General features: G+C 67.1%; 54 protein-coding genes (2 of these 54 running past the window's edge). 32 read left to right on the top strand and 22 right to left on the bottom strand.

Annotated features, from left to right (window positions below):
- A protein-coding gene (locus U9J33_RS04170; protein ID WP_324698081.1) for a glycosyltransferase family 2 protein crosses the window boundary here: on the top strand, positions 1–560 show its 3' portion. 373 nt of this gene lie to the left of the window's left edge; 560 of the gene's 933 nt are visible here — the last part of the coding sequence; its start codon lies off the left edge, out of view; the stop codon is at positions 558–560.
- Between the two features lie 5 nt (positions 561–565).
- Here U9J33_RS04170 and U9J33_RS04165 read toward each other — a convergent pair whose 3' ends face one another.
- Positions 566–2,050, bottom strand: a complete 1,485-nt coding sequence (locus U9J33_RS04165) for a lipopolysaccharide biosynthesis protein (protein ID WP_324698079.1) — start codon at positions 2,048–2,050, stop codon at positions 566–568.
- Positions 2,047–2,898 (bottom strand): hypothetical protein, encoded by an 852-nt coding sequence (locus tag U9J33_RS04160; RefSeq protein WP_324698077.1) that lies wholly within the window; start codon positions 2,896–2,898, stop codon positions 2,047–2,049. Before U9J33_RS04160 ends, U9J33_RS04165 begins: the two co-directional genes overlap by 4 nt.
- A gap of 407 nt (positions 2,899–3,305) precedes the next feature.
- Between U9J33_RS04160 and U9J33_RS04155 the strand changes: the two genes are divergently transcribed.
- From U9J33_RS04155 to U9J33_RS04135, 5 genes are all read left to right on the top strand, one after another.
- Positions 3,306–5,768 (top strand): mechanosensitive ion channel family protein, encoded by a 2,463-nt coding sequence (locus U9J33_RS04155; protein WP_324698075.1) that lies wholly within the window; start codon positions 3,306–3,308, stop codon positions 5,766–5,768.
- Positions 5,769–5,949: 181 nt separating this feature from the next.
- Positions 5,950–7,101 (top strand): glycosyltransferase, encoded by a 1,152-nt coding sequence (locus U9J33_RS04150; RefSeq protein ID WP_132469416.1) that lies wholly within the window; start codon positions 5,950–5,952, stop codon positions 7,099–7,101.
- Positions 7,098–8,228 (top strand): glycosyltransferase family 4 protein, encoded by a 1,131-nt coding sequence (locus U9J33_RS04145; protein WP_324698073.1) that lies wholly within the window; start codon positions 7,098–7,100, stop codon positions 8,226–8,228. The genes U9J33_RS04150 and U9J33_RS04145 overlap by 4 nt, the downstream gene beginning before the upstream one ends.
- A gap of 45 nt (positions 8,229–8,273) precedes the next feature.
- Positions 8,274–9,617, top strand: a complete 1,344-nt coding sequence (locus U9J33_RS04140) for an O-antigen ligase family protein (protein ID WP_324698071.1) — start codon at positions 8,274–8,276, stop codon at positions 9,615–9,617.
- 141 nt (positions 9,618–9,758) lie between these two features.
- Positions 9,759–10,799 carry a hypothetical protein gene (locus U9J33_RS04135; protein WP_132469417.1) on the top strand — a complete coding sequence of 347 codons (1,041 nt, stop codon included), beginning with the start codon at positions 9,759–9,761 and terminating at the stop codon, positions 10,797–10,799.
- On the opposite strand, the gene U9J33_RS04130 is transcribed toward U9J33_RS04135, so the two are convergent.
- Complete coding sequence (locus U9J33_RS04130) at positions 10,790–11,914, bottom strand: glycosyltransferase family 4 protein (protein WP_324698068.1); 1,125 nt, start codon at positions 11,912–11,914, stop codon at positions 10,790–10,792. The genes U9J33_RS04135 and U9J33_RS04130 overlap by 10 nt on opposite strands.
- Before the next feature lie 163 nt (positions 11,915–12,077).
- Here U9J33_RS04130 and U9J33_RS04125 point away from each other — a divergent pair, with 163 nt between their 5' ends.
- Complete coding sequence (locus U9J33_RS04125) at positions 12,078–13,130, top strand: hypothetical protein (protein ID WP_324698066.1); 1,053 nt, start codon at positions 12,078–12,080, stop codon at positions 13,128–13,130.
- Between the two features lie 36 nt (positions 13,131–13,166).
- Positions 13,167–15,338: a GumC family protein gene (locus U9J33_RS04120; RefSeq protein WP_185998061.1), complete on the top strand. Its 2,172-nt coding sequence runs from the start codon at positions 13,167–13,169 to the stop codon at positions 15,336–15,338.
- A gap of 31 nt (positions 15,339–15,369) precedes the next feature.
- Here U9J33_RS04120 and U9J33_RS04115 read toward each other — a convergent pair whose 3' ends face one another.
- From U9J33_RS04115 to U9J33_RS04100, 4 genes are all read right to left on the bottom strand, one after another.
- Positions 15,370–16,056, bottom strand: coding sequence for a hypothetical protein (locus U9J33_RS04115; RefSeq protein ID WP_324698063.1), 687 nt, complete (start codon positions 16,054–16,056; stop codon positions 15,370–15,372).
- Positions 16,057–16,340: 284 nt separating this feature from the next.
- Positions 16,341–16,745 (bottom strand): hypothetical protein, encoded by a 405-nt coding sequence (locus U9J33_RS04110; RefSeq protein WP_324698061.1) that lies wholly within the window; start codon positions 16,743–16,745, stop codon positions 16,341–16,343.
- 87 nt (positions 16,746–16,832) lie between these two features.
- Entirely contained in the window at positions 16,833–18,179 is a 1,347-nt protein-coding gene (locus tag U9J33_RS04105) for a TldD/PmbA family protein (RefSeq protein WP_054436620.1), read from the bottom strand.
- A 131-nt stretch (positions 18,180–18,310) separates the two neighbouring features.
- Entirely contained in the window at positions 18,311–18,748 is a 438-nt protein-coding gene (locus U9J33_RS04100) for a hypothetical protein (protein WP_324698059.1), read from the bottom strand.
- Positions 18,749–18,975: 227 nt separating this feature from the next.
- Between U9J33_RS04100 and lptB the strand changes: the two genes are divergently transcribed.
- The 4 genes from lptB (at position 18,976) to U9J33_RS04080 (ending at position 23,815) form a co-directional block, all read left to right on the top strand.
- A complete protein-coding gene (gene lptB / locus U9J33_RS04095) occupies positions 18,976–19,761 on the top strand; it encodes an LPS export ABC transporter ATP-binding protein (RefSeq protein WP_054436622.1) in 786 nt (261 codons plus the stop codon).
- 55 nt (positions 19,762–19,816) lie between these two features.
- Positions 19,817–21,298 (top strand): RNA polymerase factor sigma-54, encoded by a 1,482-nt coding sequence (rpoN, locus tag U9J33_RS04090; RefSeq protein WP_132469420.1) that lies wholly within the window; start codon positions 19,817–19,819, stop codon positions 21,296–21,298.
- 159 nt (positions 21,299–21,457) lie between these two features.
- Positions 21,458–22,141 (top strand): TonB family protein, encoded by a 684-nt coding sequence (locus tag U9J33_RS04085; RefSeq protein WP_324698057.1) that lies wholly within the window; start codon positions 21,458–21,460, stop codon positions 22,139–22,141.
- Positions 22,142–22,450: 309 nt separating this feature from the next.
- Positions 22,451–23,815, top strand: coding sequence for a glycosyltransferase (locus tag U9J33_RS04080; protein ID WP_324698055.1), 1,365 nt, complete (start codon positions 22,451–22,453; stop codon positions 23,813–23,815).
- A 15-nt stretch (positions 23,816–23,830) separates the two neighbouring features.
- Here the strand turns inward: U9J33_RS04080 and U9J33_RS04075 are convergent, their stop codons facing one another.
- From U9J33_RS04075 to U9J33_RS04040, 8 genes are all read right to left on the bottom strand, one after another.
- Positions 23,831–24,577, bottom strand: coding sequence for a sigma-70 family RNA polymerase sigma factor (locus tag U9J33_RS04075; protein ID WP_324698053.1), 747 nt, complete (start codon positions 24,575–24,577; stop codon positions 23,831–23,833).
- Complete coding sequence (locus tag U9J33_RS04070; protein WP_185998864.1) at positions 24,574–26,655, bottom strand: flagellar biosynthesis protein FlhA; 2,082 nt, start codon at positions 26,653–26,655, stop codon at positions 24,574–24,576. The genes U9J33_RS04075 and U9J33_RS04070 overlap by 4 nt, the downstream gene beginning before the upstream one ends.
- A 35-nt stretch (positions 26,656–26,690) precedes the next feature.
- Positions 26,691–27,590: a lytic transglycosylase domain-containing protein gene (locus U9J33_RS04065; RefSeq protein WP_292636610.1), complete on the bottom strand. Its 900-nt coding sequence runs from the start codon at positions 27,588–27,590 to the stop codon at positions 26,691–26,693.
- Positions 27,591–27,687: 97 nt separating this feature from the next.
- Positions 27,688–28,062, bottom strand: coding sequence for a flagellar protein FlgN (locus U9J33_RS04060; RefSeq protein ID WP_324698050.1), 375 nt, complete (start codon positions 28,060–28,062; stop codon positions 27,688–27,690).
- Positions 28,059–28,346 (bottom strand): flagellar biosynthesis anti-sigma factor FlgM, encoded by a 288-nt coding sequence (gene flgM, locus U9J33_RS04055; RefSeq protein ID WP_054436630.1) that lies wholly within the window; start codon positions 28,344–28,346, stop codon positions 28,059–28,061. Before flgM ends, U9J33_RS04060 begins: the two co-directional genes overlap by 4 nt.
- 110 nt (positions 28,347–28,456) lie before the next feature.
- Complete coding sequence (locus U9J33_RS04050) at positions 28,457–28,951, bottom strand: flagella basal body P-ring formation protein FlgA (protein WP_324698048.1); 495 nt, start codon at positions 28,949–28,951, stop codon at positions 28,457–28,459.
- Positions 28,952–28,961: 10 nt separating this feature from the next.
- The gene (locus U9J33_RS04045) at positions 28,962–29,474 is read right to left on the bottom strand and encodes a hypothetical protein (RefSeq protein WP_207906121.1); all 513 of its coding nucleotides are present in this window, start codon (positions 29,472–29,474) and stop codon (positions 28,962–28,964) included.
- Positions 29,471–30,154: a MotA/TolQ/ExbB proton channel family protein gene (locus U9J33_RS04040; RefSeq protein WP_082370276.1), complete on the bottom strand. Its 684-nt coding sequence runs from the start codon at positions 30,152–30,154 to the stop codon at positions 29,471–29,473. The genes U9J33_RS04045 and U9J33_RS04040 overlap by 4 nt, the downstream gene beginning before the upstream one ends.
- Before the next feature lie 213 nt (positions 30,155–30,367).
- Here U9J33_RS04040 and flgB point away from each other — a divergent pair, with 213 nt between their 5' ends.
- The 13 genes from flgB (at position 30,368) to U9J33_RS03975 (ending at position 40,060) form a co-directional block, all read left to right on the top strand.
- Positions 30,368–30,715, top strand: coding sequence for a flagellar basal body rod protein FlgB (gene flgB / locus U9J33_RS04035; protein ID WP_054436636.1), 348 nt, complete (start codon positions 30,368–30,370; stop codon positions 30,713–30,715).
- On the top strand, positions 30,712–31,131 hold the full coding sequence (gene flgC, locus U9J33_RS04030; RefSeq protein ID WP_324698044.1) for a flagellar basal body rod protein FlgC: 420 nt from the start codon (positions 30,712–30,714) through the stop codon (positions 31,129–31,131). The genes flgB and flgC overlap by 4 nt, the downstream gene beginning before the upstream one ends.
- Positions 31,128–31,442, top strand: coding sequence for a flagellar hook assembly protein FlgD (locus tag U9J33_RS04025; protein WP_054436640.1), 315 nt, complete (start codon positions 31,128–31,130; stop codon positions 31,440–31,442). Before flgC ends, U9J33_RS04025 begins: the two co-directional genes overlap by 4 nt.
- A 22-nt stretch (positions 31,443–31,464) precedes the next feature.
- Positions 31,465–32,277 carry a flagellar hook-basal body protein gene (locus U9J33_RS04020; RefSeq protein WP_054436642.1) on the top strand — a complete coding sequence of 271 codons (813 nt, stop codon included), beginning with the start codon at positions 31,465–31,467 and terminating at the stop codon, positions 32,275–32,277.
- A gap of 11 nt (positions 32,278–32,288) precedes the next feature.
- A complete protein-coding gene (locus U9J33_RS04015) occupies positions 32,289–33,032 on the top strand; it encodes a flagellar basal body rod protein FlgF (protein WP_324698040.1) in 744 nt (247 codons plus the stop codon).
- 13 nt (positions 33,033–33,045) lie between these two features.
- Positions 33,046–33,834, top strand: coding sequence for a flagellar basal-body rod protein FlgG (gene flgG / locus U9J33_RS04010; RefSeq protein WP_054436646.1), 789 nt, complete (start codon positions 33,046–33,048; stop codon positions 33,832–33,834).
- Positions 33,835–33,839: 5 nt separating this feature from the next.
- Positions 33,840–34,511: a flagellar basal body L-ring protein FlgH gene (locus U9J33_RS04005; protein ID WP_054436665.1), complete on the top strand. Its 672-nt coding sequence runs from the start codon at positions 33,840–33,842 to the stop codon at positions 34,509–34,511.
- Positions 34,511–35,641: a flagellar basal body P-ring protein FlgI gene (locus tag U9J33_RS04000; protein WP_185998070.1), complete on the top strand. Its 1,131-nt coding sequence runs from the start codon at positions 34,511–34,513 to the stop codon at positions 35,639–35,641. Before U9J33_RS04005 ends, U9J33_RS04000 begins: the two co-directional genes overlap by 1 nt.
- Positions 35,638–36,012 carry a rod-binding protein gene (locus tag U9J33_RS03995; RefSeq protein ID WP_324698036.1) on the top strand — a complete coding sequence of 125 codons (375 nt, stop codon included), beginning with the start codon at positions 35,638–35,640 and terminating at the stop codon, positions 36,010–36,012. Before U9J33_RS04000 ends, U9J33_RS03995 begins: the two co-directional genes overlap by 4 nt.
- 3 nt (positions 36,013–36,015) lie before the next feature.
- A complete protein-coding gene (gene flgK / locus U9J33_RS03990) occupies positions 36,016–37,353 on the top strand; it encodes a flagellar hook-associated protein FlgK (protein WP_324698033.1) in 1,338 nt (445 codons plus the stop codon).
- 7 nt (positions 37,354–37,360) lie between these two features.
- The gene (locus tag U9J33_RS03985; RefSeq protein ID WP_185998072.1) at positions 37,361–38,284 is read left to right on the top strand and encodes a flagellar biosynthesis protein FlgL; all 924 of its coding nucleotides are present in this window, start codon (positions 37,361–37,363) and stop codon (positions 38,282–38,284) included.
- Positions 38,285–38,346: 62 nt separating this feature from the next.
- Positions 38,347–39,210, top strand: coding sequence for a flagellar motor stator protein MotA (gene motA, locus U9J33_RS03980; protein WP_132469421.1), 864 nt, complete (start codon positions 38,347–38,349; stop codon positions 39,208–39,210).
- A 1-nt stretch (position 39,211) separates the two neighbouring features.
- Positions 39,212–40,060: a flagellar motor protein MotB gene (locus tag U9J33_RS03975; protein ID WP_054436654.1), complete on the top strand. Its 849-nt coding sequence runs from the start codon at positions 39,212–39,214 to the stop codon at positions 40,058–40,060.
- Between the two features lie 186 nt (positions 40,061–40,246).
- Here U9J33_RS03975 and nudC read toward each other — a convergent pair whose 3' ends face one another.
- The 3 genes from nudC to mutY are packed head-to-tail and all read right to left on the bottom strand — an operon-like array spanning position 40,247 to position 43,505.
- Positions 40,247–41,140 (bottom strand): NAD(+) diphosphatase, encoded by an 894-nt coding sequence (gene nudC, locus U9J33_RS03970; RefSeq protein WP_185998073.1) that lies wholly within the window; start codon positions 41,138–41,140, stop codon positions 40,247–40,249.
- A complete protein-coding gene (locus U9J33_RS03965; protein ID WP_324698027.1) occupies positions 41,137–42,462 on the bottom strand; it encodes a serine hydrolase domain-containing protein in 1,326 nt (441 codons plus the stop codon). Before U9J33_RS03965 ends, nudC begins: the two co-directional genes overlap by 4 nt.
- Positions 42,459–43,505, bottom strand: coding sequence for an A/G-specific adenine glycosylase (mutY, locus tag U9J33_RS03960; RefSeq protein WP_324698024.1), 1,047 nt, complete (start codon positions 43,503–43,505; stop codon positions 42,459–42,461). The genes U9J33_RS03965 and mutY overlap by 4 nt, the downstream gene beginning before the upstream one ends.
- A 107-nt stretch (positions 43,506–43,612) precedes the next feature.
- Here mutY and U9J33_RS03955 point away from each other — a divergent pair, with 107 nt between their 5' ends.
- The 5 genes from U9J33_RS03955 (at position 43,613) to U9J33_RS03935 (ending at position 49,905) form a co-directional block, all read left to right on the top strand.
- A complete protein-coding gene (locus U9J33_RS03955) occupies positions 43,613–44,206 on the top strand; it encodes a DUF721 domain-containing protein (protein WP_420719875.1) in 594 nt (197 codons plus the stop codon).
- Positions 44,206–44,952, top strand: a complete 747-nt coding sequence (locus U9J33_RS03950) for a thioredoxin domain-containing protein (protein ID WP_054437040.1) — start codon at positions 44,206–44,208, stop codon at positions 44,950–44,952. Before U9J33_RS03955 ends, U9J33_RS03950 begins: the two co-directional genes overlap by 1 nt.
- 182 nt (positions 44,953–45,134) lie before the next feature.
- Positions 45,135–45,899, top strand: a complete 765-nt coding sequence (locus U9J33_RS03945) for a thioredoxin domain-containing protein (protein ID WP_185998077.1) — start codon at positions 45,135–45,137, stop codon at positions 45,897–45,899.
- A gap of 34 nt (positions 45,900–45,933) precedes the next feature.
- The gene (smc, locus tag U9J33_RS03940; protein ID WP_324698018.1) at positions 45,934–49,371 is read left to right on the top strand and encodes a chromosome segregation protein SMC; all 3,438 of its coding nucleotides are present in this window, start codon (positions 45,934–45,936) and stop codon (positions 49,369–49,371) included.
- 3 nt (positions 49,372–49,374) lie between these two features.
- On the top strand, positions 49,375–49,905 hold the full coding sequence (locus U9J33_RS03935; protein WP_324698015.1) for a hypothetical protein: 531 nt from the start codon (positions 49,375–49,377) through the stop codon (positions 49,903–49,905).
- A 6-nt stretch (positions 49,906–49,911) separates the two neighbouring features.
- Here U9J33_RS03935 and ubiA read toward each other — a convergent pair whose 3' ends face one another.
- Positions 49,912–50,826: a 4-hydroxybenzoate octaprenyltransferase gene (ubiA, locus tag U9J33_RS03930; protein WP_132469425.1), complete on the bottom strand. Its 915-nt coding sequence runs from the start codon at positions 50,824–50,826 to the stop codon at positions 49,912–49,914.
- Between the two features lie 139 nt (positions 50,827–50,965).
- On the opposite strand from ubiA, the gene U9J33_RS03925 reads away from it, so the two are divergent.
- Both U9J33_RS03925 and U9J33_RS03920 read left to right on the top strand, forming a co-directional pair.
- Positions 50,966–51,709: a 16S rRNA (uracil(1498)-N(3))-methyltransferase gene (locus U9J33_RS03925; protein ID WP_324698012.1), complete on the top strand. Its 744-nt coding sequence runs from the start codon at positions 50,966–50,968 to the stop codon at positions 51,707–51,709.
- 169 nt (positions 51,710–51,878) lie between these two features.
- Complete coding sequence (locus tag U9J33_RS03920) at positions 51,879–53,267, top strand: glutamate--cysteine ligase (RefSeq protein WP_324698010.1); 1,389 nt, start codon at positions 51,879–51,881, stop codon at positions 53,265–53,267.
- A 78-nt stretch (positions 53,268–53,345) separates the two neighbouring features.
- On the opposite strand, the gene U9J33_RS03915 is transcribed toward U9J33_RS03920, so the two are convergent.
- The 3 genes from U9J33_RS03915 to U9J33_RS03905 form a co-directional block, all read right to left on the bottom strand.
- Entirely contained in the window at positions 53,346–54,698 is a 1,353-nt protein-coding gene (locus U9J33_RS03915) for a methyltransferase family protein (RefSeq protein ID WP_054437049.1), read from the bottom strand.
- A gap of 131 nt (positions 54,699–54,829) precedes the next feature.
- A complete protein-coding gene (locus U9J33_RS03910; protein WP_420719860.1) occupies positions 54,830–56,194 on the bottom strand; it encodes a PQQ-like beta-propeller repeat protein in 1,365 nt (454 codons plus the stop codon).
- A 2-nt stretch (positions 56,195–56,196) separates the two neighbouring features.
- A protein-coding gene (locus tag U9J33_RS03905) for a tetratricopeptide repeat protein (RefSeq protein ID WP_132469427.1) crosses the window boundary here: on the bottom strand, positions 56,197–56,439 show its 3' end. 558 nt of this gene lie beyond the right edge of the window; 243 of the gene's 801 nt are visible here — the last part of the coding sequence; its start codon lies off the right edge, out of view; its stop codon occupies positions 56,197–56,199.

Below are 56,439 nucleotides of genomic sequence, written 5' to 3'. Positions count from 1 at the left end.
CCCCTTCGGCGGAACTGCGGCGCGAACGGTATAGCAACGCCGAAGACCTGCTGGACCGGTGGCTGGTTCGTCGGCGCTGGACACCGCCCTGTGCGGTGCTTTGGCGTACCGATTTTGTGCGCAGCATCGGCGGGTGGGACGAAGCGGTGCGGCGCAACCAGGACGGTGAAATCGTGTGCCGGGCCGCGCTCGCAGGCGCGCGGCTGGCACATTCGGACCGGGGTTGCGGCGTCTATGTCCAGCACGATTCGCCGCTGCGCATCTCCGCGAACCGTTCCACTTTCGGCGATCTCATAGACGTGGCCGAAAGCCTGCTGCGCCGGCCGTCGGACACGGTGCCGGACGAAAGGCGCGCACGGATCATCGGCGAATACTTCTACTGGCTTGCCGACAGCGCCTTTCGGCGGGGGGACATGGCGCAGGGCCGCCGCGCGCTTCAGCGCAGCCTCTCGCTCGGCGGCAAGGGCGCGCACCTTGCGCCGGTTCCCAAGCTCGGCGCGGCGGTATTCGGGCTGGAAGGCTACCGGAAGGCCGTTGCCTGGCTCACGCCGCGGCGCTGATGCCTTCAGCCCTTCTGCGGATGGCGGCGGAAGCGGTCCGGCAGCAGGTTCGCGGCCAGCCGGATCATCTCCGCCATGTCGCGCCGCCCGCTCGCGGTGCAGAAATGGGCCGCAACGGTGCCTCCGTAGCTGCACAGGACCGCAACCGTAAGCGTGACGACGGTAGGCAAACCTTCCCCCAGCCGCGAAACCACCGCCCAGGCAAAGACGCCCCCAAGCAATGAGGGCACCTGCGCCTCGTACAGGAAACGCTGGGACACCGGCGTGCCCTTGGTCGCATAATAGTAAAGTGCGGGAGTCGTCAGGAGCTGGCCGAAGAAATAGGCGGCCGCCACCCCCACCGCGCCCCAGCGCACCCCGATGAAGAAGCTGATCACGCTGATCGTGCTGGAGAAAATCCCCCAATACATCATGCGCCGGGTCTTCCCGCTGCTGATGTAGAGCCAACCGGTCGTGTTGGGCACGGTCTGGACGATCGCGGTGAGGCTGAGCCAGAAGAAGATCGGGCTGGCGGCGCTCCACCGCGATCCCAGCAGGAAAGGCACGAGCCGATCGCTGCAGATCGCCGCCGCCAGGATGCCCGGCAGGGACAGCAGCGCAAGCGCGCGGATCGCCCGTTCATAGACCCGCCGATATCGTTCCGCATCGTCCTGGAGCCGGCTCATGACCGGAATCATGACGCGGCTCAGCGGCTGGTTCACGTTTTGCAGGGGAAACAGCATGAGCTTGTAGCTGCGATCGTACAGGCCGACCGCGTCCGCACCCTCGGCCTTGGCGATGATGACGTTATCGAGATTGCGGGCGAAGAAGTTCACGAGATTGAAACCCGTAAGATTCGCTCCGAACACCACGAGATGGCGCACCCCGGCGAAGCGCGCGCCCATTCGCGGGCGCCAGGTGCAGGATGTCCAGACCATCACCGTGCTGACGCTCGCCCCCAGCAGCGCCCCCAGCCAGATCGCCCAGTAATTGCGCAGCGCAAGCGCGGCCAGCGCGGTGAAGACGAACGTCGACACGGCCACGGCGATATCGTTGATGCTGAGCGTATGGAAGCGAAGGTCCCGGTTGAGCAGGGCCTGATGCTGCAACTTCAACCCCGAGACGAGGACGGTGAGCCCGGTGGCCGCCGTCACATATCCCGCGCGGTAATCGCCGTAGAACCAGCCCGCCAGCGGTGCCAGGATCACCATGACCAGAGCCGCTGCGACCGAGACGAACACGTTCAGCCAGAACAGGGCATTGGAATGCTCCGGGTCGAGATCCCGCGCCTGCACGACCGCCTGCGTGAACCCCAGGTTCTGGAAGATCAGGATCAGGCCGGTAAGCGGCGCCACCATGGCGCTGATGCCGTAATCCGCCGGTGAGAGAATACGCGCGACCACGATCGTGGTCGCCATCGTGGCGAACACCTTGACAATCTGGGATGCGGCGGTGGATGCCACCCCCCGCGTGGCGTGGCGGCCGATATCGTCGCTGCCGGCCCTCGTCATTCGGACACCGCCACCGCAGGAATGCCCTGCGGCATGAGCAGGGGATTGCCGAAACGATTGACCAGCGCGGAAATCTGCGCGTCGTTCTGCAGCATGTTGTCGTCGTAGAGGCGGCTCGCCTGGGAAAAGTCCCAGGTCATCTGCACGAAGCGCGGTCCCACCTTCCGGTAGAGCGCGCCTGCCCGGCGCGCACACCAGTAGAACCACAAGTCGTCGGCGGAAGGTGCGTATCGCTCGTAGAGTTCGCGCTCCGTCACGTCGGGATGGAAGCACCCGGGCGGATAGAGCACCCCGCCGATCCCCGTGGGCATGAGATCGATGGACGGAGCGTGCGCGGCATCGTCCTGAACGTCCCAGCCCCAATCGGCATAACGGGCCAGCGCCCCGCCCGCCCCCATCTCCAGCCGGTGCGCGCGCAGACAGGTGATGACGCCCTTCGTTCCGGCCTGTCCATCGACGAGTTCGGTCAGCCAGGAAGGCTTGTAGAAGACGTCATCGTCGGCAGTGGCGATATAGGCTTCGGGAAAGGCGCCGAGCGCATAGACGAGCTTCTTGTAGCTGCGCACGTCGTCGACCAGCCGCGGTTCGACCCGCCCGTCCAGCAGTTCCCGCACGGCAGCGGGCAGGGATTCCTCGTCACCGCGCGCCAGCCACAGGACGATGCGGTCAGGCACGGTGTCCTGCCGCAGCAGGCTTCGCAGCGTGAGGTGGAGCGTGGGATATCGCGGCGGAAAGGACGTCAGCGAAACGATCAGCGGGGCCCGCAGCGGATGCGGCCGCCTCTCGCCCTCGGGATATCGGCCCGCATAGCGCCGGTACTGGCGCCCGGTCCACAACCGGATTGCCACGGATCGCGGCAGAACTGCAAAGATGAACTGCCTGGCCAGCTTACTCACACAAGCCCCCGCGCCTCAAAGCCACCGCGCATTCATCGCGGCCACCCGGCAGGTTCTACCCAGCCGCCCCGGGATGCGCCATTACCCTGAATAGCGCCGCAACCATCCGAATTTCCTGAACTATACCGGGCAGTTCGGCGATCGGCACGACGATGGCCTCGACGCCCGCGCCCCGGCCGAAGCACGCTCCGAAACCGAAGCGGAAACTTCGGCCGATCTTCCGGGGCCTTGCCAGCGGCTCCGGCGCGGGCATAAGGAAACGCTCTATTGTCTTGCCTTTCCGGCGCCGGCCCATGCTTCGCCGCTGGCGCTGGGCGGGGGTACCCTTGAAGCCGCGCCACTCTGAAGGATACGCAGGGTTGAAAGACCGCAACCGCATCGCCGTCGGAAGTGCGGGCCTCGCCGCGATCGCGCGGTGCGTGCTGGCCATTGTCCTTATGCTGGCTGCGGGAAGCGCGCTGGCCGCCCAGCCTGCCACCCAGCCTCCCGCGCTTTCGTCTGCCATCGCCTCGGCGCTCCCCAAGGCCGACCCCGCTCCCGAGCCTGCTCCCGATCCCGTCAGGAAAACGCCGAGCGAGGCGGTGGCCAGCTTCGATGCGGATGCCAGGCATGCCGAGGCCGTCTTGCGCACGGACATCTCACGGCACGACTACGACGAAGTGCGCGAACTGAACCTCCTGCGCGACCGTCTTGCGGCCGACCGCGATCTGGCTCGCGGGATTGCCGATCGCAGCAACCTCGATGCGCGAATCATACAGGCCCAGATCACCGCGCTCGGCCCGCTGCCCGAATCCGGCAAGACCGAAGCCTCCGCCATCACCGACCAGCGCAAGGCACTCGACGCGCGCCTTTCCGTTGCTCTCGGGCCGGTCCTTCGCGCCCGCGAGGCACAGGCGCGCGCGGCAACCCTCGTCTCCGATCTCGACGAACGGATCGCGGCGATAGACCGCCTGCGCAAGTCGGAGCGCGCCTCTTCCGTGCTCGATCCCCGCCTCTGGCTGACCTTCGCCGGCGATGCCCGGCGCGGTGCCGAAGCCATGGCGGCGGGCTTTGCGCGGGGCTACGAGGCTATCGGCTTCCTTGGCCTCGCCAGCCGGGTGCTGGGCGCAGCGGCACTGATGCTGCTGGGCCCGTTCGCGTCCGCATGGCTGCTGCGCGTGTTGAGCGCCAGGCTGGCAAAGCGGATCGAAAACGTGGAGCAACTGGCTAGCCGGTTGCTGATCGTGGTGCTCGAGGATGTTTCCACGGCAATCGCGCTGTTCTTCGGCATAGGCTGCACGATCGCCGCCATGGGCCTCGTGCTGAAACCGTTCGTCACCATCGCCGTACTGGTCCGGCTCAGCACCATCTTCGTGCTTGCGGCGCTGATCGTCGCCATCACCCAGTGGCTTGCTAAGGGAACGCTGCAATCGCCCTTCGTCCAGTTGCGTCTGGTGCGGCTGCGGCCGGCCCTTGTCGACAAGGGCGTATCGACGGTCCGCTGGATCGGCGTGGTCATGGCGATGGAAGCCATCGTCGAGGCTCTCGAGCAGGCCGGTTTCGCGTCTGCCACCGCAATCGACCTCATTTCGGGATTGCTGCTGATCCTGGGCGGCGGGCTGATCTGGGTGCTTGCGAACCTGCTTCACAAGGGCCGCGAAGGCCAGGACGAAGCCACGGCATCGGGCGGCAAGCCACCAGAAATGCTAGACTTTGCATCGCCGTTAAGCCGAATTCTCAAGCTGCTGGTGATTGGCAGCGTCTCCGCCGCGCTTGTCGGCTACATCATCCTCGCGCGTGAAATCTTTTCGGACGCGGTGCTTTCGATCGCGGTCATCGCCATCGCCATTTTCCTGCACCGGCTGATCTCGCTGGTGCTCGGCCTGCTCGCCGAAGGACGGTTCAAACGCTACCGCACGACGCTGCACTTCGTGCCGATGCTGACCGGGCTCTTCATAACGCTTTGCACCGTGCCGATGCTGGCAGTGACCTGGGGCTACAACAGCCGCGAGATCGGCGATGCCATCGTCACGCTGCGCAGCGGTGTCACGATCGGCCAGGTGAACCTGTCGGCGGGCGACATTCTCACCTTCGCCTTCATCTTCCTTGCCGGCTACGTCGCCACACGCTGGACCCAGCGGATCATCAACCTCTCGATCCTGCCGCAATTCGGGCTGGACCGGGGCTCACAAGCCTCGATCGTGACGATGATCGGCTATGCTGGGATCGTGCTGGCCGCGGTCATCGCCATCGCCAGCACCGGACTGGACCTTTCCAGCCTCGCCTTCGTTGCCGGGGCCTTGTCGGTCGGTCTCGGCTTCGGCCTGCAATCCATCGTCGAGAACTTCACCAGCGGCGTGATCCTGCTGATCGAACGGCCGATCCGCGAAGGGGACTGGATCGAGGTCGGGAACTTCTCCGGCATCGTGCGAAAAGTGTCCGTCCGCTCGACCCACCTGGAAAGCTTCGACCGTCACCAGATCATCATTCCCAATTCCCAGCTCATCACCGGCAGCGTGAAGAACCTGAGCCTGGGGGCGGCACTGGCGCGCGTGGTGGTGCCGGTTGGGGTGGCGTACAGTTCCGATCTCGAAAAGGTTCGCGCTGTCCTGCTGGAGATTGCCCATGCGAACCCAGGCGTGCTTCCGTCGCCGGCACCCAGCGTGACGCTGGACGCATTTGCCGAAAGCTCGATCAACATGCGCCTGCTGCTGTTCGTGCCCGACGCGACCGATGGCGCATCCATCGCCTCGCAAGTCCGGTTCGCCATTGCCGAACGGTTCGGCAAGGAAGGGATAGAGCTGCCCTTCCCGCAGCGCGAAGTGCGAATCCGCAGGGATTGATGCCCCATTTGAAGAGCTTGGGCCACGCATCCGGCGCATCGCTACCGCCGGATATCCCTTCTGCTCAATCATCTGGATCGCCCTCTCCACCCTATTGAGGCATCGATTGCCCAATTATGGTGAATCGCTCTTGGCGGGCCTGAACGCTACGCTCCACCGGCAAGTCGCCAGAGGAGAACGCATGAGGCCAGACCCGCCGCTCCGCGCGCTCTTCGTCATCAATTCACTTGCTGGCGGCGGGGCGGAACGCGTCTTCACCACGCTGGTCGAACAGCTCAGCGGCCCCCGCAGCGACTTCGCGATAACCGTCGCCCTGCTCGATAACGAGGCCGAGGAAGCCTACCTCCTGCCCGAGAACGTACCGATCGAACGCCTCGATGCGAAGGGCGGCCTGCTGCGCAGCGTCCGGGGCATGCGCAGGCTGGTGCGCCGCTCCCGGCCCGACGTCGCTCTGTCGTTCCTGTCGAGAGCCAACGTCGCGACGCTGGCGGCGATGCGGCAGACCGGCGGCGCAACCGTCATCAGCGAAAGGGTGAATACCACCGCCCACCTGAAGCACGGCCTGTCCGGCCTCGTCAGCCGGTTGCTGATCCGCAGGACCTACCCGGCGGCCCGGCAGGTCATCGCCGTGTCCCAGGGGGTCGCCCGGACGCTGGAAACCGACTTCGCCATTTCGCCCGACAGGATTCGCGTCATCCACAACCCCGTGGATGTGGACCGCATTCGCGCCCGCGCCGCGCTCGAACCGGCGATCGAGGTCACGCGCGACGATTTCGTCACGATGGGACGCCTCGTGGACAACAAGAATACCGCCATGGCCATCCGGGCCCTGGCCACGGCACCCGCACGCGGCAACCTGATCGTGCTGGGCGAGGGCCCGCTGCGGGAGGAACTCGCGCATCTGGCAGCTTCGCTCGGCCTTGAAAGGAGAGTGCGCTTCGCCGGCTTCCTCGCCAATCCCCATGCCGTGCTGGCCCGCGCCGGATGCTATCTGCTGACGTCCAATGCCGAAGGTTTTCCCAATGCCATGCTGGAAGCCATGGCCCTGGCGCTTCCCGTAGTGGCGACGGACTGCCCCTCGGGTCCGGCCGAAATTCTCGAAGTCACGCTTGGCGATGCGCCTGCGGTGTTCGGTTCCGGCGGCGCGCTGGTGGCGATGGACGATGCGCAGGCCATGGCGACCTGCATGGGCCGGCTGATCGCGCAGGATCGCCCCGCCTTTTCCGAAGCGGCGGCCAGACGCGCGGAATCGTTCTCGCTCGACCAGGCCGTCGGCGATTTCCGGAAATCGCTGATCCAGGCGGTCGCCGCGAACCGGATGGCGGCGACATGAAGATCTGCGTCACCGGCCTGCGCGGGATCCCCGGCGTCATGGGAGGGGTCGAGACTCACTGCGAGGAACTGTTGCCGCGTATCGCCGCCACGCTGGTCGATACCGAGATCGAGGTCTGCTGCCGCGCACCTTATGTCGATCCGGCGATGACCAGCTTTCGGGGCGTTGCGCTCAAGGCGCTCTATTGCCCCACCGGCCGTTCCAGCGAAGCGATCATCTCCACGCTGTTCAGCATCCTTTACGCCCGCACCCACGGGGCGACGGCGATTCATATCCACGCGGTCGGCCCCGGCCTGCTGGCGCCGCTCGCCCGCCTGCTCGGCCTGAAGGTCCTGCTCACGCATCACGGTGCCGACTACGAGCGCGAGAAGTGGGGACGCGGAGCGAAGTGGATGCTGCGGATGGGCGAAAAGCTGGGCGTCCAGTTCGCCAATACGGTCGTTTGCGTATCCCCCTCGCTCACCGCCCGAATGAAGGAGCGCTATCCGGGCAGGGCCGAACATGTCGATTTCATCCCCAACGGCGTCAGCGCGCTGCCGCCATGCCCCCAGCCCGACGACGTCCTGCTGGCCGAAATGGGGCTCCAGCCCGGAAACTATCTGTGCTGCGTCGCCCGGCTGGTTCCCGAGAAGGGCATCCACTACCTGATCGAAGCGCATGCCCGCAGCGGGGACCCGCGCACGCTGGTCATTGCCGGAGCCGCGAAGAAATCGGATCGGTATGCCCAGAAACTGGCCCAGATGGCCGGGGCCAATGTCCGCTTCCTCGGCATGGTGCCCCGCGCGCAGCTCGGCGTCCTGCTCCGCAATGCCTCGCTCTTCGTGCTGCCCTCCTTCCATGAGGGACTGCCTATCGCCGCGCTAGAGGCGCTGGCCAGCAACTGCCCGGTCCTGCTCAGCGATATCCAGCCGAACCTCGACCTTGGCCTTCCGGCCGATTGCTACTTTCCGGTTGGCGATGTCGGTGTCCTGGCTGCGCGCCTTTCCCGCCGCGACAGTCCGCGCCGCGCCGAACTGCCCGTGGAAGCCCTGATGGACTGGGACGAAGTCGCCCAGCGCACCGCCGTTCGCTACCGTGAAATCCTGAGCAGGAGCCACCAAGATTCAGCCCTCAAACCTGCACGCTGAAGGCAAGGCATTGGCACGCGCCGCCCTTCCTTCCGGGAGAATTCGATGCTGGCGCTGACCGTCGGAAGCCCTCCCATACCGCAGTTCCTGATGGTCCCGACCATGATGCTCTACTGCGTCCTGGTCGCATTGCTGTGCCTCAGGATCGGCAGGTCCGCGCAGTTCCTGGTGATCGCCTGCGCCGTTCGCCTCGCCATGTCAGCACTGCCCCATTTCTCGTTCTCCGCATCGCCTGCGGGGCTGAGCTGGAACGCGCTGGTCTCGGTGCTGGTCGTGGGCCTGGGCATCCTGCAATTGCGCCGAAGCCGCGCGGTCCCGATCGTAGTGGGAGCGATCGCCCCCCTGCTCCTCGTGATCCTGCTGAGCGCGACCTTCAACGACGATGCATCCGGCAGCACGGAAAGCCTGGTGAAATATGCCTACTTCACCGTCATCGCGCTCGCGGCCTACGACGCCTTCGTTGCTGACGGCGCCGGCAAGGTGCTGATCCGGGTCCTGTTCACCTTCCTGCTGCCGCTTTTGCTCCAGTCCTACAGCCTCGTCCTGGGCATCGCCAAGGCGACCGAGAGCGACGGTTCGGCGTCCTACATCGGCGGCTACAACCACGAAGCCAGCTTCTCGATCATCCTGCTCACCGCGCTTCTCGCGGCCGTGCTCAACCCGGATCTCCGGCGATTGGTGAAGCTTGCGATCGCGGTCGTCTGCATCGGCGGGATCGCGGCCGCCAACTACCGGACCGCCATCATAACCGCCGCGCCGATCACTCTTGGCCTGCTGGTCTCGGTCCTGACCTCCGCCGTCCGGCCGAGCCAGCGCCCCGTCGCCACCATCCTTGGCGGGCTGCTGGTGCTGGCCTGCCTTCCCGTGCTTCCCATCGTGGCCGGCGATCGTTTCGATGCCATCAGCACGATCGCCTCGCACCCGGAAATCCTCACCAAGGCGCCCGCCGAATTCAGCCGCGACGACCAGGCCCTGCTGTCAGGCCGGCTGCTGCTCTGGAGCCAGTACGTCACCGCCTGGGAGGAAAGCACCCCCCGCCAGCACATGTTCGGATACGGCGCCAATGCCTGGGAGGGGCGCTATCGCTACTATGCCCACAACACGCTGATCTCGACGCTCTACGAACTGGGCTTGCTCGGCGTCGCGGCGATGCTGTTCCTGTGGCTGTGGATGTTCTGGCTGGCGCTGACCGCGCGCACGCCGGCCCGCTTCGTCCTCATCATGGCGCATCTCGGCTTCTTCCTGCTGAACATGGCGACGATGCCGTTCTGGATGATCGAGGGGCTGCTGTTCTACAGCCTGCTTTGCGGTTTTACTGTCCACGCCTCGCTCATGACCCGGCCCGCGCCTCGGCCCGTCGCAAATCTTGCTGCGCCCCATCCCGTTTGACCGGATAACCGCCGGTTCCGGCGTTGCCCTGCGCCTTGCCCGGGATAAGATTTCGCGCGTCGTTCTTCGCAATCCCTGCGGAGATATACTCTCGTGTGCTCGCAAAGAGCCGAAAAAATCGCCAAGTCATTGAGTAAAAATATGATAAAAACTTCGGTCGTCGCACTCTCCCTGCTTTTCGCAGGTCTTTCCAGTTCCGACATCGGCGAATCGATCGCCCGGTTCAGCCCTTTTGCCGCCGCTCCGGTCATGTTCGCCCAGGCATCCTCCACGGCCACGGCCTTCAGGATGCCCGCAATCACCGCGCCGCAACTCTCCTCCGGCACCTCGTGCAAGGCCATGACCACCCTGCGCCTCGGGCCGACTTCCGCCAGCCTGAAGAAGGTCTGCGCGGTTGACGGCAAGATTCTCGTCAACGGCAAGAACGCCACCGGCTTTGCGATGGAGGACGTCAAATCCCTGCGCTACGGGCCGCTCCTGCGGGGCGAGAACGTCCCCAACATCCAGGTCCAGCGGGTTTCCGAAACGGCGGCCCGCGCGGATTCGGTGCTCGGCCTCGGTCTGGTCAACGTCAGCAATGGCATCGGCAAGGCGGTGTTCCGCGATCTCGTGTGGATCGGCGACAAGAACTACCCGTCGATCAACAGCGACGATGCATGGGCCGCCATCGCACTAAAGGGCAAGGACGCCAACGACATCGGCTCCTTTGCGATCAGCAATTTCGACTTCCAGAATTTGTTCATGAAGTCCGGTAGTTACTATCAGAACGTCGACGGCATCTCGACCGAGGCGGGCTATTCGGGGACGATCTCCAACGGACGCGTCCTGAATGCCAGCGATGCCTGTCTGGACATCAAGGGCAAGGTCAGGGTGGACAATGTCTACCTTGCCGGTTGCCGCCAGGGCATCAAGGCATGGACCGACCAGAGCCACGGCCTGGTCGAACTGGGCACGAACCGCTTCGTGGGCATCATCGGCAAGGGCACCAAGACCAAGACCCGGACCATCACGATCGACGTGCTCATCGCATCCGGCGATCCTTCGGTTCCGCTCTTCCGTGCCGAGGATGGTGTAGTGAACCTGCGGATCGGCAGGCTCGTTTCCAAGACCGGGCAGGTGCTCAACAGTTCCAGCAGTTATTCCGGGTCCACCGTGACGGTCGGGCAGCGGGTCTATTTCTGATCGGATCCCCGCCGGCCAGACAGGCCGCGGTAGACTTCCATGACCCGTTTCGCATGGCTGGCCGCGCACAGGGTTTCCCTGGCGCGGCCACGTGCATCGGCGAAGGCGATTGGATCCGAACCCGCCAGCGCGCCGCGAACGCTCCGGGCGAATGCTTCAGGCCCCGCGTCCAACGGCACGAGCACCCCGCCGCCGAAACGGCGGCCGGTCTCGCCCAGTCCCGCATCGTCGGTGGCCACATAGGGCACGCCCAGTATCAGCGCCTCCAGCGGCGTGCGCCCCAGGGGCTCGTCGATGGCGGGGATGGCGAGAAGATCGAGCATGGCGATGTTCTCCTCCACCGGCAGGCGGAAACCGGCAAAGACGACCCTGTCGGCAATTCCGAGCTGCCGCGCGAAATCTTCAAGGTCCTGCTGCGTTTCATCGACCTCGCGGCCGAAGATCACGAAAGCCGCCTGCGGAAGCTCGATCAGCACCGCGCGCGCCATCTCCAGGAAGAAGCGCGGCCGCTTGCGGTGCGCGAAATTGCCGATGAAGCCGATCAGCGGCCCTTCCCCGGCAACCCTGTGACAAGCAGCGAAGGCATTCCTGAGCGCCTTGCCATCCACGTCCTCGGCCAGTTCCACGGGATTGTCGATCAGAACCGACCGGCTCCTGAGCCACTGCGGCAGCCGCTGCTCCACGGCCTGCGAGATGCAGATGATGCGCTGGGCCGTGGCGATCACGGCAAGGTTCGGGGCCACCGGACGGTTGAAGGCGCGGTTGTGGTAGACCACCGGAATCCCGCGAAGCCGCGCCGCCGGTCCCCAGCTCTGGAGTGCCGACAGGTCATTGCAGTGCACGAACGTACCCTCGGGCTGGCCTGACAGCAGCGACAGCCGGCGCGGCAGCAACCGGGCCTCCGTCGCCAGGCCGTGCCGGAAGCTCGGGGATTCGCCGAGCGGCCAGATGGTGAAACCGCGTTCGCGCGCCACCTGCTCTATCAGGCTGTCTCGCGGCGCGGCCACCACCACTTCCACCCCGTAGTCCTGCTGAAGCGTCCTGCCGAGCGTGAAGGAGGAAACGTGGCTGCCGCCGATCTTCTCATTGGTGAACGGAAAGACCACCCTGTCCACGCGCATCGGTTCCCTGCCTTCCTGGTGTCGCCCATCATCGCCAAGAGCGCGGCGCCGCCGCGGTTCGGGCGGGCCATGCCCTAAGACTTAATCGCAATTGTGCAGCGGCGCCCATGAAACTAGCCAATGCAATTAGGTATATGGCAGCGATCCAGAAGGATTCATGGCACGAGTCTGGTGCTTTCCCGGCGAAGAGAACCGCCACAGCAATCCCTACACGGCGATCCTGATCGGACAGCTTCGCCGACTGGGCCATTCACCTTCATCGCCCGGCTGGAAGGAACGCTTCACCGGCACCTGCGACATCCTGCACCTGCACTGGCCACAAAAGGTCATACAGCCGGGCCTCCTGCGCAGCTTGCGGACGATCGCAGCCTGGGCGGTGTTTCTCGCGCTCCAGAAGGCGCGCGGCGCGAAGATCGTCTGGACCATGCACAATGCCGTCTCTCACGAACAGTTGCGCCCCAGGCTCGAAAGGTTCTGGATGGCGCGGTTCATGGCCCTGCTCGACGGTATCCACGCCATGTCGGAGAGCAGCCTCGCGCAGGCCCGGCTCCGTCACCCGGTGCTGACCCGCATTCCGGCTCTGGTTGCGCCCCACTGGACTTATTCCGGCGCCTATCCGCCGCCTGCCGCCACCATCGGCCTGCGCCGCGATACGGTCTCATTCCTCGGCGACATCAAGGGCTACAAGGGCCTCGACGACATGCTCGCCGCGCTGGAGAACGCTGAACCGGACAGTCGCCGCTATCTGGTCCACGGCCTGCCGGAGAGCCCCGCCGAAGCCGCCGCGCTGGAGGCCCGGCTCGCCGCCCTTTCCGGGCGCGGCTGGAGAATGGAGTGGGTGCTTACCCGGCTCAGCGACCAGGAGATGGCGGACCGGCTCAACGAGACGCTGATCCTGCTCCTGCCCTATCGCCGGGGCGAGAACAGCGGCCTCGCCATCCTGGCAGCCGAGCGCGGCACGCCGGTGATGGTGTCTGGAATCTCCGCCTTCTCGGGCCTTCTCGACGAACTGGGGCCGCCGCGGGTGACGGCGATCAACGCGCCTTTGTCGCACCGGCAGATCGCCGAGGCCGCCCAGGCGGCCGCCGCCGTGGCAGGGGCAGTGCCGCTGCATTTCGTGGCCCGGCGTTCGCCCGAGAGAGTGGTTGCAGAGATTTCGAATTACTACCTGTTTCTGATGGATTCAGGGGGCAGAAAACTCCCAAGATGACAGTCGATTTCCACGTCCTCCGGAAGGTAGAGCGACTTGTCCGCAGCTTTCGAAAAGCTCCCCGTTTCCAACCTGCGCGGCGTGGACGCAGCCCCTTCGACCACGTCCGGTCCCGATGGTTCCAAACTCATCGACCTGTCCTGGCTGGCGATGCTCGCCTGGCGGCACAAATGGGCCATGCTGGCGGTCATCGGCTGCGCCCTTGCCGCGACATTGGCGGCCTACATGCTCGCAGTGAAACAGTACGACGCGAACGTCGTGCTCGCGCTCGACCGGAACGACCAGCAACTGGTGCGGACGGCGCAGACCGACAAGGACACCGCTGTCGATTCGCCGACCGTGGATACCGAAGTGCAGGTGCTCCTCTCCCCTGAAGTGGCGACCGCCGCGGTGCGCAATGCCCGGCTGAACACGAACCCCGCCTTCATCGCCGCCGGCGCGCCGGACATCGCAGGTCCGCTTTCGATCCCGGCAGCGACGGCGATCGTCAGGTCCAACCTGACGGTGGGCCGACAGGGCCTCTCCTATGCGATCAACCTGGGCTACAAGTCCCGCGATCCGGCGGTTGCCGCTTCCGTGGCCAATGCCGTGGCCGACGCCTATGTCAGCGGCAACGTCCAGAGCGAGCAGTCCGCCCGCAGCCAGGACATCAACATGCTGCGGACCCGCCTCGACCAGCTTCGCGGCGACGTCATCAAGGCCGAGGCCGCCGTAGCCGCCTACCGCGCCAAGTCCGACCTCGTGAGCGTGAGCAACGACAGCACGATCGCGCAGCAGGAACTTTCAACGCTGAACACCGAACTGGCCTCCGCCAAGGCGGAACTTGCCGCCTCGCAGGGACGCGCAAGCGCCAACGCCGGGGAGAACGGCACCGCCGTCAACAGCAGCCCGGTGATCCGCGACCTGCGAACCGACGTGTCCCGCCTCGAAGTCAAGCTGGCGGAACAATCGTCCGTCTACGGCCCCAACCACCCGGACCGCGTCAAGACCCAGGCCCAGTTGACGACGGCCCGGCAGGCGCTGAGCCGCGAAGTCTCGCGCGCCAGTTCCGGCGTCAGGTCGGACATCAGCGTCGACAGCCAGCGCGTCGGCGCGATCCAGTCGGCGATCGGCAGCGCCAAGGGCAGGCTGCTGGCGGGCAACAACGCTTCGGTGCGCCTGAACGAACTGGAGCGCGTCGCGGAAAGTTCGCGCCAGCTCTACCAGACCTTCCTCGATCGCTACCGGGTGGAACTGGCGACGCGCGGCACGGAAAAGAGCAAGGCCCAGGTCATCGCCCGGGCTCAGGTGCCGGTGCGGCCCTCTTCGCCCGACCTGCTGGTCTACATGCTGGGGGGCCTGATCGCGGGGATCATCGCGGCGGTGCTCCTGGCCATGGCGCTGGAATGGCGCGAGCGCGGCCTGCGCACCCGCGCCGAAACCGAGGAGTTCACCGGCTACGAAGTGGTCAGCAGCCTGCCGGATATCGGGACGATGGACGAACCCGACTTCCGCAGGAATGATGCCCTGGGCGTTCCCGATTTCGTGGTCGAACACCGGGAATCCCCGTTCTCCGAATCCGTCCGGGCCATCTGGACGGCGCTGAAGATCGGACACAAGGGACAACTCGCCCGTTCCGTGGGCGTCACTTCCTCGATACCGGGAGAAGGCAAGACCAGCACGGCCATCGCCCTCGCCCGGTCCACCGCGCTCGCGGGAAGGCGGACCCTCTTGGTAGACTGCGACATGCGCCGCATGGGCACCACGCTTGCGCTGGGTCTCCGCAACCGCCCGGGCCTTGTCGAAGTCCTCAACGGTCAGGCCCGCATCGAGGATGTGATCGTGCTCGATGAGGCATCCGGCGCCCATGTCCTGCCGCTCAACACCGAACTCACCGCCCAGTCGGACATCATGCATTCCCAGGCCACGGCCGCCATGTTCGACCGCTTCAGGCAGGAATACGACTTCGTCGTGCTCGACATCGCACCGGCCATCCCCGTCGCCGAAGCCCGCGCCATCGCCACGATGGCGGATCTCACGCTCATGGTCGTGCGGTGGCGGACCACACAGCGCAAGGTCGTGAAGACGGCGATCCGCGAACTCGATCGCGCCGGTGCGCGGATCTTCGGCATCATTCTCACGCAAGTGGACACCCGCTCCTCGGCAGTGCTGAGCGAGGAAATGGCCTATTACCAGTACTACTATTCGCGTGAGAGCCGGTCGAACTGAGATCGCTGCAACAGGCCCGGCCAGTGTCCGCTCAGGCGGAAGGCGAACCCGCTGCCGCGTAGCCGAAGAACGCCAGCAGGTCCGGCTTGGCCGCGACAGTCTCGTGCACGATCCTGCGCTCTACCGTGGTCAGCAGCTTGACCTGTGCGCGCTGCGAAGACGATCCATGTCCCTTGGAACGATCGCCCGAGGCCTCCCCCGGCTCATCGGAAACCGGCGCTGCGTTCTCGATTCCAAATGCGGAAGCCAGCGAGGCGGGGTCGCTGCGAAACGCCTCGTATGTCACGAGCGGATAGCCCCCGCGCTCCACGGCATCGCGCAGGAGCCCGCTCTGCCAGACCCACAGCCTGGCAAGATGGCCCACCACATCCCGGCGATCCACACCGTCATAGACCGAAGGCAGCGGACGCCGCAGCCGGGCATCGATGTTCGCAATGGGCTCGCGATTGGTCACCACTACGCGCGCCGCCGAAAAATGCCGCAGCAATTCGTCGTGGCGCACGAGGTTCGGCGGGCTCTTTTCCAGAAAGTAGGCCACCGGGCGGGACTGCTCTATTTCCGCGACCCGCGCAGCCCAGGCCCCTATCACCGCCTCGAAATCGACGAACTTTTCCGGAAACCAGCGATCGACATCCATCAGCCCCCTGACGAGCCGCTGTCCTTCGTAGCTGGAATGAAGCCCGGCAAGGCTGACATGGTCCGCAAGATAGCTTGCCATCGTGGTGGAACCGGCGCCGGGCGGCGCGAGAAGGAACAGGAAAGGGCGGTGGATCCGGTCCTGTCGGCGCGCAGGCCAGTACGATTCAGGCGAGCGCCGCTCCCTTCGCATCCGCTTCAAGGCGCGAGAAATCGCTGGGCCCATCAAGGCGTTCCGCCCCAAACCTCGTGCAACAACATCGGCATAGGGTAACCCGCATGGCCGCCGCCGTGCCGGCTATTGCGAGCCGGAGGCTACCTCTTTTTCGCAAGGGCCGCGCGTTTCATCGCACAGAAGGCTCGCGCTCAGCCCTTCCCGACCGACAGGATGCGGAAGATCGTTTCCGTCACGGGCTCGGCATTCAGCCAGATCGCTTTACCGCCCGGCCCTTCGACGCTTGCGGCCAGTTCCCCGGCAGCAGCCCGGTCCAGGACGAGGTCGATTTCGATCCGGTCCTCGTAAAGCCGCCCATTGCCGATCACTGCGCCGTCCTGGCCAAAGGCGGTGCCCGCGCGGTTGACGAAGATCGCCACTTCAGCCCCAAGCGTGTCCCAGGACAGGAACGGCAGATCGCCGGCAACGGTCCCGGACATCTCGAACCGGCGAACGCCGTCATCGCTCGCGGCCGGGCGCAGTTCGTCCACCGCAACGGTCAGGCCGATACCGTCCTGCCGGCTTCCCGGCGCCCTGTCGCCACCCCAAGGGATCATCAAATCAAATCCAGATAGATTGTCGAAAACCGGATAGCAGCACCCGATGAATTGAAAAGTCGTGAAAGCCGCGCGCGCTGCCGGCGATCAATCGCCCGCGATCGTCAACCCATCGACCCTAAGCGTCGGCACGTTGATGGCGCGGTGCCATTCCAGATCGTTCGCCGCCCGCAGCGCCGCGAACATGGAAAGCAGGTTGCCGGCAACGGTGAACTCGGCAACCGGGCCTGCGATCTCGCCGTTGACGATACGGAAACCGGAAGCGCCCCGGCTGTAATCGCCAGTGACGGCATTGACGCCGTGGCCGATCAGTTCGGTTACATACACGCCGTCCCGGATGTCGGCCATGAGTTCAGCGGGCGTCTGCTCTCCGGGTTCGAGGTGCAGGTTGCCCACGGATACGCCGGGCGCTCCGCCGCCGCCGCGTGCCGCATGTCCGGTCGGCGCTAGGCCGAGCTGGCGCGCCGAAGCGCTGTCCAGCAGCCACCCGGTGATCCTGCCGTCCTCTACCAGATGGCCCGCCCGCGTCGGCAGCCCCTCTCCATCAAACGGACGCGAACGCAGTCCGCGCAGCGTATGCGGGTCTTCGACGATGGAAATGCCGGGCGCGAAGAGCTGCTCTCCCAACCGGTCGAGCAGGAAGCTCGAACGCCGGGCGATCGCGCTTCCGGACATGGCGCCGATCAGGTGCCCCACCAGCGAACCGCCGACGCGCGGATCGAATACGACCGGCATCGGCCCACTGGAAAGCTTGCCCGGATCGAGACGTGCCACGGTCCGCTCGCCCGCGCGGGTGCCGATCTCGGCCGGCGGTGGCAGGTCGCTGCGGTGATGGGCCGAGCGCCAGGCGTGATCGCGCTGCTTGCCCGCACCTTCCCCGCCGACCACGGAGACACTGATCGAATGGCTGGTCGATCCATAGGCGCCCGCGAAGCCATGGCTGGTGGCAAGCGCGAACACGCCCGTGCCGGAACTGGCGGTGGCGCCATCCGAATTGGTGATCCCGGCAACGGCCCGTGCGGCGTCCTCGGCTTCCAGCGCCATGGCGCGCAGTTCCTGCGGGCTGGGCTCAGCCTGATCGACGAGATCGAGTTCGGGCCAGGGTGAACGGGTCAGCAATTCCTCGGGTGCGAGCCCGGAATAGGCATCTTCCGGCGCAGCGCCGGCCATCGCCAGCGCCCTTTGCGCCAGTTCGTCGAGCGCCTGCGAAGACAGGTCCGAGGAACCGATGCTCGCCGAACGACGCCCGACGAAGACGCGCAGCGCGATATGCTCGCTTTCGGACCGTTCCACATCCTCGAGATTGCCGAGGCGGACCTGGATCCCTTCCGAGGAGCTCGCACCGAACACCGCATCGGCGGCGTCGGCACCTGCCTTGCGGGCACGGGCGACGAGATCCTGAGCGCGGTCGAGCGCTTCCTGGGGGCTGAGCATCTTCGGGTCTCCACTGGCCGCGTTACCGACGCGGGAGCGCAGCCCTAATCGCCGCGAGCGCCAAGCGCAAATGCGCTATCGTTCCCCAAGCCCGTTCAAGGGGCGGGGCCCACGCGAACCGGCGCGCGCTTTCAGTGCTTCAGCAGCAGCGCAAGGCCCTTGAAAAGCCCCGTCAGCGCGAACGGCAGGCCGATCGCCAGCAGCCACAGCATGATGCGGTCCCTACGATAATAAGGAGCGAGCGCCGGGTCATGGGCCTGTTCGTCGTCAAGCCGGTTCCAGCGCGCCTCGAAACGGCGGCAGGCGGGGATGATCGCCACCACCAGGATCACCAGTGCAAGATAGGGCAGGAGCGATTCGCCCCCGGTCTTGAGCGCGCCGACCGTCACGAAGATCTGCAGGGCGGTATAGACGAGCAGGGCATAGGCGATGTTGTCGCTCATCTTGCGGCGCCAGTCGGCCTTCGCCCAATCCTTCATCGAACGGCCTTCCGGGGGCACCGGCTTGTCCGGCAGCGCTGCCGAGATCATGCCCTTCGTATCGACGCCTTGCTTGCCGATCCTGTCCATGGTGCCTTCCTGTCTTAGCAACCCGGTCTTTTGTTGCGACCTCGTGTCTCTTTGTGCGTCCACTAGACCACGCAGCGGCCCGGATTTCAAGCACACCCCCGAAATGCGCAATATTAGTGCACTGTTCCCGGACTGCGCCGAACCATGCAGGAAACCTGCCAATCGACACCATATCCGGGAATTGCCGACTTGCCGACAGCCGGGAGCGTGCGTAAACCGCTCTGAACATGACCGGAACCACCGAACTTCCGCAGGACCAAGCGGCCCACCACATCCCGACCGTCGCAGAAGCCGGCGGGCTCGAAGTCATTTCGATCGCCAAGAGCTACGACAAGCGCGCGGTGCTGACCGATATCTCGCTGTCGGTCGCCAAGGGCGAAGTGCTGGGGCTGCTGGGGCCGAACGGCGCGGGCAAGACCACCTGCTTCTATTCGATCATGGGCCTCGTTCGTCCCGACTCGGGCCGCATCCTGATGGACGGCGTCGACGTGACCCGGCTGCCGATGTATCGCCGCGCGGTTCTCGGTCTCGGCTACCTGCCGCAGGAAACCTCGATCTTCCGCGGGCTGACTGTCGAACAGAACATCGGCGCCGTGCTCGAACTGAACGAGCCCGACAAGCACGTCCGCGCCAGCGAACTGGAACGCCTGCTTGACGAATTCGGCCTTACCCGCCTGCGTTCAAGCCCCGCGATGGCGCTTTCGGGCGGTGAACGCCGCCGCTGCGAAATCGCCCGCGCGCTGGCGGCCAAGCCTTCGATCATGCTCCTGGACGAGCCTTTCGCCGGCATCGACCCGCTTTCGATCTCCGACATTCGCGAACTCGTGCGCGATCTCAAGAACCGTGGCATCGGCGTGCTGATCACGGACCATAACGTGCGGGAAACGCTCGATATCGTCGATCGCGCCTGCATCATCTACGGCGGTCAGGTGCTCTTCGCAGGCAGCCCCGAGGCGCTCGTCGCCGACGAGAACGTGCGCCGCCTCTACCTCGGCGAGGGCTTCACGCTATGAGCGGTTTTCCCCAGTGAGGCCCTCCGCGAGGCCGGCCGCGCCGGAAGCCTGAGCCATGGCGCTGGGGCCCAGGCTAGACCTGCGGCAAAGCCAGTCGCTGGTGATGACCCCGCAACTCCAGCAGGCGATCAAGCTGCTGGCGCTGTCCAACCTCGAGATCGAGGCTTTCATCGGCGAATCGCTGGAGGCCAACCCCCTTCTGGACGTGGGCGGCGAACCGCCCTCCCCCGTTGCCGAAACGGTCGAGCTTCCAGAGGACGCGCGCCGCACGACACTAGAGGATTCGCCGGTAGACCGGCTGATCGGCGAAGGCCGGGGCGATGACGACCGTCCGCTAGACATAGACACTGCCGCGCTTGACCGCGACCGTGACACCGGAGACTGGTCCAACGAACTGCGGCTCGGCGGCGGGGCGGAGCTTCCCGGCATCGATGAACGCGGCAGCGGCGCGCTTTCGCTTATCGAGCATCTCGAAGCCCAGGTCGGATCGGCCACCGACGACCGCCACGTCGCCGGGATCGCGCGCTACCTGATCGGCCTGCTCGACGAGGCCGGCTATCTTCCCGTCACCCTTGCCGAAGTCACGGGCGATCTCGGCATCTCCTTCGCCGAGGCCGAAGCGGCGCTCGGGGTCGTGCAGTCGCTCGATCCCACCGGGGTCGGCGCGCGAACGCTTTCGGAATGCATCGCACTCCAGGCCAGGGAGGCGGATCGCCACGATCCGATGATGGCCCGCCTCATCGACAATCTCGATCTGCTGGCCCGCGGCGAGCTTGCCCGGCTCAAGCGGATGTGCGGCGTGGACGACGAGGATTTCGCCGACATGCTGTCGGAACTGCGCGGCTACGATCCCAAGCCGGGCCTGCGGTTCGGGGGGGAGCCGAGCGCGGCGGTCACGCCGGACATCCTCGTCACGCCCCGCGCCGACGGCGGCTGGGACGTGGCGGTCAACCAGGACAGCCTGCCCCGCCTGATCGTCAACCGAAGCTACTATGTCGAACTCAGGAGCGACTGCTCCGACCGGAATTCGCGGGCGTGGCTCTCGGAAAAGCTTGCCGATGCCAACTGGCTCATCAAGGCGCTGGACCAGCGGCAAAAGACGATCCTCAAGGTCGCCAGCGAACTGGTGAAGCAGCAGGCCGGTTTCTTCCGGCACGGCATCTCGCAGCTCAAGCCGCTGACGCTGCGCACCGTGGCCGAGGCCATCGGCATGCACGAATCGACCGTGAGCCGCGTTACCTCCAACAAGTATCTGAACTGCCCGCGCGGCACTTACGAGATGAAGTTCTTCTTCACCTCCGGCGTCGCAGCGGCAAGCGGCGAAGGCGCCTCGGCGGAAGCGGTGAAGGCGGCGATCCGGCAATTGATCGATGCGGAAGACCCCAAGGCCATCCTTTCGGACGACACCCTGGTGGACCTCCTCAAGGGCAAAGGCTTCGAACTGGCGCGCCGCACCGTGGCCAAGTACCGCGAAGCCATCGGCCTTGGCAGTTCGGTCCAGCGCCGACGGCAGAAGGCTATTGCTGCAGTGCGATAGAAAGTAAGCACGGCGATAATCAGCAATGCAACATTAAATGCTTGTTCTGCTTAGTATAATTCTATTTGAATTACACCGATTCGTGATAGTTTCTTTTCCATGAAGTGCGCCGGGCTTGCGACCAGTCGCAAGGATACGGGCACCATGGAGAGGATGCCGATGTCCTACACTGATCGGAATTCCAACGGTAACCAGAAAGCCCTCACCGGGGGTATCGTCGCACTTATCCAGGGCGGCCTCGTGCTTGCGCTGGTCAATGGCTTTGCCGTGACCATGTTCAAGAGCGATCCACCCAAGCGGCCGGAAGCCACGCAGATCAAGCTCGAACCGCTTCCCGTTCCCCCGCCTCCCGAACCGAAGACCGTTCCCGATCAGCAAGTCGATCAGCCGATGCTGACGGCGCCGATACCCCGCCTTCCTCTGCCTACGAACGAGCCCCTTCCAGTCGCAACCACGTTACCCACTGCCGTGCCGACCAGCTTCGATTCCAGAGAGAAAATCGCGGTCGCACTACCCACGCCCACCGAAACCCCGGCGCTTTTCCAGCCTCGGGGGGCACTTCCCAGGAACGATGCCTCGGGCTGGGTCACCACACAGGACTACCCCACGGCCGAACTGCGCGCCGAACATCAGGGCAGCGTGCGCTTCCGGCTGGACGTCGATGCGCGCGGGCGGGTCAGCCAATGCGCCGTCGTCACGTCAAGCGGCTATGCCGGGCTCGACGAGGCCACCTGCAAGTTCGTGAGCAGGCGCGCCCGGTTCGACCCTGCGACCAATGCCGACGGTCAGTCGGTCGCCGGCAGCTACCTGGGGACGATCCGCTGGATCATCCCGCGGGACTGACCTCAAACCCCCAGAGGTCACCCGCCCGGAGCGGCGCATTGTTCCGCAATTCATGTGCCGCTCCGGCTCAAAGTTCCACCTGCCCCGATCGCGGAGGCCATGCGGCCGGCGATACGGCCAGTGCACGCGATGGGGGCAAGTCGGTGGGGGATGGGCCCGCCCGCACCCCCGGGCGGGCCCAGACACCGCTCGCGCCCGCCGGAAACTGTGGCAGCTAAGGGCAATCCCCTGGCCCCGCTTCGGACTTGATACACCCTGACGGTTTAGCTCCTGGCAAGGAAAAGTCCTTCCAGCGCCGGGAACCGTGCCATGATTCCAAAGTGCTTCCACTTCATCTGGGTCGGTGACGAGAGCCGCCGGCCGGACAACTGCATCGCCACATGGCGCCAGGCCCATCCGGACTGGGAGTTTCGCCTCTGGGGCAATGCCGAACTGGACGGCCGCGACTGGATCAATGCCCGGCACATCGCGCAGATGCGCCCGCGCGAACTAAACGGCGTTGCCGACATGATGCGCTGGGAAATCCTCCTCGAACATGGCGGTGTCGTCTTCGATGCGGACAGCATCTGCACCCGCCCCCTGGGCGACGAACTGCTCGCCTGCGAAGCCTTCGCCTGCTGGGAAAGCGAGATCGCGCGCCCCGGCCTCATCGCCGCCGGATACTTCGGCTGCACGCCGGGCAATCACTTCGTCAGGCAGATCGTGGAGGACATCGCCGCCAGCCCCTCCGTCATCGGCGACATGGCGTGGAAGACCGTGGGGCCGCAGCGCCTGACCGACTGCTATCGCAAGTTCGCCTATACGCCGCTGCGCATCTATCCAAGCCACTACTTCATACCGCGCCACTTCACCGGATTGACTTATGGCGGCAGCGATCCGGTCTATGCCCACCAGCTCTGGGGTTCGACGCTGCGCAGCTACGAGGACATGCACAAGGCCGATGTGGCGGCACTTGCCCAGGCCTCCTCCAGATCCTCGTCCCCTCATGCCCCCGCCCCGGCCACATCTCCCGATCCGCAGAAAGTGGAGGCTACCGCGCCTTCGGAGAAAGCCTCGCCGCTCGAACGGATTCATGCGCCCTATTTCCTCCAGCGCGTGCCGGTCGGCGCGGAACTGGCCTCGCTCGGCCGGATGGATGTCTTCGCCAGCCTGCTCGCCGGTCAGCGCGTGCTTCATGTCGGCTGCGCGGACTGGCCGATCACCGATCCGCAGACCTCGCTTCACGTCCGGCTGGAAGCGCACTGCGCGCAGCTTGACGGGATCGACCCTCACGGAGAGGCTCTCGAACAGCTTCGCCCTTTCGTGAAAGGCGCGCTGTTCACGGATTTCTCGCAAGTGACGGGCAGCTACGACGTCGTGCTGGTTCCCGAAGTGATGGAGCATGTCCCCGATGTCGCCGGGTTCCTGGCGCAGATCCAGTCGGTCGACGCCGGGCTGTTCCTGATCTCCGTTCCCGACGCCTTCCAGTGCCGCGCCCGCCATTTCGACTATGTGGCGGAAACTGAAACCTTCCTCGAAGGCGTCCACCCCGACCACAACGTCTGGTATACGCCCTATACTTTCGCCAACACCTTGCGGAAATACAGCGATCTGGAATTGCAGCGCATGTGGTTCTTCAACCGCATCTCGCTGCTGGCGCTGCTCAGCAAGCCCGCGCTGGCCCGGGCCGCCTGATGCGCGGCACCCCAGTCAAAGGATATCCGCCACGCCTTCAAGGCTGCCGCGCAGTTTCGCGAGCGCCTGCGCCTTGAGCTGGTGGACACGCGGGATCGAGACCTGCAATACCTGCGCGATCTCGGCAAGGTTCAGCTCCTCCACGAAGTAGAGCTGTACCACCAGCTGCAGCCGATCGGGAAGATCGGCGATCGCCTCCACCACGGCCCCGCGCAGTTCCTCGTCCGCCAGCAGCGCAAGACTGTCCGGGCGTTCGTCGGCAAAGGCCATGTTCTGGTCTGTATAGACCTCGTCGATGGACTCGAAGTGCAGCGGCTGGCTGGACCCGCGCAGCGCGGCAAGTTCCGCCTCCTCGATGCCCATCGCCCCGGCCAGCTCGTGCGGCAGCGGATCGCGGCCGAGAATGCCGCGCAGTTCGGTCTCCTTTCCCGCAAGCTGGCGCCGCCGCTCGCTCGCCCCGCGCGACATCGGCACGGTCCGGCGGATGAGATCGACCATGGCCCCGCGCACGCGCATCTTGGCATAGGCGGCAAACCCGTCCTCCGTTGGGCCCTGATGCTTCTGCGCGCATTCGGTGAGCGCCACGAGCCCGGCCTGGATCAGGTCCTCCAGCTCGATTCCCGGCCTCCCGCTGCCGTGGATATGCCAGGCGAGGCGCCGGACCATCGGCAGGAAGCGGCGGACACGGTCTGCCACGTCGCCCTGATAGGCCCCCGCGACGCGGCTTGCATAGGCGCTGAAGCCCCTCTGGTCCTGTTTCATGCGGCCATGCTTTCGGCTTGTTCGGGATGGGGAAGGCCGGGCGCCATGCGCTCCGGCTGCGCCGCGCCGACGACATCGACGACTTCGATCGGCTGGGTCGGCGGCAGTTCGGCGATGGAAAGCACCAGGCATGCCGGCGCGCGCAGGCGCAGCAGCGCGGATAGCGCCCGGCGCGCACGCGGCTGGACGACCAGTGCCAGCGGCACTTCGCCGGGCCCCCGCTCGGCGCTCAGCGCGGCGACACGCTCGCCGATCATGCGGGCGAGGTCCGGCTCGATCACCGGCTGTCCGGTTACCGGATCGACCATGCCCTGCACGATCGCCGCTTCGAGCCCGGCATCGAGCGTGATGACCGGCAGGCGCTCATGCGGCGGGCAGATCCGGCCGACGATCAGCGCCCCGAGATCGGCCCGCATCAGTTCGACCAGCCGCTCGTGATCGACGGTCTGCTGCACCGCCCGGCTCAGGCTGGCAAGGATCGGCAGCGGATGCGCGATCGGGATACCGTCCTCCAGCAAGGCGCGCAGCAGGCGGGTCATCGCGGCGAGGGACAACGGCTGCGGATGGATCGTCTCCACCAGACCGGCCGAATGCTCCTTGATCCCCTCGAGAAGTGCTCTCACCTCGTCCGGACCAAGCAGGTCGTGCGACCGTTCGGAAAGGAGCTGGTTGAGGTGGGTGGCGATCACGGTGCCCGCATCCACGGTGAGGAAGCCCTCGGCCGTGGCATGATCGCGCGCGGCGGGATCGATCCACAGCGCCGGGCAGCCGAAACTCGGATCGCGGGTGGCCTCGCCGCGAAGGCCGTGACTGGCCCGGGCCTCTCCCGCGTCGATGGCGAGTATGCGGTCTGCACGTATCGTTGCGCTGCCCAGCGTCACGCCGCCAAGCACGATGCGATAGTCATGGGGCGGCATGTCGAGCGCATCGCGGACGCGGAACTGCGGGACGATGAAGCCGAACGACTGGCTGAGCTGCTTGCGCACCCCGGTCACCCGGCTGACCAGCGGCGAACCGCGACGCTCGTCGACGAGCTGGACCAGCCCGTATCCCAGTTCGATGGTGACGAGCGTGTGGTCGGAAACATCCTCCAGCACGATCCGCGAGGGATCGGCCACGGGCGGCGCCTCAAGCACCGGCAAGGGCACCGCCTGATGCCTGCGCAGCACGTGCCAGAGCCAGAAGGCAAGCGCCGCCGCGGGCAGGAACACCATCTGCGGCATGGCCGGGATCAGGCCGATGGCGGTCAGCACCACGCCGACCGGCAGCCAGGTGCGCGGATCGGCGAACTGGCCGCCGATCTGCCCGGCAAGATCCCGGCTGTCGGAAACGCGCGTGACGATCACGGCCGCCGCGATCGACAGCAGCAGCGAGGGCACTTGCGCCACAAGGGCATCGCCGATGGCGAGGGTGATGTAGGTCTGCGCCGCCTCGGTGGCGGAAAGCCCGTGGCTTATCATGCCCAGGCAAAAGCCCGCGACGATGTTGACGCCCAGGATCAGCAGCGCGGCAATGGCGTCGCCTTTCACGAACTTGCTGGAACCGTCCATCGAGCCGTAGAAATCCGCCTCGGTCGCCACTTCGCGGCGGCGGGCCTTGGCTTCGTCGGCGGTCATCAGTCCCGCGGCGAGATCGGCGTCGATCGCCATCTGTTTGCCCGGCAACGCGTCCAGCGTGAAGCGCGCGGAGACTTCCGAAACGCGGCCGGCCCCCTTGGTCACGACCACGAGGTTGATGATCATCAGGATCAGGAAGACGAAGATGCCGACGGCGAAATTGCCGCCGATCAGGAACTTGCCGAAGGATTCGATGACCACCCCCGCCGCCGCCTCACCCTCGTGCCCATGGACCAGCACGACACGGGTGGACGCCACGTTGAGCGCAAGGCGCAGCAGCGTCGCGAAAAGCAGGACAGAGGGGAAAGACGAGAAATCGAGCGGCTTTTCCGCATTCATCGCCGCCATGAGGATGGCTAGCGAAAGCGCGATGTTGAGCACGAACGACACGTCGAGCACGAAGGCCGGCACCGGCACGATCATCAGCACGATCAGCGTGAGGATGCCTGCCGGAAGTGCCATCGCCCCGATATCGCCGAAACGGCGCAGGAGCCGGTTCACAGGCCAAGCCCCGCAAGTCGGGCATAGGCATCGCGGACGTGCGCGGGCGCACTGCTGCCCGCCGCGTTGAACATGCCTCGCAGCGTTTCGGCCATCGAGGTGCGCGGCGCGGATTGCGCGCCGGCCTCCGCCGCAGCCTCGCGGAATGCGCGCGCGATCGGCCCGGACGGCGCCTGCGCCGCGCCAGAGGCATAAGTGGATGCGTAAGCGGGGGCTCCATCCCAGCCCTCTCCATCGAAGCCGCCTTCCATCGCGCCTGCCATCTTGGCACGCATGAGGTCCATCACCCCGCCGAGGCTGCGCGGCGAAGAACCGCCTGCTCCGTTCTGGAAGAAGATCGAACGATTGGCCGCGGCCGCAGCCGGCAGGATCGATGCCGCACTTTGCGAGGGGTCGGCAGCGAGCGCCGAGAGGAATTGTCCCGCGCCTGCCGAACCGAGGAAATGCGCGAGATAAAGCTCGGCGGAATCCGGCTCCCGGCCGAGCCGCGCCGTCAGGTCCGCCCGGTTGTCGTTCGCGAGTTCGGCCGCCATGAGCGCGGAGGCATCGGCATCGTAGCGCAGACCCATGATCTGCGCGCGGGTGCCGGGGTCGGAAAGCCCGCCGCCGCTGATCGCCTGCTGGACCCAGGCCATGCCGTGGTCCGCCGCGTGTCGGCCCAGCGTGTTCAGCCAGGTGCCGTTCGTGAACTGGAACAGTCCCGCCGCGCTGGAGGTATCGGCGTGCGCGCCCGGATCGAGGCTCGATTCCAGGCGGGCCTGCGCCATCAGGTACTGGAAGTCGACCCCGGTTGCCTGCGCCGCGCGCGCGATCGCGGCGCGCGCGCCATTCCCCTGCGCACGGGCACTGCCGCCCGCGCCGACAATTCCGGCACTCGTGACTTGTGCCTCGCTCAATGTGAAACTCCCGTTCCGATTGGTTCGGGAGCCCCTTCCGCAAGGCACGTGCCAGTTTCGGCAAGGCCCGTGCCGGATGGATCTTTTACCGGCGGGCTCAGGCGCGGCCGGCCACGAGCGCGTAGTTCGCACCGGCCCGGTAGAGCTGCGGCGCGCCCGTCAGCATGTTGAGGCGGGTGGCGACATTGGCGGCTATGATGTTGCGAACCTGACGATTTATCTCGTTCAGCCGCCGCGCCGCTTCCAGCAGGCTCCGGCACTCCTCGTCGATTTCCGCCGCCTCGACGGCATCAAGCGAGCCGCAAAGACGGTCCTTGTCGCGGGTGGCGCCGATGATGGCGTCAAGATCCAGCCCGGCAAGCGCTTGCCGCTCGCCTTCGAGAACGGCAAGCATCTGCCGCAGGATCTCGCGCAGTTCTGTGCCGCCCGCATCCGCTGCCGAAGCCGGGCCTCCGCCAGCCCGCCGGGTCATTCCTTATGACTCCTCAGCAAAACGCCTGCCGCGATCATGGCATCGGCGATCTGGGTGGGGATCACCGGATAAGTGCCGTTCTCCACCGCCTTGCGGATCTCCGCCACGCGGTCCGTATCGACCGGCACGCTGCCGGGATCGAGCGCCGAAGAAGCATCCACGGTGGGGCTGTCGGACCAGGCCGCGAGGCTCGTGGTCTGCTGGCTTGCCGTGCCGCTGGCACGTGCGAACCGGGCGTTGATCGCGCTCAGGGCGCTTGTTGATCCCACTTCGATGGGCGGCATGGTCTGGCTCCTGGAAAATTCGTTTCCCTCAAGGACGGCGCCCGGACGAAACTGTTAAGGGGTGGCCGCGGGATTTTCCCGCAAGCAGCGAACCCGGCGCTTTTGCGAGGTTAAGGCACCTGCAAGGAAACGAGACCCGGCCGGACGATCTGCGCGTGCATTTCCGCAGGCCGCCCTTTGCCCACCACCACCGGACGCACCCGGATCCACGCACCTATTGCGCCGCTTTCAAGCGCCTCGCCGGGCTGCGACACCGAAAAACCGTCACCCTCGACCGCGATGGACACGGCATCGCCCCGCTTCACCGCCAGTGCCGCCGGGGCGTCGGGAGCCGCCGGGCCGGCGCGGCGCACCGGAACGAAGAGGCGCCAGCCATCGGGATCGCCGCATTGCACGAGCACGCTGTCCTGCGCCGCGCTGCGCCATGACAGGGCAAGGCCGGTGCGGCAGGGCCTGAGCTTGAGGCGGCGATCCACCGGCGTGGCCGCACCGCCGACCGCACCCACCGGAAAGCCGGTGAACACGGCAACCTGGCGGTCCACCGCATCGAGATCGGCAAAGCCGCCCAAGGCCGTTCCAGCGGCAAGGAGCAGGGCGGCAATCATCTAAATCCTGTCATCGGGGGCGCTCTCCTTCGCCGGGGGTCTTCCTCCTTTCCAGCAAGGTTCGTGCCATGGCCCCGGCCGCGCCTTGCGATGCGGCGACATCGAACGCGAGGACCACCCGGGCAGGCCCCTCGCCCGGTTCGACGACGATCCTTGCTTCACGCCCCGCCGCGCCCGCTTCGCGCGCCAGCCGCCCCGCCTCCGACATCGCCCGCGCCAGATCGCCGGATGCGGGACCGTAAGGCGCGGCCACCGTCAGGCGCTGGCGCGGATCGCCCGCCTGCTGCGCCAGCCAGCGGGCAAGCGGCGGAGCGCCGGGCGCGGCGATGTAGACCGCCAGCGGCGTTCCCTCCGGCGAGGAAGCCGAAGCGGCGGCAGGTGCCTCGCGAAGCTCGGCGCGCTCCACTTTCGCTTTCCGGAGATGATCCTGCTGGCGGCTGATGGCGGCAGCGGAGATCATGAAAAGGATGAGCGAGAGATCGGCCAGCGAAGTCTGCCAGCTCGCGGCGGTGCGTGCGCTCACGAATGCGCCTCCGCCACTTCGCGCCCGGCGCGCCCGGCATGTTCGGCGCGCTCAGTGCTGGGGAGCGCGTCGGCGACCTGGCCTTCCAGCCAGTCTATCACCGTCTGCCGGTCCCGCTCCTCGTCAGCAGCACGGCGCGCCACCACCCGGGCCAACGGCGTGAACAGGAGGTTGCCGAGCAGCAGCCCGTAAAGCGTCGTCAGCACCGCCATGGAGATGGCGACGGAAAAGTCCGCTTCGGGCTGATCGAGCGGCGGAAGCTGGTTCAACGCGACGAGCGTGCCCGCCAGCCCGAAAACCGGCGAAAGGTCCGCCGCCTGGATGAAAGTGCGCACCGCGCGCTGGCTCCTTTCGATGCGGCGGCGTTTGTGTGCGGCATGCGCCAGTTGCAGCGCGCCGAGCGAGCGGCTGCCGATCAGCATGGCGGTCGCCTCGTCGAACTCGGCATCGCCGGTGGCGGCAGGCTGGGATCGGATCACCCCGTCCCGCCGGATCTCCTGCACCTGCACCGCCATCTCCGCCCGCGCGCGCTCGGGATCGAAGGGGCGGCGAAACAGGGCGGCGAGCACCCCTGCGGCGGTAATGCAATCGCTCAGCCCGCAGCGCAGGATCGTGGCGATCACGGTGCCTCCCACCACGATCAGGGCGCTGGCGGGGTCCAGAAGATGTTCGGGCTGCATGGCGGGCGCTTCTCCTTCTCACCCGCAGAACGGCAGTTTTCGCGGAGTTTCAGCCCCGGACGCGCCTTGCCGCAAAACCGGCAAACCCTTGCCGCCCGACAGGCCCGCCCCTGCCCGGGCCGCAGCGGAGAAAGCCGGGAAATCCGGCGCTTGGGCGGATTGGCACACCCCTTGCGGTGAAAAGCGGCGAACACTCTCTGGAGCTGCAACACCATGCCACAGGACCTGTTCGGGATTCATGCCGCCGCACTGGAGCTTCGCTCGCAGCGCATGGGCCTGATCGCCTCGAACATCGCCAATGCCGCCACGCCCGGATACAAGGCGCGCGACATCGATTTCACCGCCGCCCTGCGCTCGGCGGAGCGCGGCGTCGGCCTTGCCGATGCCGCCGAAGGCGCCGCGCTCTACCGTGTGCCGGTCATGCCCTCGCTCGACGGCAATACGGTAGAGCTCCAGAACGAGCAGCTCGCCTTTTCCGAGAACGCGGTGGGCTATTCGGCCACGCTCCAGTTCATCCGGGGGCGGGTCGAAACCGTCACCCGCGCGCTGAAGGGCGAATGACGATGCCCGCCAGCCGCGAACCGATGACGATGTTCACCCTCGCCCAGCGCGGCATGTCCGCGCAGCTCGTGCGGATGAACGCCGCCGCCTCCAACCTCGCCAATGCGGGGACCGTCTCGGGCAGCGAGGAACAGGCCTACAAGCCGATCCGCACCGTTTTCGCCGAAGACCTCGACCAGGCCAGCGGCCTCGCCTCGGTTTCCGTCCAGGGCGTGATGCGGGAAGGCGCCGCCGCCGTGCGCCAGCACAGCCCCGACCATCCGCTCGCCGATGCGAACGGCGATGTCTGGACCGCTCCGGTCGATGAGAACGCGGAGATGGTCGAAATGCTCGAAGCCTCGCGCCAGTACCAGAACCTGGTCGAGGCCCTCTCCACCGCGAAGCAGCTCATGCTCGACACGATGAGGCTGAAATGACCGTTATCACCACCAATGCCGTTACATCGGCCGCGAGCACCGCCTCGACCTCGAGCGGAAAGACCTCGCTGGGCGATCTCGACCAGGGCGATTTCCTGAAGCTGATGCTGGCGCAGATGAAGCAGCAGGACCCGTTCGACCCGATGGACCAGACCCAGATGCTCGCCCAGATGGCGCAGTTCTCGTCCCTCGCCGGCACGACCGAGATGGCGGACACGCTCAAGGCCATCTCCTCCAAGCTCGATACCCTCGTAAGCGCGCAGAACGCCACGCAGGCGGCGATCGCCGCGCTGGCCGCCAGCGGCAACTGACCCCCGTTTCCAGGAGAATCCGATGTCCTTCTACACTTCCCTCACCGGGCTGAAGAACGCCCAGACCGACCTCAACGTCATCTCGAACAACATCGCCAATGCCGAGACTTCCGGTTTCAAGAAGAGCAACACCGCCTTCGCCGACATCGTCTCGTCCTCGATCCTGACCGACCCCACGCTGACCACCGGCATCGGCGCCCGCGTCGCCTCGATCAAGCAGGACTTCGGCCTCGGCGCGATGGAGCAGACCGGATCGGCACTCGACGTGGCGATCAACGGCGAGGGCTTCTTCACCGTCGCCTCGCCGCTTTCCGGCGCGATCCAGTATACCCGCGCCGGTTCGTTCTCGGTGGACGGGGACGGCTATATCCACAATGCGCAGGGCGCCCGGCTCCAGGTCTTCCCGGTCGACGCCAGCGGCGCGGTTTCCGGCACGACCCCGCTTTCCGCGCAGATCCCGGCAACCAATGCCGCCGGTTCGGAATTCGCGGGCGTCACCATCGAGCCCACCGGCGAAGTCGTCGCGACATATGCCGATGCCTCGAACGTCACCATCGGCGTCGTCGCGCTGGCCTCGTTCATCGCGCCCAACGGGCTCAAGCAACTGGGCGACGCCTCATGGTCGGCCACCGGACGCTCCGGCGCGGCGACTTATGGCCAGCCGGGCTCCGGCCTCTACGGCAGCCTGCTCTCGGGCTCGATCGAGCGATCGAATGTCGATCTTTCGGAAGAGCTGGTCAGCCTGATCACCGCGCAGCGCAATTTCCAGGCCAATGCCAAGGCCGTGGATACCGCCTCGCAGATCTCGCAGACGATCATCAACCTGCGGACCTGATCGCAGCCGCCATGGACCGCCTGATCTACACCGCCGTCTCGGGAATGAACGCCTCGCTCAACCGCGAGCGCGTGATCGCGAGCAACATGGCCAATTCGCAGACCATCGGCTTCCGCGCCGAGATCCTGCAGGCCACGCCGAACACACTGGAAGGGCCGCAGCTCGAAGTTCGGGCGCTTTCGGGCACCGAAGTCAGCGGCGCCTCGATGAAGGCCGGGACGGTGAACCGCACCGGCCAGCCGCTCGACGTGGCCATGCAGGGAGACACCATGCTGGCGGTGCAGGCAGGCGACGGCGGCGAAGCCTATACCCGTCGGGGCGACCTCTCGGTCACGGTGACGGGCGTGCTCCAGAACGGCGACGGCCTGCCCGTGCTGGGCGAGAGCGGACCGATCACGCTGCCGCCGGGCTCCGGCGTCACCATCGCCCAGGACGGCGGCATCCTCGTCACCGACCCCGCCACCCCCGGCGATCCGCCGCAGCGGGTGGACCGGCTAAAGCTGGTGGACCCCAGCGGATCGCAGATCGCCAAGGACCTGACCGGCGTGTTCCGGGTCGCGGGAGGCGGCGTACTGCCGGAGGACGAGAACGCCAGCGTGATCCCCGGCGCGCTCGAAGGCTCCAATGTCTCTCCGTCGGAAGTGCTGACCGAGATGATCTCGGCCCAGCGCCTGTTCGACATGCGCACCAAGCTCGTCGAGACCGCCCGCCAGCTCGACGAAGGCAGCGTGCGCCTGATGCGCATCGATAGCTGAGGAAACCACGACAATGCCCACTTCCGCTCTACAGGTCGCCCGCACCGGGCTGGAGGCGCAGGACACGCGGATGCGCGTGATCGCCAACAACCTGGCCAACGTCAGCACCACCGCCTTCAAGAAGGACCGCGCCAACTTCGCCACGCTGGCCTACCAGGATTCCCGCGTGGCAGGCGCCCAGTCTTCGAGCGAGACGACTTACGCCACCGGGCTCAACCTCGGCACCGGCGTGGCGGTGCAGTCCACCAGCCGCATGGAGACGCAAGGCTCGCTCCAGACCACCGGCAATACCTTCGACCTCGCGCTCGATGGGCAGGGCTATTTCCAGATCGCCCTGCCCGGCGGCGAACTGGCCTATACCCGCGCGGGCAATTTCACCCGCTCGCCGCAGGGTGAGCTGGTCACGTCGCAGGGCTACCTGCTTCAGCCGCCGATCACCGTTCCCGAAGGCGCGACCTCGATCACGGTCTCGGAGGACGGCACGGTGTCGGCCCAGGTGGCCGGACAGACCGAACCGAGCGAGCTGGGCCAGATCAGCATCGCGCAGTTCACCAATCCGGCGGCGCTTCAGGCCGCCTCCGACAACTTCCTGCGCGAGACCGCCGCCAGCGGCCCGGTGCAGCTTGGCATCGCCGGAGAGGAAGGGCGCGGCATGATCCGGCAGGGGATGCTGGAAGGCTCGAACGTCAACATCGTCGAGGAGCTGGTCGACATGATCGAGACCCAGCGCGCCTACGAGATCAATTCGAAGATGATCTCGGCGGTGGACGAGATGCTGCGCAACGCGAACCAGACGTTGTGATGGCCATGGGTCGCACATTCCTGCTGGCCTCGGCGGCGTTCATGGCCATTGCCGCGCCGCCGGTGTTCGCAAAGAAGCCCCCCAGGCCCTCGGGCTTCGAGCCGACGCTTCCCGTGCCGCCCGCCGCGCAGCCGCAGGCGGCCACCGGCGGCATCTTCAGCGTCTCGGCCGGCTATGCCCCGCTTTACGGCGGCACCCGCGCGGCGCGCGTGGGCGATCCGCTGACGATCCTGCTGGTGGAATCGACCACCGCCGCCAAGACCGCCGGCTCCAAGAGCCAGAAAGGCGGCGGCGCCTCGATCACCCCGCCGACATCGGGGCCGCTGTCGTTCCTCAACCCCAATGCCCTTAACGCCAGCTCATCCTCGACGTTCAATGGTCAGGGCAGCGCCACGCAGACCAGTTCGCTGAGTTCCGTGCTGTCCGTGACCATTGCCGAACTGCGCCCCAACGGGACCGCGCTCGTGAGAGGAGAGAAGAAGATGCTCGTCAGCCAGGGAGACGAATGGGTCCGGTTCTCCGGCATCGTCCGCCTCGCCGACATCGACGAGGACAATACCGTCGCCTCGACGCGCATCGCCGACGCTCATATCGAATATACCGGCAAAGGCGCCATCATGCGCAGCGGCCGCCAGGGCTGGCTCGGCCAGTTCTTCAACATGATCTCGCCGTTCTGATGACCATGGCCTCCCTCTCCCGGCGCTGGCTGCCCACGCTGATCGCGGCCCTCGTGGTCCTGCTGATCGTGTTCCTCGCACCCGTCCATGCCCATGCCGAGCGCGTGCGCGACCTTGGCCAGTTCCAGGGCGTGCGCTCGAACCAGCTCACCGGCTACGGCGTGGTCGTCGGCCTGCCGGGCACCGGGGACGACAATCTCGAATATACGACACAGGCGATGAAGGGCGTCTCGGGCCGCATGGGGCTGACGCTGCCGCCCGGCATCTCGCCCGGCCTCAAGAACGCCGCCGCCGTCATGGTCACGGCGGACCTGCCCGCCTTCGCCAAGCCCGGCCAGCGCATCGACGTGACCGTCTCCACGATCGGCAAGGCCAAGAGCCTGCGCGGCGGGGCGCTGATCCTCACCCCGCTCTATGGTGCGGACGGGCAGATCTACGCCATGGCGCAGGGCAACCTCGCGGTCGGCGGGCTCGGCGTCTCGGCGCGCGACGGTTCGAACGTAACCATCAACATCCCGACCGTGGGCCGCATCGCCGAAGGCGGCAGCGTCGAACGCGCGGTCGCCACCGGCTTCGAGGACGGCAGCACACTGCGCTGGAACCTCTTCACGTCCGACTTCCTGACCGCCGCCCGCGTGCGCGATGCGATCAACATGCGCCTGCCCGGAACCGCCACCGTCGAGGACGGCGTGACCGTGGCCCTGCGCCTGCCCGCCGAGGCCGATACCCGCGCCTCGATGATGGCGGCGATCGAGATGATCGATGTCGACCCCGCCGAAACGCCGGCGCGCGTCATCATCAACAGCCGCACCGGCACGGTCGTCATCAACTCGGCCGTGCGCCTGTCGCCCGCCGCGATCAGCCATGGCAAGCTCACCGTGCGCATCCAGGAAAACCCCACGGTCGTCCAGCCCGCGCCGTTCAGCCGGGGCCGTACCGAAGTGGAGGAGCATTCCGCGATCACCACTGACGAGGAGAAGCGCTCGGTCGCCCTGTTCAGGGGCGGGGCCTCGCTCTCGCGCGTGGTCGATGCGCTCAACCTGCTGGGCGTTACCCCTTCGGACCTCGTGGCGATCCTGGAAGCGCTGAAGCAGGCCGGCGCCCTGAAAGCCGAAATGGTAGTGATATGAGCACGATTCCCTCCACTCTCCCGGGCATGAAGATCGCGCCCGGCGCCACCGACCGCGAAAAGCTGGCCGCCACCGCCCGGCAGTTCGAGGCCATGTTCGTGCGCCAAATGCTGGCCGAGGCGCGCAAGAGCCACTTCGGCGGCGAGCAGCTTTTCTCCAGCCAGGCGCTCGATACCTTCAACCAGATGCAGGACGAGCATTTTGCCGACGTGACCGCGCAAAGCGGCGTGCTGGGCCTCGCCAGGATCATCGAGGACCAGATGGCGCGGTTCGTGGCCGGATCCTCGTCAGCCCCGGGACAGGCGCCTTCGTCGAGCGACGCACCCTCCGATACCGCATCTTCCGCTCATGCAGAAGCGAAGGCGAAGTAAGCCATGGCCGCCGACCTCATCACCATTGCCCGTTCCGGCACTCGCGCCGCCAAGGCCGCGCTGGACGTGACCGCGCAGAACATCGCCAACGCCTCGTCCGAAGGCTATGTCCGCCGCAGCATCTCGCTGTCCGAACTGGCGATCAATTCGGTCGCCTCCTCGCCGGGCGCGCTCAACCTCGCGGGCGTTCGCGTTACCGGGATCGTGCGCAATGCGGACATGTTCCGCCAGTCCGAAGTGCGCCGCACCGGCTCGGACGCCGCCCGCGCCGGCGCCGAAGTGCAGGGCCTGGAGAATATAGAAAGCGCGGTCGAGCAGACCGGCGTCTACGATGCGATCGTGGATTTCGAAGCCGCGCTGAAGCAACTCCTGTCCGACCCTACCGACGGTTCGCTGCGCGCCTCGGCGCTGGAGCAGGGCCGCACGCTGGCGCAGACCTTCAACACGGCCGCCTCCAGCCTCGACGCGGTGGGCCAGGGCCTGCGCTTCGAGGCGCAGGACGGTGTCGATTCGGTCAACACCACCGCCGCCGAACTGGCGCGCGTCAACTTGCGCCTCGCCCGCGCATCCGACGCATCGAGCGACCAGACCAGCCTGCTGGACCAGCGCGATTCCCTGCTGGAGAAGCTGAGCGGGCAAGTGGACATCTCCACCACGTTCGCATCGGACGGCTCGGTCCAGGTGCGGATCGGCGGTGCGGGCGGCCCCAGCCTCGTGAGCGGCGGCAGCGCCGCGCCCCTCGCCATGGCCACCGCCGCGGACGGCACGATCTCCTTCACGCTGGGCGGTACGGCGGCAACGCTTTCCTCCGGCGCGCTGGCGGGCAAGGGACAGGCGCTGACCGAGCTCGCCGCCGTGCACGACCAGCTCGATGCCATTGCCTCGGGCGTGATCTCGACGCTCAATACCGCGCAAACCGCGGGCGCCGACCTTGCCGGGGCAAGCGGCCAGCCGATGTTCTCCGGCACCGACGCATCGACCATGGCGATCGCCCTCGCCAGCGGCAGCCAGATCGCGACCGCTCCCGCAGGCTCGGGCGCCAACAGCCGTGACACCTCCAACCTCGTCGCCATGCGCAGCGCGCTGGACAGTGCCGATCCGGCCGGTGCCATGGACACCCTGCTGTTCGGGATTTCCAGTGCCGTCGCCGGGCGCACCGTCACCCGCGACGCACTGGAATCCATCGCCGGGACCGCCAAGGTCGCGCTCCAGGCACAGGCGGGCGTCGATCTCGACGAGGAGGCCATCAACCTCACCCGCTTCCAGCAGGCCTATCAGGCTTCGGGCCGGGTCATGCAGGTCGCTTCCGACATCTTCGATTCCATCCTCGCCATCAGGTAACCGCGCAATGTCGATCGTATCCACCAGCACCAGCGCCTTCTTCGAGCGCGCCCGCCGCGACATGAAGGACCTGCGCACGCAGGCCGAGAACTATCAGGCGCAGATGTCGAGCGGCAGCAAGCTGGAACGGTCCTCGGACAATCCGGTGGCCGCATCGCGCCTGCGCTCGCTGGCGCGGCAGGAGAAGCTCTCCGGGATTGACCAGACCAACGCCAATCGCGCCAACGCCGACCTGTCGCTTGCCGATGCCGCCATGTCCGACATGGCCGATGCGCTGATCCGCGCGCAGGAACTCGCCACGCAGGCGGCCAGCGCCACCCTGCCCGATACGCAGCGGGCCTCGATCGGGCAGGAGCTGGACCAGATCTTCAGCAACCTCGTCGCCCTTGCCAATGCGCGGGATTCGAGCGGCCATGCTCTGTTCGGCGGCGAAAGCGCGGGTGATGCCTATGCGCTCGATGCCTCCGGCAATGCCGTCTACGTCGGCACCGCAAGTTCCGCCGAACTGCCGCTGGGCGCGGGGCAGAGCGTGACCCGCTCGATCACCGGGCCCGCCTTCCTCTCGTTCAACGCCGCAGGCGGCAGCGCGACCGATCTCATGGCGGTGGTGAAGAACCTGGCGGCCGCGCTTCAGGGCGCCTCGGCCGATCCGGCAGGCGCGGCGGGCAATGCACTGGCCGACCTCAAGACCGGGCTCGACACGCTGACCACCGGCCAGACCGTGATCGGCACCCGCCTCGCCTGGATCGAGGTGACCGACGACCGCCGCGTCAACCTGTCCGAACTGCGTTCCTCGGAAGAAGCGGACCTCGGCAGCACCGATCTCGCCACCACGCTCGCCCAGCTTCAGGAAACCATGACCGTGCTGGAGGCCAGCCAGGCCAGCTTCTCCCGGCTCGCCTCGCTCAACCTGTTCGACCAGCTGACCTGAGCCGCCTTCCGCATCCGGTCTGCGGGGGCAGGCCGGGCACCGCCTGACAGGGGACTTCCTTCATGTTCGTAATCATCGGCGTCGTCATTCTGCTGGTGATGGTTTTCGGCGGCTTTGCGATCACCGGCGGCGCGCTGGGCCCGGTGCTGGAAGCGATCCCGCACGAAATGCTCATCATCGGCGGCGCCGCCGTGGGCGCGATCGTCACCGGCAACTCGATGCACGAGATCAAGGCGCTGGGCAGCGGCCTCGGCAAGGTCTTCAAGGGGCCCCGCCACAACCGGCAGGATCATATCGACGCCATCATCCTGACCACGCGGTTGATGAAGATCCTGCGCTCGGAAGGACCGGTGGCGCTGGAAAGCCATGTGAACGAGCCCGAGGTTTCCCCGCTGTTCGCCGAATTCCCGCGCCTGCTGGCGAACAAGCCGCTCATTCACCTGATCTGCGACACCCTGACCCTGATCGTCGTCTCTTCCGGCACGCTGGAAGTCCACGCGGTGGAAGACGTGATGGACAATGCGATGAAGACGCATTTCCACGAGATCCACGAACCGCAGCACGCCCTCCAGGGCCTTGCCGATGCGCTGCCCGCGCTCGGTATCGTCGCTGCCGTTCTGGGCGTGGTGAAGACCATGGGCTCGATCGACAAGCCACCCTCGATCCTGGGCGCGATGATCGGCTCGGCGCTGGTCGGCACGTTCATGGGCGTGCTTCTGGCCTATGGCATCGTCTCCCCGCTGGCGGGGCGGCTCAAGCAGGTGCTGGAGCAGGACGAGCAGATCTTCCAGGCGGTGAAGCAGGTCATCATCGCCAGCCTGCACGGCTGGCCGCAGCCGCTGGTGGTGGAATCGGCGCGATCCGGCCTTGGCCACGCCTTCCGCCCCGGCCTTTCCGAACTGCTCGACGCGATGAGAGGCCGCTGACATGGCAATCAGGAAGAAGCCCGAACCGCCCCGGCCGATCATCGTCAAGAAGATCACCATGGTCGCCGCCGGGCATCATGGCGGTGCCTGGAAAGTCGCCTATGCCGACTTCGTGACCGCCATGATGGCCTTCTTCCTGCTTCTGTGGATACTGGGCGCCACCACCGAGAAGCAGCGGCGCGGCATTGCCGACTATTTCACCCCCACGCTGGTCAAGACCAAGCAGGGCAGCGCCGGATCGGGCCAGGGCGTGCTCGGCGGCGCTTCGCTGACCCAGGTGGACAATTACCCCTTCAAGGCCGGGCAGACCGGCACCAAGACCCTCACCATCCCGCGCGATGCTACCGGCGGGCCGAAGGAGGGCGGCAGCAAGATCAAGCGCAGCTCGCGCGCCAAGGAGGCGCTGCAAAAGAAGCTCGCCTCCACCGAGCGCCTGCGCCGCCTCGCCAGGCAGGTCCGCATGGTGGACACGACGCAGGGCGTACGGATCGACATGGTGGACGATGCCAATTTCTCGATGTTCCGGCTCGGTACCACGATCCTCACCCCGCAGGCCGTCGAACTGCTCTCGGCAATCTCGCAGGCGATCGGCACCGAAGCAGGTGGAGGCGGCGGCCCGCTGACGATCCGGGGCCACACCGATGCCCTGCCCTACAAGCAGGGAATTCCCGGCAACAACTGGTCGCTTTCAGCTGGGCGCGCCGAAGCGACCCGCCAGCAACTGATCCGCGACGGCGTGGAACCCGCCCGGTTCAGGCGGATCGAAGGCGTGGCCGATACCGAACTGCTGATCCCCGCCGATCCGCATGACCCGCGCAACCGGCGCATCTCGATCACGCTGGCGGACTAAGGGTCAGGACCCATTAATCACGCCTGCGAGGTTTGAATCAAAATGGCTCAGAGCGAGGAAGGAAGGCGTAGTAATATGTCTATATTTCAAGACTTTCTGACGCTGCACCGGGCCATTTTGATCAAATCCCTCCGGGACACCGGAATGGCTCGCAGGCGTGATTAATGGGTCCTGACCCTAGGTTCTTCAGCCGCGATCGAGCCACCAGCGCATCAGCACGTGCGCCACCGCATGGGCAGGCGGTGCGCCAAACGCCTTGCCGCTTTCGCCGCGCCCCACCGCTTCCAGCGCCTCCGCCACCTCTTCGCGCGTGAACCAGCGGACATCCTCCAGTTCGGTGGCGTCGATGGTGATCGCATCGTCATCGGCGAAGGCATGGCAGCCGATCATCAGCGAGGACGGGAACGGCCACGGCTGACTGGCGACATAAGTCACGTCGCGCACGCGCACGCCGGCTTCCTCATGGATTTCGCGGGCCACGGCTTCCTCGATGGATTCGCCCGGCTCCACGAAACCCGCCAAGGTCGAATAACGCCCCGCCGGGAAGCGCGGCTGGCGGCCCAGCAGGGCGCGCCCCTCATGCTCCACCAGCATGATCGTGACCGGATCGACACGCGGGAAGTGTTCGGCCTGGCAATCGAGATTGGTGCAACTGCGCTGCCAGCCGCCCTTCGCAAGCACGGTGGGATGGCCACAGACCGCGCAATGGCGGTGGCGGCTGTGCCAGCTCACCAGCGAGCGCGCGCCGCCATAGGCCGCCAGTTCGCCCGGATCGAGCACGGCCATGGCATGCCAGTTCACCGGGGTGGCGAGCGGTCCGCCGGGCGGAACCACTACCGGCACTTCGGCGAAACAGGGCACCGAACCGTCCAGCCCGAGGAAGATCATCTCGCTGCCCGGCTCCGCATCGGCGAGCGTGCCCCAGACCAGCGAACCGTCCTCGGCCAGCACCGCGTCGAGCCCCTCCATCCGCATCAGCCGCGCCTCGGCGGACTGGAGCGCGAAGAGGGCATCGGGATCGTTGCGGATATGATCGGCGCGGTCGAGGTGCGAACCGGCAAAAGCGATGGGCTTGTTCAAGAACGGGTCTCCGGGAGATGCGCGAGCAGGGCCATGACATCGGCCTTCAGCGCGGTCTGGAACTGGGGAATGAGATCGAAGGCGTTTGGCGGCATGAACTGCACGAACAGCTGCGAGCGCAGGCCCCGGATCATGTCCACCATGCCCACCGTCCCTGCCGCGCCGGCCCAGCCGAACAGCCCGTTCTCCGCGCCCTTGCCCACGCGCCCGCCCGCGCCGAAGCCGCTGCCGGCCGGAAGCATGGCGGAAAACGCGACGCCGGGGGGCAGCAGGTCGGCGGTGCCGGTCACCACCGCGCTTTCGGCCAGCACCCGCCTGCCGTCGATCGTGCCGCGCTGGGCAAGCAGGCGCAGAAACCGGTCATAGTCGCGCGGCGTACTGACGAGGCCGGAACCGCCGAAGGGAAACGCCGGCGTATCGAGGAACACCGAGTTGCCCGGCTCGTCGATCGGCACCAGCACCTTGCCGAGCGCCGCGTAATTGGTGGTGAGGCGCTTCGCCTCTGTTTTGGGCACCTGGAACGCGGTGCTGGCCATCCCGGCTGGTTCGAACAGGGCCTCGCGCAGATAGGCGTCGAAGGGCCGCCCGGTGACGACCTCGATCACCCGGCCCATCAGGTCCAGCCCGAGCGAATAGCTCCAGTGCGTGGCGGGATCGTAGACCAGCGGCACCTCGGCAAGGCGGTCGGCGAACGCGGCAAGGCTGGGTGCGGGCGCGGCATCGGTGAAGCCGGGCACCTTGAAGCGGCTCACTTGTCCGGCGGCAAGCCCCTTCGCCTGCATCAGTTCGCGGATCGGCCCGGTCTGCACGATCGAATAGCCCAGGCCCGAGGTATGCGTGAGCAGGTGCCGGATCGTGATGGCGCGCGGCGCCGGATGGAGCGCGGCGAGCGAACCGTCGTAACGGTCCTGCACTTTCATCTGCGCGAAACGGGGCAGGATTTCGTGCAACGGCTGGTCCAGCCCGAGCCTGCCCTGCGCGATCAGATCCATCGCCATGATCCCGGTGACGGGCTTGGTCATCGAATAGATGCGGAACAGGCTGTCGGCGGTGATCGGCGCGGAATCGTTGAACCCTTGCGCGCCGCGCGTGACGAATTCGGGCTCCCGCCCCGGCTGGCCGAGCGAGGCGACCATGCCCGGCAGCAGGCCCGAGCCGATCCACCGTTCCACCAGCGCGCGCACGCGGGGCAGGTTCTCGTCCTGCTCGGCAGCCCAGGCGAGATGCGGCATGAGCGCCGCGCCGATCCCGGCAAATCCCGCCATGTGCAGCAGCGAACGACGGTCGATCCGCGCCTCAAGGCGCCGGCGTGCCGTGCTCATGCGACGGGCGCCCGCGCCAGTGCGGCGGCCTTGGCGAAAAGCGTGGGCAGGCCCGCATCGTCCAGCCGGTCAACCGGCCACCATTCGCCCGCGCCCGGCGGATCGGCCGAAGCCGCGCCGCAATGAACCGAAAGCGAGAGTTCGAGCGAGAAATGCGTGAAGACATGCCCGACCCGGCCCGCGCTTTCCCACGATCCGGGCAAGGGCGCCTCTCCATGCCCGTCCGCCCGCGCGGACCAGCCGTCGTCCGGCAGGGCGCGCATTCCGCCCAGCATTCCTTTGTCCCCGCGGCGCACCAGCCAGACCTTGCCATCCCGCTCGATCCAGAAGGCGCGGCCCTTGCGGGCAGGCCTGGCCTTCTTCGGCGCCTTGACCGGATAGCGTTCCGGCTCGCCCTCGGCCCTCGCGCGGCAGGGCGAGGACAGCGGGCAAAGCAGGCAGCGGGGGCTGCGCGAGGTGCAGACCATGGCGCCCATGTCCATCAGCGCCTGCGCAAAGTCTCCGGCGCGGTCCTGCGGGGTGATCGTATCGGCAAGCGCGCGAATTTCCGGCCGCGACCCCGGCAAGGGCGCTGTGACCGCGAAGAGCCGCGTGACCACCCGCTCGACATTGGCATCCACCACCACGGCCCGCCGCCCGAAAGCGATCGCGGCGACGGCGGCGGCGGTATAGGCCCCCAGTCCCGGCAGGGCGCGCAGGCCCTCCTCGGTATCGGGAAACACCCCGCCCCGCGCGGCGACTTCGCGGGCGCAGGCCAGCAGGTTGCGGGCGCGGGCATAATAGCCGAGCCCCGCCCACGCCGCCATGACGTCCTCGTCCGATGCGGCGGCCAAGTCCATCACGGTGGGCCAGCGATTCGTGAACCTGGCGAAATAGTCCTTCACCGCCGCCACCGTGGTCTGCTGCAGCATGACCTCGGACAGCCAGACGCGGTAGGGATCGGGGGCCGCCGTGCCGGGAGGGGCGCGCCACGGCAAGGCACGGGCATGGGCATCGTACCAGTCGAGAACCTTGCGGGAGATCGTATCGCGGCTGGCGTCCATCAGCGCCCTATGGCATTGGAGCGGCCACAATGGAACGGGATCAGTTCAAAGGATCGGACAAGGGCGAAACTGCGTCGCCCATGGGCGCCAAGTCCGCGCCTGAAGCCATGCCGAAGCGCGGCGCCCGGACAGGAACGAAAGCCGGCCCGAAAACCGCGGCCAAGACCAAGCCCAAACCCGCCTCCCCCCGGCTCTACGAGCGCCCGCGCGGCGGCGGAGCCCGCGCTATTTCCGACCTCATGCCCGAAGTGGGCCGCACGGCGTTCCGCCGGTTCGGCTTCATCCAGTCCAGCGTGGTGACGCGCTGGCCCGATATCGTCGGGCTGCGCCATGCGCGCGTCTGCTCGCCCGAATCGATCCGCTTCCCTCCGGGCGAGAAGTGCGACGGCATTCTCCAGCTGGTGGTCCTGCCCGCCCATGCCCCGATGATCCAGCACGTCGTGCCCGAGATCATGGACCGGGTGAACCGCTTCTTCGGCTACATGGCCGTGGCGAAGGTGAAAATCCGGCAAGGCGAGGTCAAGCCGCCGCCCGCCACCCGACCGAAGGCGCCCCCGCCCGCGCTGAAACCCGTACCCTACGAACTGGGCGAATCGCTGCGCGACATCGGCGATCCCGAGCTTCGCGCGGTGCTCGAATCCCTGGCCCGCAGCCTCGGTGCCCAGGAAGATGCCCAAACGGAAAATCAGGAAAAGCAGTGATGAAGTCCACGTTGCGTCTTGCCGCCCTTGCCGCCTGCGCCCTGCTGAGCGTTGCAGCCGCCAAGCCTGCTTCCACGCCCGTCCGCAAGCCGCTGGCGCCCAGTTCCAACCCCGCCTCCAACTGGGCCAACCAGATCGTCGTCACGCCCGACGGCAGCCATATGTACGGCAACCCGAAGGCCCAGATGCAGCTTACCGAATTCGTGAGCTACACCTGCCCGCACTGCGCGCACTTCAACCGCGAGGCCGATCCTACGCTGCGGCTGACCATGGTGCCCAAGGGCCAGATCGGCGTCACCGTCACCACCCTGCTGCGCAACCCGATCGACCTCACCATCTCGATGCTGACGACCTGCGGCGATCCCAAGCGCTTCTTCGTGCGGCACAATGCCTTCCTCGCCAGCCAGGACAGCTGGATGGGCAAGCTCGAAAAGATGAGCGAGGAACAGGAAAAGCGCTGGTACCAGGGCGCGCTGCCCGATCGCATGAAGGCGATCGCCAGCGACCTGGACTTCTATTCCAAGGTCGCGGCATGGGGCATGAGCCGCACCCAGGCCGACGCCTGCTTCGCGAACGAGGCCGTGTTCGACACGATCAAGCAGCAGCAGGCCACCGTGGCCAAGAGCGGCGTCAACAGCACGCCCAGCTTCATCCTCGACGGCAAGCTGCTCGACACGCACGACTGGGCGGGCCTCTCCAAGGAGATCACCGACAGGATGGCCGCCCGCCGCAAGGGCTCGATCTGACGGTGCGCGCGCGGGCAGCCCGATTTCGGGCGCCCGCTTCGAGGCACCGGCCCATCATCTCGCCGAAAGCACGGAAAACGGGCGGATTCCTGTGGGAAAGCGCCCGTCTTTCCGCCCTCTCCCGCTGTTATCCGCCCAAGCCTTGGGCTAGTTTCCCCGTCCTCTCACAAGGATTCGCTGACATGATCCGCATCACCATGCGCTCCCTCGCCCTCGGAATGATCGCCGCACCGCTCGCACTGGGCCTCGCGTCCTGCGGCAAGAAGGACGAAGGCGCCGGAGAAGCCCCCAAGTCGGCCCAGCCGCTGCCCAAGGTCGCCGCACCCGCCGGCAAGACCTGGGCGGAGGACGTGGTCAAGACGTCGGAAGGCGGCTACCGCATCGGCAACCCGGACGCACCGATCAAGCTCGTCGAGTATGGCGCGCTCTCGTGCTCGCACTGCGCGGAATTCGCGCAGAAGGGCTTCGACAAGCTGCGTGACGATTACGTCGCCAGCGGCCGCGTAAGCTACGAACTGCGCTACTTCATGCTCAACGTCTTCGACATTCCGGCCTCGCTGCTCGCCACTTGCGGCGCAACCGAGGCGGTCCTGCCGCTCAGCGAGCAGTTCTGGGCCTGGCAGCCGAACATGTTCCAGAACCTGCAGTCCGCCGGAGACGCGCGGATGAAGCAGATACAGGACCTGCCCAAGGACCAGCAGATGGCCGCCATCGCCGAAGTGGGCGGCATGACCGAATTCTTCGCCTCGCGCGGGATTTCGCGCGATCAGGGCAAGGCCTGCCTCGCCGATACCGCCAAGGCCAAGGCCTTCGCCGACCAGACCCAGAAAGCCACCACCGAGTTCAACGTCACCGGCACCCCCACGTTCATCATCAACGGCAACACCGTGGGTTCGATGGGCTGGGAAGAACTCGAAGCCAAGCTGCAGGAAGCCGGCGCGCGCTGACGCGCGCCGCCTTTCGTGAACTGATCGAAGCAAGATGCGCATAAGACGGCTCAAGCTCAGCGGTTTCAAGAGCTTCGTTGAACCGGCGGAACTGCGCATCGAGCCCGGGCTGACCGGCGTGGTCGGCCCGAACGGCTGCGGCAAGTCCAACCTCCTCGAAGCGATCCGCTGGGTCATGGGCGAAAGCTCGGCCAAGTCGATGCGCGGCGGCGGCATGGAGGACGTGATCTTCGCGGGCACCGCCACCCGCCCGCCCCGCGCCTTCGCCGAAGTGGTGCTGCAGGCCGAAACCGCGCCGGACGCCAACGGCACGCGCGAGGAACTCGAAGTGGTCCGCCGCATCGAGCGCGGCGCCGGCAGCGCCTATCGCATCAACGGCCGCGACGTGCGCGCCAAGGACGTGTCGCTGGTCTTCGCCGATGCCGCCACCGGCGCGCACAGTCCGGCGCTCGTCAGCCAGGGCCGCATTGCCGCCGTCATCGCCGCCAAGCCCGCCGAACGCCGCGCCATGCTGGAAGAAGCGGCGGGCATCGCCGGCCTGCACGTCCGCCGCAAGGACGCCGAACAGAAGCTGCGCGCCACCGAGGCCAATCTCTCGCGCCTCGAAGACCTCATGGCCGGGCTCGACAAGCAGGTCGCCGGCCTGCGCCGACAGGCCAAGGCGGCAGAGCGTTACAAGGCCCTGTCGGACCAGATCCGCCTGGCCGAAGCCCGCCTGGTCTTCGCCCGCTGGCGCGACGCCGCGCAGGCCGCCGAGGCTGCACGCAAGGAATCCGAAGGTGCCGAAGCGCGGGTGACCGCCGCACAGGATGCCGCCAGACAGGCGCAGGATGCGCAGGCCAAGGCCGCCGAAGCGCTCGTCGAAGCGCGTGACGAACTGGCCGACCGCCGCGACGACGCCAGCGCGCAGGGCCACCGCATGGCCACATTGACCAGCCAGCTCGAAGCCGCCGAACAGCGCCTCCGGGACCTCGATCGCCAGAAGAACCGGCTCGACGAGGATCGCGGCGATGCCGACCGCATGACCCGCGACGCCGCGGAAGCGCTTGCCCGGCTCGAACGCGAACTGGCCGATGGTGCCCGCCAGCTCGAAATCGACGAAGCGCAGCGCCCGCGCCTCGCCAATGCCCTCGAAGGCGCAGACCGCGCGGCTCGCGCCGCCGAACTCGATCTCGCCCAGGCCACCGCCGCGCAGGCCGGGGTAGAGGCCGAATGGCGCATCGCCGAAGCCGAACTCTCGCAGGCGCGCAGCCGGCTGGACCGGCTCGCCGCCGAAGCCGCGCGCCTTGCCGCGCAAGTCGAGGCGCTTGACGCGGCGGGCGATCTCGCGGCCGCCGTCACCGATGCGCGGACCCGGGCCGAAGCCGCCACCGCCGCCCTTGCCGCCGCGCGCGAGGGACTGGACGCGCAGCAGGCCCGCAAGACCGCGCTTCAGGCCGAACGCGATGCCGCCGCATCGACGCTGGCCGGCGCCCGCGCCGACCTGACCGGGATCGAGCGCGAACACGGCGCCCTGCTCAAGGACCGCGAAGCCCGCGCCAAGGGCGCCAAGGCCGCGCATGGCCTGCCGGTCGCGATCGATGCCCTGCGCGTCGCCCCCGGCTACGAACGGGCCGTCGCCGCCGTGCTCGGCCGCGATGCCAAGGCCCCGCTCGGCGAAATCGCCAGTGCGGACGGCCGCTTCTGGACCGGCGCGCAGGCTCCGGCTGCGGTGAAGGACAGCCTGGCGGCCCACGTCACCCGGTGCCCCGCGGAACTCGCGGCGCGCCTTGCCCTCGTCCATGTCGTCGATGAAGACGATGGCCGCCAGCTCGGCACCGGCGAATGGCTCGTCACCCGCGCCGGTGCGCTGCGCCGCTGGGACGGTTTCGTCGCGCGCGGCGAAGGCGCGGCCGAAGCGGCCCGGCTGGAGGCGGAGAACCGCTTCGAACAGCTCGCCGCCCAGCTTCCGCCTTTGCGGGAGGCCGTTGCCGCTGCCGAGGCACGGCAGGCCGAAGTACAGCAGCAGCTTTCCGCCCACGCCGCCGCCCTCGTCGCCGCCGAACGCGCGATCGCCGATGCCGCCAATGCCGAACGCGGCGCCCTGCGCGCCGCCGATCAGGCCGAGGATGCCCGCGTCCGCCAGGAAAGCCGCCGCGCCGAGGTAGATCGTGCGCTGGGCGATCTGGCGGAACAACGCCAGGCCGCCGAACAGGACATCGCCGTCGCCGAAGGCAAGCGCTCCGTCCTGCCCGACCCCGAGAAGGGCCGCGCCGGGCTCGAAGCCGCGCGCGAAAAGAACGACAGCGCCCGGGCGACCCTCCAGATTTCCACGGCAACCCTCGCCTCGCACGATCAGGGGCTGGCCGTCGCGCGGGAACGCACCGCCTCGCAGCGCGGCGATATCCGCAACTGGCAGGCACGCGCCGGAGATGCCGCCAACCGCCTCGCCCAGATGGCCGGGCGGCTTGAGGAGATCGAGAGCGAGCGTGCCGTCGTGGCCGCGAAGCCCGCCTCGCTCATGGAGCAGATCGAGCAGGGCGAAGCCGTGCGCAATCGCATCGCCGAGGAACTGGGCAAGGCCGAGGCCGCCGTCGCCTTCGTGACGGACGCCGCCCGCAAGGCCGATGCCGCGCTGGCCGCCACGCAGGAACTGCTGGCCAGCGCCCGCGAGCATCGCGCCGGGGCCGCCGCCCGCGCCGAGAACGAGGACGCCCGCCGCGTCGAGATGACCCGCGTTTCGGGCGAGCGCTTCCAGTGCCCGCCGCCCGTCCTGCCCGAGCGTTTCGAATTCGCCCCGGCCGAGGTCGGCGAGGCGCAGGCCGAGATCGCGGCGATGGAACGCCTCGTTGCCGATCGCGAAAGGATCGGTCCGGTCAACCTCGTGGCCGCCACCGAACTTGCGGAGGCGGAAAGCCAGCTTGGCACCAGCATCACCGAAAAGGCGGAGCTGGCCGAGGCGGTGAACCGCCTGCGCGGCTCGATCGGCAATCTCAACCGCGAGGGGCGTGAACGGCTGCGTGCGGCTTTCGAAGCCGTGGACGGCCATTTCCGCCACCTCTTCTCGCGGCTGTTCCAGGGCGGGCAGGCCCATCTCGCGCTCGTCGATTCCGATGATCCGCTGGAAGCCGGCCTCGAAATCTTCGCCCAGCCGCCGGGCAAGCGGCTCCAGTCGCTGACGCTGCTTTCGGGCGGCGAACAGGCACTGACCGCCGTGGCCCTGATCTTCGCGCTGTTCCTCACCAATCCCGCGCCGATCTGCGTGCTGGACGAAGTCGACGCCCCGCTGGACGACGCCAATATCGAGCGTTTCTGCGACCTGCTCGAAGCGATGACGCAGGAAACCGACACGCGCTACCTGATCGTCACTCACAATGCGGTGACGATGAGCCGCATGCACCGCCTGTTCGGTGTGACGATGGTGGAAAAGGGCGTTTCGCGGCTGGTCAGCGTCGATCTGGTCGGCGCCGAGGAACTGCTGGCGGCGGAATAGGCCGTGTCGCTCATCGACGGCTACCTGCCCCGCTTCCAGTTCTCGGAAGTTCACGCCTGCCGGATCGCCGCCGATGCGGCGACGATCCTCGATGCCGTCGCGGCCTACAGGCCGGAAGAGGATACGTTCTTCCGCATCATGATCGGCTTGCGCGAAGTGCCTGCCCGGCTGACCGGGCGGCGCGGTGCAGAGCCTTTCGGAATGCGGAACTTCACCCTGCTGGAGCGCGGCGAGCACGAACTCGTCTACGGGCTGGTGGGGCAGTTCTGGCAGGCCGACTACGGCCTGCGCCAGATCGCAGGCGGCGCGGCCTTCCGGGCTTTCGGCGAAGCGGGTGTCCCGAAGCTGGCGCTCGGTTTCGAACTGGCGCCGGAAGCGGGCGGCACGCACCGGCTGACCACGCGGACCCGGGTGTTCTGCCCGGACGAAGGATCGCGGCGGAAATTCCGGCCTTACTGGCTGCTGATCCGTCCGGTGAGCGGGCTCATCCGCAGGCGCATCCTTGCCGCCGTGCGCAAGGCGGCCGAAGCCTGAACGGGCTCAGAGGATACCGGCGTTGCCGACCACCCAGCAGGCCAGCGCCATGACCAGGCCAAGGTCGCGATTGGAGCGGAACCGCGCGAGCGCATTCTCGCCGTCCTCGGTATCGAGGGTAGCGACCTGGAAGCCGAGGTGCAGAGCCACCGGCAGCAGGCCGACCAGCGCCACCCAGTCATGCCGCAGCGTCCAGAAGGCCAGAGCCCAGAACGCTACCGCCAGAAGGTAGAACCCGGCGACACCGCCGCGAACGTGGTTGCCGAGACGCAGGGCTGAGGAACGGATGCCAACAACGGCGTCATCCTCGCGGTCCTGAAGCGCGTAGATCGTATCGTAGCCGATGCACCAGAAGATCGACCCGGCATAGAGCGCGGCGATCACCGCGAGATTGTCTCCCCGGATCTCCACCCAGCCGACCAGGGCGCCCCAGGTGAAGACCATGCCCAGCCATGCCTGCGGCCACCAGGTGATCCGCTTCATGAAAGGATAGGCCGCCACCAGGGCAACGCTGCCCAATGCCACGAGCTGCGCCTGCCAGCGCAATTGCAGCAGGACCACGAGACCGATCGCGCAGAGCGACAGCAGCCAGACCCACGCCGCCTTGACGCTGACCTGCCCACTGGCGACCGGGCGCGTCGCGGTGCGGGCCACCTTGCGATCGAGGTCGGCATCGACGATGTCGTTCAGCACGCATCCCGCGCCGCGCATGACGATGGAGCCGAGCAGGAGCCAGAGGACCAGTCCCCAGCGCGCTTCTCCGCCCGCCAGCAGCACGCCCCAGGCACAAGGCCAGAACAGCAGCCACCAGCCGATCGGTCGATCGAAACGGGCCAGCATGGCGTAGGCGCGCGGCTTGGCCGGCAGGGCAGAAATGAGCCCGCGGTGCTGCGTATCCGGGACGAGAAGAGAGTCGCTCACGCCCGGACGAGTAGCCCATCGAAACCGGAATGTCATGGCCGAACGTGCTTAGTGCACATGTGCACGCCCGCGCCCGGTTGCGCCCGCAGCCGCTTCGCGCGACAAGCAGGCCCCCGTTTTCAGGAGTTTCGACAAGACCATGGCCGCCACCCCCGCATGGCCCCCGCGCAGCGCGCCGCGCCTTTTCGTCACCGGCCCGCTGGCCGCGAACGGCAGCGTCGTGATCGATGGCGGGCAGGCGCATTACCTGTCCAAGGTCATGCGAGTCGCGCCCGGCGACGCGGTGATCCTGTGCGACGATGCAACCGGCGAATGGGCCTGTGCCGTCACCTCCGCCGGCAAGCGCGACGTGATCCTGGAAGTGCGCGACCATTTGCGCGAACGCGAGGCGGTGCCGGACTTCTGGCTCTGCGCGGCGCTGCTCAAGAAGCCCAACTTCGACCTCGTGATGGAGAAGGCGACCGAACTCGGCGTGGCGCGCATCCAGCCGGTCATCACGCGCCGCTGCGTGGCGGACAAGCTCAACCCCGAACGCGCGCTCACCATCGTGACCGAGGCGGCCGAGCAGTGCGCCCGCACCGCCCTGCCCGAACTGGCCGGGCCGTTGAAGCTGGAAGCGCTACTGCGGGACTGGCCGGAAGGCCGCACGCTGTTCTTCGCAGACGAGACCGGCGGCGCCCCGGCGGCCGCGCAGTTCGCGGCGCACGCCGGTCCGGCGGCATTGCTGGTCGGGCCTGAGGGCGGGTTCGACGAGGAAGAGCGTGCTCTCATCCGCGCCCATCCGATGGCGCGGGCGATCACGCTCGGCCCCCGGATCCTGCGGGGCGAGACGGCGAGCATCGGCGCCACCGCCTTGTGGATGGCCACCGCGGGCGACTGGTGAAGCACTGCGGCCACGCCTTGAAGCGGTCCGATACCCCGCTGCGAGCGGCAGCCGGGAACCGGCGCGCCATGCTTGCGAAACCTCAGGAAACCGCCGTTTCGGAAAGAAACAAACCGCTCGGTACAAAAAGTTGTAGCGTCCGGCGGCGGGCCGCACTAACTCCGCGCCCATGAGCACCCGTGAGGTTTCGGATCGCGAAGATCCGGTGATCGAAAGCCTGGACCAACTCGCCGCGCCGATGGCCGCGGGCGAAAAGCCGCGCGATGCGTGGCGGATCGGTACCGAGCACGAAAAGTTCGTCTACGACACGGGCGATCACCACGCGCCGTCCTATGCCGAAACAGGCGGAATCCGCGACCTGCTGATGGCGCTGACCGAATTCGGCTGGGAACCCATCATCGAGGGCGGCAACGTCATCGCGATGAAGGGCAGCGACGGCACCGTCAGCCTCGAACCGGCGGGCCAGCTCGAACTTTCGGGCGCGCCCCTCGAAAACCTGCACCAGACATGCGCCGAAACCGGCCGCCACCTCGCCCAGGTCAAGACCATCGGCGATCGTATCGGCAAGGCGTTCCTCGGCCTCGGCATGTGGCCCGACAAGACCCGCGCAGAGCTTCCGATCATGCCCAAGGGCCGGTACGACATCATGCTGCGGCACATGCCGCGCGTGGGCTCCATGGGGCTCGACATGATGCTGCGGACCTGCACCATCCAGGTCAACCTCGACTATTCGAGCGAGGCGGACATGGTGAAGAAGTTCCGCACCAGCCTTGCGCTCCAGCCGCTGGCCACCGCGCTGTTCGCGGCCTCTCCCTTCACCGAGGGCAAGCCCAACGGCTTCCTTTCCTACCGCAGCCACATCTGGTCGGACACTGACCCCGCGCGCACCGGCATGCTGCCCTTCGTGTTCGAGGACGGCTTCGGCTACGAGCGCTACGTCGACTACATGCTCGACGTGCCGATGTACTTCGTGTTCCGCGACGGCAAATACATCGACGCGGCCGGCCATTCCTTCCGCGACTTCCTGAAGGGCGAGCTTTCGGTGCTCCCCGGCGAACGTCCGCGCATCTCGGACTGGACGGACCATCTTTCAACCGCCTTCCCCGAAGTGCGGCTCAAGTCGTTCCTCGAAATGCGCGGTGCTGATGGCGGCCCGTGGGGCCGTATCTGCGCCCTGCCCGCCTTCTGGGTCGGCCTGCTCTACGATCAGGCCGCGCTCGACGCCGCCTGGGACCTGGTCAAGGACTGGGACATGGAAGGGCGCGAACGGCTGCGCAATTCGGTGCCGAAACTGGGCCTCGACGCACCACTGCCCCAGTCGTTCCGCGGCGGCGGCGGTACCCTGCGCGATATCGCGGGCGAAGTGCTGAACATCTCCCGCTCGGGCCTGGCCTCGCGCAACCGCCTCAACGCCGGCGGAGACAACGAGACCGGCTACCTGGAACCGCTGGCCGAGATCGTCGCCACCGGCAAGGTTCCGGCGCAGCGCCTGCTCGACCTGTACAACGGCGAATGGGGCGGCGACCTGTCGAAGGTCTACGCACTGAAGAGCTTCTAGGAAACCGAAGGGCTAAGGCAGGGGGCCTGGCTCCCCTGCCCTCTTCGCGGCGCCGAGCGCCACCGCGAGGGCCTTCCCCTATTCCGCCGCCTGCGGCTCACGCACTTTCGGCCGCAGCCTTTCGCCCAGCCTCGTCAGCGTCCGCGTGATCGGCGCGTTCCTGGCCATCCAAGCATGATAGGCGCGGTACTTCGCGTCCTCGGCCAGCAGGTGCGCTTCCTCGGTCCGCGCGCGCCAGTAGTAGATGCCGCTCACCACCCCCAGCAGCACGGTGTTGCGCACCATGTCGGTCAGCGCGTGGCTGGTGACGAGGAACGGCAGCGTCGAAGTCCACCAGAACAGGTTCTTCGACAGGTAGGCGGGATGCCGGGTGAAGCGATAGGGCCCGTTGGTCAGCACGCCCCTGTAGGTGAGGTTGGAGAAGCGCAGGCCGAAAGCGAAAGTCGCCCAGGCATAGACCGCGGTGAGGAACACCATGAACCCCGCCCAGAGCCACAGCAGCGCATCGTGGCCCGCCAGCCAGTAGGACCAGCCGGGGGTATTGACCTCGTAGCCCAGCACGTCGGCACGGCCCATGGTGCCCCAGACGAAGGGCGGATAGCACATCAGCGCCGCCACCCAGCCCGCCAGCAGGGGATTGCCGCTGCGGATATGGGCATCGAGCGGGCGGAAGGTGAAGATGTAGCCCACAGTGCCGATCTGCACGTCGATCAGGAACAGCAGCGCGATCACCGTGGAGGCGAGCGGGACCGGATCGTGCACCATGGCACCGAAGTTCGCCTCGACGACCTGTGCGAAGCCGCCGGGCAGGATCGAGATCATGAAGGCGCCGAAGAAGGCCTTGATGGCCCAGGCGCGGCCATGCTTCTTCACCGCCTCGACGTCCCAGGCATCGCGGCCGATCAGCAGGGCGCCGAAGTGCCAGGCCTGGTCGCGCGGATCGATCAGCCGGCGATCCAGCCAGAGCACATAGGGGATCGAGAGCACGAAGACCGGCAGCGCCGCAGCGCCGATCACCTCCATCGCGAAGAGGTACTGCCCGTCCCAGTACCAGCGGCCGATGCAGTAGAACACGCCTATCAGCGCCCAGGTGGCCCAGAGCCCGGCCAGCTTGGTGACTGACACGTCCACCGCTTCGGCGAGCGGGCGGCGCAGGTTCCAGTCGATTCCGGTGGAAGGGCGGCGGTGGACCTTGTCCACGAACACGGACCAGAGCGCCATCGCCGTGCCCGTCACGAAAAGCGTGGCGACGGAGGCGTAAGGCCCGCTCATCGGTGCGTGCGGGCCGGGAAGCGCCAGGGCTTCGGCAATGGCGGCCCAGTTGCGACAGACCATGAGCCAGGCAAGCAGCGCCGCCAGCCCGGACAGGCCGACACCGGCGGAAACGTCGCTCGGGGGCAGGTCTTTCGCGGAATTCGGGGCGCTGCTCATGCCCGAGGGACTAGCCGCAATTGGTTAAGGGGTGAGAAACGCAGCGGGATGCGAAAACGGCCCGCGCCTCCCGGGAGGCACGAGCCGTTTTCAGGATGCCGCCGATGGACGGGGCCCATGAGCGGGGCCGTTCAACGATAAGCGCTGATCTGGCCCGAATCGTCCAGCACGTAGAGCGTCTGGTTGGCCACGACCGGTGCCAGCGAAACGGCATCGCTCAGTTCCACGAAGGGCGTCAGCTTGCCGGTCGTGGGATCGACGGTGCCGACTTCGCCGCGCGAATTGGCGACCCACAGCTTGTTCCCGGCGAGCACCGGGCCGACCCAGAAGATCGGACCCTTGCGCTTCTTTTCCTTGGCGTAGCGCGCGAGCTGGGTCAGCCAGCGGACCTTGCCGGTGGTGCGGGCGATCGCGAGAATCTCGGCGTGATCATCCAGCGTGAAGACCCAGTCTCCCACGACAATCGGGGTCGAGATGCCCGCGAGGTTGAGCTCCCAGATGCGCTGCCCGGTGACGAGTTCGTAAGCGGCCATGCGGCCGCCCTGGCCCAGCGCGTAGACACGGCCGCGATCGATGATCGGGTCTGCGTCGACGTCGGTAAGGCTGCCCACTTCGGTCGAGATCGAAGTGCGCGCCAGTGCGTCAGACCAGAGCTGGCGGCCGTTCTCGTAACGGTAGGCCACCAGTTCGCCCGAGGAATAACCCGCGATCACGGTGCCCTGCCCGGCCGCCGGAGCCGCCACGCCGAACACGCCGGCCTGCGAGAGCGAGCCGGACTCGTTCCACAGCACATTGCCGTCGGCGGCATTGAGCGCGAAGATCTGGTTGTCCTGCGAGATCACGTAGACCGAGTTGAACGAGATCGTCGGCGAACCGCGCAGCGGGCCGCCGGGCTTCTTAGTCCAGATCTGGCTGCCGTCCGCCGCCTTGAGCGCGGCGACTTCGCCGAGGCCGGTGGTGACGTAGAGGTTGCCCGAATCGTAGCTGACGCCGCCGCCGAAGATCGACTGCGAACCGTCACCCGAAACGGCGAAGTCCTTGGTCCACAAGTGCGCGCCGGTCTTGGCGTCGAAGGCGTGGACGACGCCCGCGGTGTCCATCACGAAGAGCTTGTCCTCGCCGATGACAGGCGCTGCGGCCAGACGGGCGCGGGGGGTGGAACCGGCAATCTGCGCGGTCCAGACCTTGCCCGGATGGTCGGCCAGCGCGAGGTGGCCGTAGGACTTGCCGGCATTGCCGCCCGCCTGTGCCCATTCGGCATTGGCTTCGGCCGGGGGCAGGATCACCGAGACCGCTTCGAGCGAGGGATCGACCTTCGCACCGCTTTCGATTCGCGAAAGGATCGGCACGCGTTCACCCACGGTGGGGGTCTTGGGGCCCTTGCTGTTCGACTTGCACCCGGAAAGGCCGGCGACGAGCGCCAGCGCGATCAGCGGAACGACCTTCGCACGGCTGGATTTGAACACCGATGCCGTCATGCGCTTAGTCTCAACCATTGTCATTCTCCGGCGGGCGCGGCAACCGCGCCCGTCTTGGCATCAGGCTTGCCGATCGGCTCGCCGCGTTCATCGACGACATCCTCGATCGCATCGACGCCGAGCACGGCGGCGAGCTGGCGGGCGCGGCTGCGCAGGCCGGCTTCGACCTGCTCGTCCTTGGCGATGGCGGCGAACAGCGGACCGGCCTGGTCCTGCTTGTTCATCTTGATGTAGGCCATGCCGACCATTTCGCCGGCAACGCC

Origin of the sequence: Novosphingobium sp. RL4, from assembly GCF_035658495.1 — a bacterium.
In the GTDB taxonomy this organism is placed as follows: domain Bacteria; phylum Pseudomonadota; class Alphaproteobacteria; order Sphingomonadales; family Sphingomonadaceae; genus Novosphingobium.
This window is presented reverse-complemented; position numbering and strand designations above follow the sequence as displayed.

Excerpts from the sequence above, each read along its gene's own strand:
- U9J33_RS03975 (WP_054436654.1), top strand. The coding sequence starts at position 39,212 with ATGGCAATCAGGAAGAAGCCCGAACCGCCCCGGCCGATCATCGTCAAG.
- U9J33_RS04085 (WP_324698057.1), top strand. The coding sequence starts at position 21,458 with ATGTCCTACACTGATCGGAATTCCAACGGTAACCAGAAAGCCCTCACC.
- smc (WP_324698018.1), top strand. The coding sequence starts at position 45,934 with ATGCGCATAAGACGGCTCAAGCTCAGCGGTTTCAAGAGCTTCGTTGAA.
- U9J33_RS04125 (WP_324698066.1), top strand. The coding sequence starts at position 12,078 with ATGGCACGAGTCTGGTGCTTTCCCGGCGAAGAGAACCGCCACAGCAAT.
- U9J33_RS04165 (WP_324698079.1), bottom strand. The coding sequence starts at position 2,050 with ATGACGAGGGCCGGCAGCGACGATATCGGCCGCCACGCCACGCGGGGG.
- U9J33_RS03915 (WP_054437049.1), bottom strand. The coding sequence starts at position 54,698 with ATGAGCAGCGCCCCGAATTCCGCGAAAGACCTGCCCCCGAGCGACGTT.
- U9J33_RS04075 (WP_324698053.1), bottom strand. The coding sequence starts at position 24,577 with ATGAAACAGGACCAGAGGGGCTTCAGCGCCTATGCAAGCCGCGTCGCG.
- U9J33_RS04080 (WP_324698055.1), top strand. The coding sequence starts at position 22,451 with ATGATTCCAAAGTGCTTCCACTTCATCTGGGTCGGTGACGAGAGCCGC.
- flgK (WP_324698033.1), top strand. The coding sequence starts at position 36,016 with ATGGCCGCCGACCTCATCACCATTGCCCGTTCCGGCACTCGCGCCGCC.
- U9J33_RS04115 (WP_324698063.1), bottom strand. The coding sequence starts at position 16,056 with ATGGCAAGCTATCTTGCGGACCATGTCAGCCTTGCCGGGCTTCATTCC.
- U9J33_RS04025 (WP_054436640.1), top strand. The coding sequence starts at position 31,128 with ATGACCGTTATCACCACCAATGCCGTTACATCGGCCGCGAGCACCGCC.
- U9J33_RS04040 (WP_082370276.1), bottom strand. The coding sequence starts at position 30,154 with ATGCAGCCCGAACATCTTCTGGACCCCGCCAGCGCCCTGATCGTGGTG.
- U9J33_RS03965 (WP_324698027.1), bottom strand. The coding sequence starts at position 42,462 with ATGAGCACGGCACGCCGGCGCCTTGAGGCGCGGATCGACCGTCGTTCG.
- U9J33_RS03950 (WP_054437040.1), top strand. The coding sequence starts at position 44,206 with ATGAAGTCCACGTTGCGTCTTGCCGCCCTTGCCGCCTGCGCCCTGCTG.
- U9J33_RS04020 (WP_054436642.1), top strand. The coding sequence starts at position 31,465 with ATGTCCTTCTACACTTCCCTCACCGGGCTGAAGAACGCCCAGACCGAC.
- flgB (WP_054436636.1), top strand. The coding sequence starts at position 30,368 with ATGCCACAGGACCTGTTCGGGATTCATGCCGCCGCACTGGAGCTTCGC.
- U9J33_RS04105 (WP_054436620.1), bottom strand. The coding sequence starts at position 18,179 with ATGCTCAGCCCCCAGGAAGCGCTCGACCGCGCTCAGGATCTCGTCGCC.
- U9J33_RS04005 (WP_054436665.1), top strand. The coding sequence starts at position 33,840 with ATGGGTCGCACATTCCTGCTGGCCTCGGCGGCGTTCATGGCCATTGCC.
- U9J33_RS04000 (WP_185998070.1), top strand. The coding sequence starts at position 34,511 with ATGACCATGGCCTCCCTCTCCCGGCGCTGGCTGCCCACGCTGATCGCG.
- motA (WP_132469421.1), top strand. The coding sequence starts at position 38,347 with ATGTTCGTAATCATCGGCGTCGTCATTCTGCTGGTGATGGTTTTCGGC.
- U9J33_RS04060 (WP_324698050.1), bottom strand. The coding sequence starts at position 28,062 with ATGACCCGGCGGGCTGGCGGAGGCCCGGCTTCGGCAGCGGATGCGGGC.
- U9J33_RS04100 (WP_324698059.1), bottom strand. The coding sequence starts at position 18,748 with ATGGACAGGATCGGCAAGCAAGGCGTCGATACGAAGGGCATGATCTCG.
- U9J33_RS04110 (WP_324698061.1), bottom strand. The coding sequence starts at position 16,745 with ATGATCCCTTGGGGTGGCGACAGGGCGCCGGGAAGCCGGCAGGACGGT.
- U9J33_RS03955 (WP_420719875.1), top strand. The coding sequence starts at position 43,613 with ATGCCGAAGCGCGGCGCCCGGACAGGAACGAAAGCCGGCCCGAAAACC.
- U9J33_RS04150 (WP_132469416.1), top strand. The coding sequence starts at position 5,950 with ATGAGGCCAGACCCGCCGCTCCGCGCGCTCTTCGTCATCAATTCACTT.
- U9J33_RS03910 (WP_420719860.1), bottom strand. The coding sequence starts at position 56,194 with ATGGTTGAGACTAAGCGCATGACGGCATCGGTGTTCAAATCCAGCCGT.
- flgC (WP_324698044.1), top strand. The coding sequence starts at position 30,712 with ATGACGATGCCCGCCAGCCGCGAACCGATGACGATGTTCACCCTCGCC.
- U9J33_RS04135 (WP_132469417.1), top strand. The coding sequence starts at position 9,759 with ATGATAAAAACTTCGGTCGTCGCACTCTCCCTGCTTTTCGCAGGTCTT.
- flgG (WP_054436646.1), top strand. The coding sequence starts at position 33,046 with ATGCCCACTTCCGCTCTACAGGTCGCCCGCACCGGGCTGGAGGCGCAG.
- U9J33_RS04145 (WP_324698073.1), top strand. The coding sequence starts at position 7,098 with ATGAAGATCTGCGTCACCGGCCTGCGCGGGATCCCCGGCGTCATGGGA.
- rpoN (WP_132469420.1), top strand. The coding sequence starts at position 19,817 with ATGGCGCTGGGGCCCAGGCTAGACCTGCGGCAAAGCCAGTCGCTGGTG.
- U9J33_RS04015 (WP_324698040.1), top strand. The coding sequence starts at position 32,289 with ATGGACCGCCTGATCTACACCGCCGTCTCGGGAATGAACGCCTCGCTC.
- lptB (WP_054436622.1), top strand. The coding sequence starts at position 18,976 with ATGACCGGAACCACCGAACTTCCGCAGGACCAAGCGGCCCACCACATC.
- U9J33_RS03985 (WP_185998072.1), top strand. The coding sequence starts at position 37,361 with ATGTCGATCGTATCCACCAGCACCAGCGCCTTCTTCGAGCGCGCCCGC.
- flgM (WP_054436630.1), bottom strand. The coding sequence starts at position 28,346 with ATGCCGCCCATCGAAGTGGGATCAACAAGCGCCCTGAGCGCGATCAAC.
- U9J33_RS04070 (WP_185998864.1), bottom strand. The coding sequence starts at position 26,655 with ATGGCACTTCCGGCAGGCATCCTCACGCTGATCGTGCTGATGATCGTG.
- U9J33_RS03995 (WP_324698036.1), top strand. The coding sequence starts at position 35,638 with ATGAGCACGATTCCCTCCACTCTCCCGGGCATGAAGATCGCGCCCGGC.
- U9J33_RS03945 (WP_185998077.1), top strand. The coding sequence starts at position 45,135 with ATGATCCGCATCACCATGCGCTCCCTCGCCCTCGGAATGATCGCCGCA.
- U9J33_RS03920 (WP_324698010.1), top strand. The coding sequence starts at position 51,879 with ATGAGCACCCGTGAGGTTTCGGATCGCGAAGATCCGGTGATCGAAAGC.
- mutY (WP_324698024.1), bottom strand. The coding sequence starts at position 43,505 with ATGGACGCCAGCCGCGATACGATCTCCCGCAAGGTTCTCGACTGGTAC.
- U9J33_RS04140 (WP_324698071.1), top strand. The coding sequence starts at position 8,274 with ATGCTGGCGCTGACCGTCGGAAGCCCTCCCATACCGCAGTTCCTGATG.
- U9J33_RS04050 (WP_324698048.1), bottom strand. The coding sequence starts at position 28,951 with ATGATTGCCGCCCTGCTCCTTGCCGCTGGAACGGCCTTGGGCGGCTTT.
- U9J33_RS03925 (WP_324698012.1), top strand. The coding sequence starts at position 50,966 with ATGGCCGCCACCCCCGCATGGCCCCCGCGCAGCGCGCCGCGCCTTTTC.